Below are 57310 nucleotides of genomic sequence, written 5' to 3' on the forward strand. Positions count from 1 at the left end.
AGTGCCTGCAGCAGCGCCTCGGCGTGACCACGCATCTCCTCGAGAGCGTCATAGCTCTTGTCGGGCTCGACCATCTGCACCATCTCGACCTTGTCGAACTGGTGCTGACGGATCATGCCGCGCGTATCGCGCCCGTGAGAACCGGCCTCGCTGCGAAAGCAGGGGGTATGCGCGGTCAGGCGCATCGGCAGGGACTTGTACTCGAGAATTTCATCCCGGGCGAAGTTGGTCAGCGGTACCTCGGCGGTGGGGATCAGGTAATAGTCCTGATCGCCCTCGAGGCGGAACAGGTCTTCACCGAACTTGGGCAACTGGCCGGTGCCGGTCAGCGAGTCGGCATTGACCATGTAGGGCACATAGCACTCTTCATAGCCATGCGCCTCGGTCTGAGTGTCGAGCATGAACTGAGCGAGCGCCCGGTGCAGCCGAGCAATCGGGCCGCGCATCACCGCGAAGCGCGAGCCGGTCAGCTTGGACGCCATGTCGAAGTCCAGACAGCCGTGCTTGGCGCCGAGATCGACGTGGTCCTTGACCTCGAAATCGAAATCGCGCGGTGTGCCCCAACGGTGCAGCTCGACGTTATCGTCTTCGCTTTCACCTTCCGGCACGCTGTCGTGGGGCAGGTTGGGCAGCGCCGAAACCAGGGCGTCCCACTCCTCCTGCAGACCCGCCAGCGCCTTCTTGGCGGCATCCAGGCGATCACCCAGGTCACTTACTTCGGCCAGCAGCGGCTCGATGTCCTGACCCTCGGCCTTGGCCTTGCCGATCGCCTTGGAGCGCGTGTTGCGTTCGCTCTGTAGCTGTTCGGTCTGGGTCTGCAGTTCGCGGCGCTTAGACTCCAGCGACTCGAGTTGAGCGGTATCGAGAGTGAAGCCACGCTTGGCCAGTCGTTGGGCAACCTGGTCGAGGTCACCACGCAGCAGTTTTGGATCGAGCATGGAATCCTGTCCGTCACAGTCAATGAAAGGGCAATGTCGCCAGCAGGCGCTCATTGTAGGGAAAAGCCGCTGCTTTCACCACGCCGCTGCCGGCGTGCACCGTCCGTCATGCTCCGGTAAAGTGGGTCATATTCCTTTTTTCCTGCCCACGCCAGGACATCGATGGCGATGACCGCCGGCCAGGGCAGCGACCCACGGTCTGATAGCGACTCATGATTGCACAACTGGACACCCTCGCCCGGCTTGACGCCGACTACCTGCGCTTCCTCGAGGCCCTGCGGGCCGACGGGTTCAACGGCGAGATCGCGCCTGACTATGCCAACCGCACCGTGCTGGCCACCGACAACTCGATCTACCAGCGCCTGCCCCAGGCGGTGCTCTATCCGCGTAACGCCGAGGATCTCGAGCTCATCGCCCGTCTCGCTGGCCAGGAGACGCATCGCAAAGTGGTACTCACGCCGCGCGGCGGCGGCACCGGCACCAACGGCCAGTCGCTGACCGACGGCCTGGTGGTCGATGTCTCCAAACACATGAATGCCATCATCGACATCGATGTCGAGCGGCGTCGGGTGCGTGTCCAGGCCGGGGTGGTCAAGGATCAGCTCAACGCCGCACTCAAGCCGCACGGGCTATTCTTCGCCCCGGAACTGTCGACCTCCAACCGCGCGACCATCGGCGGCATGATCTCGACCGATGCCAGCGGCCAGGGCAGCTGCGAGTACGGCAAGACCCGGGATCACGTGCTTGAGCTGGACAGCGTGTTGCTGGGCGGCGAGCGCCTCACCAGCCGGCCACTTGACGCCGATGCCCTCGAGGCGACCTGCGCCCGCGATGACCGGATCGGCGAGACCCACCGCACCGCCCGCGCCATCATCGACACCCAGGCCGGGCTGATCGAGGCCAAGTTTCCCAAGCTCAACCGCTGCCTGACCGGCTATGACCTGGCGCATCTTTATAACGACGAACGGCAGTTCGATCTGAACAGCGCGCTGTGCGGTTCGGAGGGCTCGCTTGGGCTGCTCAACGAAGCGGTACTTAACGTGCTGCCGATCCCGAAGCACTCCACCCTGGTCAATGTGCGCTACGCCAGTTTCATGGACGCCCTGCGGGATGCCAAGGCGCTGATGGCGAGCGCCGCCGCCCCCACGTCCATCGAGACGGTGGATGACAAAGTCCTCGGGCTCGCCATGCAGGACTTCGTGTGGGACAGCGTGGCGGAATTCTTCCCGGCTACCACCAGCGCGCCCCAGGCAGGCCATAGCGAAGACCAAGCCGAAGCCGAAGACGATACGGCGGTGGCGGCGCGCACCGAGACGGCGATTCGCGGCATCAACCTGATCGAATTCAACGCCGATGACCCCGAAGCGCTGAAGGCTCGCATCGCCGATTTCACCCGCCACCTGGCGGCGGACAGCAGCGTCGAGCGCCTGGGCTACACCCTGGCCGAGGGCCGCGAGCAGATCCAGCGCGTCTATGCGATGCGCAAGCGCGCAGTGGGCCTGCTCGGCAACGCCAAGGGCGAGAAGCGCCCGATTCCCTTCGTCGAGGACACCGCGGTGCCCCCCGAGCACCTGGCCGACTACATCGCCGAGTTCCGCGCCGCCCTGGATGCCCGCGGGCTTGCCTACGGCATGTTCGGCCACGTCGATGCCGGCGTACTGCATGTGCGGCCGGCCATCGACATGAAGGACCCGGCCCAGGAGGCACTGATCCGCGAGATCTCGGATGAGGTCGCCGAGCTGACCCACAAGTATCACGGCCTGTTGTGGGGCGAACATGGCAAGGGCGTGCGTTCCGAATACGCGCCCAAGTTCTTCGGCGAACTCTATCCTAGCCTGCAACGGCTGAAGGCGGCCTTCGATCCGCATAACCAGCTGAATCCGGGCAAGATCGCCACGCCGCTCTCTATCCCGCCCGAAGATGCGGAATCCTCTACTCCGCCCGACGCCGCGGAATCCTCTACCTCGCCCGGAACCTCGGGAAGCGCGCCCGACGAGGCGGAACCCTCTCCCCCGCCCGTCACCGCGAGTGAAGCGCCCTCAGCGGATAAAGAGACGCAAGAAACGCCGAACAACGGCGCCGAACAGACGCTAAAATGGGTCGATCCGGGGCTCTTGACCATCGACGGCGTGCCGACCCGGGGCCAGCACGATCGCCAGATCGACGAGCGGGTCTGGCAGTCCCACGCCGCAGCGGTCTACTGCAACGGCAATGGCGCCTGCTACAACTACGACCCCGATGACGCCATGTGCCCGTCCTGGAAGGCGACCCGCGAGCGGGTCCAGTCGCCCAAGGGCCGCGCCAGCCTGATGCGGGAATGGCTGCGCCTGCAGGGTCAGGCCGGCACCGACGTGGTCGAGGAATCGAAGCAGAAGAAGGCCGAGGGCGTCTGGGGCTTCGTGCGCGACTTTCCCGCCCGCGCCCGCAACACCTGGGCCAAACGCCGCGGTCAGGAGGACTTCTCTCATGAGGTCTATGACGCCATGGCGGGCTGTCTGGCCTGCAAGTCCTGCGCCGGCCAGTGCCCGATCAAGGTCAACGTGCCGGAGTTTCGCTCCCAGTTCCTCGAGGTCTACCACGGCCGCTACCTGCGCGCGCCACGGGATTACGTTATCGGCGGCCTGGAGTTCATGGTGCCTTATCTCGCCCCGCTGGCGCCGCTCTACAACGCGGCGCTCGACAACCGCCTGGTCGAGCGCCTGCTCGCCGGTCCCGTCGGCATGGTCGACAGCCCCAAACTCTCGCGAGCAAGCCTCAAGAAACAGCTCAAGGCCTGGGGGGTTGCCGAGGCGACCCCAACGGCGCTTGGTCTGCTGACCGAGACCCAGAAAGCCAACAGCGTGATCCTGGTCCAGGACGCCTTCACCAGCTACTTCGAATCCAAGCTGGTCATGGACGTGGTCGAGCTGCTCTCGCGGCTGGATATCAAGGTCTTCGTCGCGCCCTTCTCGCCCAACGGCAAGCCGCTCAACGTTCAGGGCTTCCTCGGCGCGTTCGAGCGCACGGCAGAACGCCAGGCCAAGAGGCTCCAGAGCCTTGCGGGCTTCGGCGTGCCGCTGGTCGGTATTGACCCGGCGATGACCCTGACCTACCGCCAGGAGTACGTGAAGGCCCTGGGACCCGATGCCGTGCCCGAGGTGCTGATGCTGCAGGAATGGCTGGTGTCGCTGGGCAAGCGCCTCAAACCCCGCGGCGTTACGCTCAGCGATCCGGGCTTCAAGCTGCTCGCCCACTGCACCGAGAAGACCAACGCGCCGGGCTCTCCCAAGGCCTGGCAGCAAGTCTTCAGCGCTTTCGGCCTGGAGCTCGAGGTACTCGCCAGCGGCTGCTGCGGGATGTCCGGCACCTACGGCCACGAGGCACGCAACCTCGAAACCTCGAAAACCATCTATGCCCAGTCCTGGCAGCCCAAGGTGGAAGACCCCGCCAACACCGGCCGCCTGCTGGCCACCGGCTATTCCTGCCGCAGCCAGGCCAAGCGGCTCTCCGACACCTCGCTGCCCCATCCCCTGCAGGGGCTGCTGGAGACGCTGCGCGGCGCCTGATCAGGCCACCCTGCCATGAAACGCGCCCGGCCGAACAAGGTCGGGTGCACAAGGCCGGGCAGGCGTTGGAAGTATCCAGGCTGATAGCGACTGGCAAACCTGCTCACCTGAATCCAAGCACTGCTCCGGCGTCCTCTAACCCTCTCACTCTTGTCCCCCTCCTTTTCCTTTCCTTGCTGGCCGCATTCATCGACACACGAGCCGCTTAATGCCGGGCGTCATGGCTGGCCACTGAGCGCGTCGACAGCCCCGGTGTCATCGGGAACACATCGACACCGTTTAGGGTTTGCATGTGGCCTGCTGCGAAGATAGGCTTCGCGGCTTTCTGACACTCACCGGAGCATCCTCATGGAGCATGCAGCCCTCCAACTGGCGGGAATCGGCCTGCTAGCCCTGATCTGCCAATGGGTCGCTTGGCAGCTGCGGCTGCCGGCCATCCTCACGCTGCTGGTCGCCGGCATCGCCGCGGGCCCCGTCACCGGCGTACTCGCCCCGGACGCTCTGCTCGGCGAGCTGCTGTTTCCGCTGGTTTCACTAGCGGTGGCGGTGATCCTCTTCGAGGGTGCTCTGACCCTGAGCTTTCGCGAACTGGGCGGCCACGGCCGCACCGTGCGACGGCTGGTGACCTGGGGCGTACTGATAACCGGGCTGATCGGCACCGGAGCCGCCTACCTGCTGCTGGATCTGTCCTGGCAGATGGCCAGCGTGCTCGGCGCGCTGCTGGTGGTCACCGGGCCCACCGTGGTGCTGCCGCTGCTGCAGACGCTGCGGGCCAAGGAGAACCTGACCCAGATTCTGCGCTGGGAAGGCATCCTGATCGATCCAGTGGGCGCTATCGGCGCGGTACTGGTCTACGAGTTCGTAGCGCTAGGGGGCTCGGTCAACGCCGGCAACGCCGCGGCGCATACGCTTATGCTGTTCGGCAAGACGGCACTGATCGGATTCGGGCTGGGCATCGCCGGTGGCTATCTGTGGGGCCTGGTGCTTCGCCACAACTGGCTGCCGCGCAAGCTTCACAGCTTCGGCACGCTGATGATGATGCTGACGCTGTACTCGATTTCCAACACCCTTTTCCACGAGTCGGGGCTGCTGACCGTCACCGTGATGGGCGTGTGGCTGGCCAACATGCGCGGCGTGCCGACCCAGCCGATCATCGAGTTCAAGGAAACCCTCTCGATCCTGCTGATCTCGGGGCTGTTCATCCTGCTCGCCGCACGCCTTACCACCGACCAGCTGTCGCTGCTGACCTGGCCGGCCTGGGCTTTCCTGGCCGTCCTGGTGGCGGTGGCACGCCCGCTGACGGTCTGGCTATGCACCCTGGGCAGTGGACTCGACTGGCGCGAGAAGACGCTACTGGCCTTCATCTCGCCTCGCGGTATCGTTGCCGCCGCCGTCGCCTCGCTGTTCTCGCTGCGCCTGACAAGCATGAACATGCCCGGCGCAGAGCTGCTGGTGCCGGTAACCTTCCTGGTGATCATCAGCACGGTGGTGATGCAGAGCCTGATGGCTCGTCCACTGGCCGGCCTGCTGAACCTGAGCCGTCCCACGCCGCGTGGTTTCCTGATCATTGGCGCCAACCCCGTGGCCCGGGCAGTAGCCGGTACGCTGCAGGAAAACGGCTTCAAGGTATTGCTCACCGACAACAGCTGGGATGCCGTCCAGGAGGCGCGGACCGTGGGGCTGCCGGTCTACTATGGCGATCCGCTTTCCGAGCATGCCGCCCAGCACCTGGAGCTGACCGGTATCGGCCACCTGCTGCCGCTGTCGCCCTATCGCGAACTCAACAACCTGGCGGCCCTGCACTTCGAGCCCCAGGTCGGCGAAGGCAAGGTCTACCGGCTGGCCGTCAAGGCCGGCAAGAAGCCACAGCCCCGCCACGACCAGGCGCTGGGCCACCTGCCGGTGGCCTTCGGCGAAGACGTGACCTTTGCCCGCCTGTCGAGCCTGATCGCCCGCGGCGCGGCCATCCAGTGCATGCCGATATCCACCACCATGAAGATCGAGGACTACCGCACCAGGCACCGGGATCGCCTGCTGCCGCTGTTTGCCTTCACCCCCGGTGGGCGCATCCGCATCGCCACCGCCGAGGAGAGCTTCGTGCCGCGCAGCGGTGAGACCCTGATCGGTCTAACCTACGCCGAAACCGGCAGCGAGGTCATGGAAGCACAGCGCACTGAGCGCCGTCGTCCCATCACGTGAAGGGCCGGCTCACGCGGCCTATTCCTCCCCGCCAAACGCAAAAGGGCTGCCAGATGGCAGCCCTTTTGCTTATTCATGATGCGCGCGATAGCGACACTTGCCGTCTTGATGGCAAGACAATCTAGCCGTTGGCGGTCGCTGTATCGGCAGCTTCCAGGCTGCTCTCGGCATCGGCTACCAGCGCAAATTCCTCGTCGGCGGTCTTCGCCACCAGCTTGTTCTTGCTGTAGAGGAAGTAGTAGGCCGCACCGAGCACGAACAGGATCAGGGTGTAGTTGAAGGCACGCGGGTCGAAGGCATAGACGCCGGACAGGGCCACCAATGACAGCACAAGGGCAACGCCCGAGGTGATGATGCCGCCGGGCGTCCTGTAAGGACGCGCCAGTTCCGGACGCTTCAGGCGCAGTAGGATATGGCTCAGCGCCATCAGCGCATAGGACAGGGTGGCCCCCACCACGGCCATGCCCAAGATCAGGTCGCCTTGGCCGCTCAGCGATACCAGGAAGCCGAACACACCCGGCACCACCAGCGCCCAGGTCGGCGCCTTGCGGCGGCTGGTCAGCGAGAGCATCTTGGGCAGATAGCCGGCCCGGGACAGAGCGAATACCAGACGGCTGTAGCCGTAGATGATCGAGAAGAAGGACGCAATCAGGCCGGCAAGCCCCAGCACATTGACCAGCGTGGCCAGGGTGGCATAGTCCGCGGCCTTGAGGGCATCCACCAGCGGCACGCCGCTGCTGCCGATCATACCGGCACCGGCGGCACCGGCCAGCAGCACCACCACCAGCAGTGCCGTCACCACCAGAAAGAGCATTGCGCCGATGATCCCCTTGGGCACATCGCGAGCAGGATTCTTGGCTTCCTCGGCGGCCAGCGGCACACCTTCAACGGCAAGGAACAGCCACATGCCGAAGGGCAGCGCGGCCCAGACGCCAGCCCAGCCGAAGGGCATAAAGGCATTGGCGCCGGCGGCATCGGTCGGGCTGATGTCGAACAGGCGGCTGGCATCGAACACACCGATCAGCGCAAGCGCCGTGGCGATGATGGCGAACACGGCAAGGCCGCTGATCACCATCATCACCTTCAGCGCCTCACCGACGCCGGCCAGGTGAATGCCGATAAAGACCGCATAGAAGAGCGCGTAGACCACGGGGCCATTAATGCCCAACAGTTCCTCGACCGCGGCGCCGATGAAAATCACGATCGCCGCCGGCGCCAGGGCATACTCGATCAGCACCGCAAGGCCGGTCAGATAGCCGCCCGCCGGCCCCATGGCCTGACGCGCGAAGCTGTAGCCGCCCCCGGCGGCAGGAATCGCCGCCGACATCTCGGCAAGCGACAGCACAAGGGCAAAGTACATCAGCCCCATCAGGGTGGCGGCGATGACGAAGCCGCCCCAGCCTGCCTCGGCGATGCCGAAGTTCCAGCCGGCAAAGTCGCCGGAGATCACGTAGGACACCCCTAGACCGGCCAGCAGAATCCAGCCGGCGGTGCCTTTCTTCAGCTGTCTTTTGGCCAGGTAATCCTGGTCAAGGCTCGAGTCGTTCATGGCAATACCTCTCATCATTGTTATTGGGGATAAAGCGGGTGACACATCAGGCCATCGTCAGGAAATCAGAAAGTTGCGAATGCCCTCCGCAGACTCGATGACATCATCCTGTGTCCGATCCTTGAGATTGACGCCGGACAGTCCCTTGGCCCGTGATTCACGCAGCAAGTAGAGAAGCCGCCGACTGGCATCGGCGAAGGAAAGCCCTGCCGGGCGTACGTTGGAAATGCAGTTGCGATAGGCATCGGTGAGTCCGACCGCCGGTCCCCAGGTCATGTAGAGCCCGAGGCTATCCGGCGAGCTAAGCCCGGGGCGCTCGCCGATCAGTACCAGCACCGCTCGGGCGTTGAGCAACTCGCCGACCTCATCACCAATCGCGACCCGCCCCTGCTCGACCACCGAGAGCGGCGCCAGCGACCATGCCTGGTCGTCATCGGCGAAGGTCTGGGTCAGCGCGTCCAGAAAGGGCGCCGCATTTTGCTGTACGGCAAGCGACGACAGACCGTCGACCACGGTAATGGCCAGGTCATAGGCAGTCTGCGGCGCGTCGTCCGCCGCACGAAGCCGCTGCAAAGACGCCTCATCGAGACGCCGGCCCCAGTCCGGGCGCTGCAGGTACGTCAAGCGGTCGGGAACACGACTGTGCAGGCGCTTTATCGGCAGACTCGCCTTGAGTCCGTCAAGCGCTTCGAGGTTTTGGCAAAGCGCTTCTACATCCAGCGGCAGATGCACGGCATCCTGGGCGCGAGCGTGAGCCAGCTGGAACTCCAGCGAGCGCGCGGTAGGCAGGCTAATGCCGGCACGGCCAAGGCCAATGCGCGCATCGGTGAACTGGCGGAGGTGATGCCAGGGGTTGTCCGTCACGCCGTGGTCGAGGGCTTTATCGGTCATTGATCGGCTCCTGCGGCGGGCAGGTTGGCAAGCGATCGGGCAAAGGAGTCCGGCAAGACAGCACTGGGAGAGTGCTTGGCGACGTCATCGAAGATCGCCATCTCGCTAAGCCAGCGCTCGAATTCCGGGGCCGGCGACAGATCCAGCGCCCGACGTGCATAGAGGGCATCGTGGAAGGATGTGGTCTGGTAGTTGAGCATGATGTCATCAGAGCCCGGGATGCCCATGATGAAGGTGCAGCCCGCCACTCCGAGCAGCGTGAGCAGGTTGTCCATGTCGTTCTGGTCTGCATCGGCGTGGTTGGTGTAGCAGATGTCACAGCCCATCGGCACGCCGAGCAACTTGCCGCAGAAATGATCCTCGAGTCCGGCGCGAATGATCTGCTTGCCATCGAACAGGTACTCCGGGCCGATGAAGCCGACCACGGTGTTGACCAGCAGCGGTTCGAAGTGGCGCGCTACCGCGTAGGCGCGCACCTCGCAGGTCTGCTGATCGAGCCCATGGTGGGCATTGGCCGACAACGCACTGCCCTGGCCGGTCTCGAAATACATGACGTTGTCACCTACGGTGCCGCGCTTGAGGCTTCTTGCCGCATCACGGGCCTCGGCGAGTACCCCGAGGTTAAACCCGAAGCTTTCGTTGGTGGCCTGGGTGCCGCCGATCGACTGGAACACCAGGTCCACCGGCGCCCCCTGCTCGATCGCCTCCAGGGTGTTGGTGACGTGGGTCAGCACACAGGACTGGGTCGGAATCTGGTACTTACGAATCACCTCATCCATCAGCTTCATCAGCTTGATGCTCTGGGCGACGTTATCGGTCGCCGGGTTGATGCCGATCACCGCATCACCGTTGCCGTAGAGCAGGCCATCGAGGATGCTGGCGGCAATGCCGGTCACATCATCGGTCGGATGGTTGGGCTGCAGGCGGGTCGACAATCTTCCGGGCAGGCCGATGGTATTGCGAAAGGCGGTGGTCACCCTGCACTTCTTGGCGACCAGAATCAGGTCCTGATTGCGCATCAGCTTGCTGACCGCCGCGGCCATCTCCGGCGTGATGCCGGCCTGAACGCGTGTCAGCATCTCGGGGGTGGCAAGATCGCTCAACAGCCAGTTGCGAAAGTCGCCAACGGTGAGATGGCTGATGGGAGCGAAGGCCTCTTTATCGTGAGTGTCGATGATCAGCCGCGTGATCTCATCTTCCTCATAGGGGATAAGGTGGTCTTCGAGGAAGGTGCGCAGCGGCAACTCCGCCAGCGCCATCTGCGCCACCACACGCTCTTCAGCGGAGTCAGCGATGACGCCTGCCAGGCGGTCACCGGAACGCGCCGGCGTGGCCTTAGCCATCACTTCGGCCAGGTTCTTGAAGCGATGGCATTGACTACCCAGCGTGTAATGATAGGCCTTGGCCATGATCGTCTCCCAGGGTGAACCCGTCCGCCGGCGACCGGAACAACCAGATCGCGGCCCCCGGCGGAATGAAACTTGCTTGTATAAAGAGTATCGACGACGCTTCAGCGAGCGTTATCGCTTTCCGGCAAAACGAAATATATCAATAGCAACAAGCAGTTATCTTATGGGAAGGGACAACATGCCCCATGAGGGGGAGTGAGATACCGTGTCGCTAGATCGCCAACCATCACAGAATGCACCATGGAGGTGCACTTGGGAGGCATGGGATGCCAACGAACACGCCCACAACCTCACCGACTGGTCGCAGGAGTATGATCAATTTAGCAGGGGCGCCTTCTACGGGCGTATCGACGAAGTCCGACTGAGCGAGATGCAGGTCTTCAAGGAGTACACCAGCAATGCTCTTGGCCAGCAGTGCAAGGTGTGGCCGGAATCGCTGTGGATCGGCATTCCCGTCGATGGCCAGAGCTGCCGCATCAACGGGCATCGGGTAGGGGCGCAGGAGGTGATGTGTCAGCCGGGCGGCCATGACTTCGAGCTGGTGACGCCGGATCGTTTCGGCATCTATGGCCTGGTGGTCAGCCGGCAATGGCTGACCCGGGCCGGCGCCGCCGATGACCTACTGGCGGCGGACCCCGAGCGCCTGATGCGCCTGCAGCTGCCCGACCATACCCGGCAGGCGGACCGGCTTTTTAATCGAGCGCCTGCTGGGCACGCAGCGCGAGCAGCTGTCGGTCAAGGTCCATCAGGACATCCTGAGCCTGGCGCTTGCCGAGATCCTGCGCGAGGAAACGCCCAATACCGAGATGCCGCCCAGCTATGGCCACCGCAAGCAGGTGGTGGATCGCATCAAGGCGCATCTGAACGCCTGCGAGGCGCCGCCGGTGGCCTTGAGCGAGCTGTGCGAGATCGCCCACGTCAGCCAGCGCACCCTGCAGTACAGCTTCACCAGCATTCTGGGTATCAGCCCCATTCAGTTCCTGCGCCTGACACGGCTCAACCGGGTCCGCCGTCGCCTGAGCGCACCGGATACCGGCACTACGGTCAGCCAGGTAGCCGCCGACTGGGGATTTTATCACCTGGGACAGTTCGCCCAGGACTATCGTCAGCTGTTCGGGGAAGCTCCCTCCGTGACGCTTTACCGCCATGCGGCCTGACGGCCGCCCTGCCCTAAACGCCCGCCGAGGGATAATTCATCGCTCACACAACGAGGCCCCGGCGTTGGCTCACCGGGGCCCGATCTCTGCTGCGTGTGGAAGCTGCCTACCTGAACGCTAGATGCACTCTGAACAGGTGCCATGAAGCGTGAAGCGCCACTGGCCCGCTCAGTAGAACATCGCCTCCAGCGCCGCGCCGGGGTCACCCACGCGCATAAAGGCCTCACCGACAAGAAAACCATGCACGCCACGCTCGCGCATCCGCGCCACGTCCTCGCGGCCATGGATACCCGACTCGGTGATTACCGTCACGCCCTTAGGTATCCGTTCGAGCAGCTCGAAGGTAGTCTCGAGACGGGTCTCGAAGGTGTGCAGGTCGCGGTTGTTGATGCCGACCAGAGTCAGATCCAGCGCCAGCGCCCGCACCAACTCCTTGGCATCGTGCACTTCCACCAGCACATCCATGCCCAGCGCCACGGCCTGGTCATGCAGCGCCTTGAGGCGGGCGTCATCCAGAGCGGCAACGATCAGCAGGATGCAGTCGGCGCCGATGGCCCGGGCCTCGACGACCTGGTAGCCATGGGTGATGAAGTCCTTGCGGATCACCGGCAGCCCACAGGCATCCTGCGCTTCGATCAGGTAATCCTCGTGGCCCTGGAAGAAGTCGGCATCGGTGAGCACCGACAGGCAGGCCGCCCCACCACGCTCGTAGGCGCGGGCGATGTCGGCGGGGCGAAAGTCCTCACGCATGACGCCCTTCGAGGGCGAAGCTTTCTTGACCTCGGCGATCACCGCCGGATCACCGGCAGCGATGCGCGCTTCCAACGCGGCGACGAAGCCCCGCGGCGGCGCCTGGCGAGCGGCGAGATCGTGAAGTTCGTCCTCGCTGACCGCCTGGCGGCGCTCGGCGACTTCCTCGTCCTTGCGCGCCAGGATGCGGGCCAGAATAGTCGGCAGGCGATCTTTAGACGAACGGCCTTGAGACTGAGCGCCTTGAGACGAAGAGCCTGGAGAGTGGGTGCCTGGAGAGTGAGTGCCTTGAGAATGCGTATCTTGCGCTTGAGTCATGTCAGACGTTCCTAGTTTCCAAAGGCCATATTCAAGAGCCGTGCCCAGAGGCCGCAGTCAGACTGCAAAGACTCGGGTGAAATCGGCAAGCTCCTTGAGCTTCTCCGCGGGCAGCTTCGAGGCCTGAGAGTCCTGGGCCATCAGGACGCCTTCCTTGAGGGTATCGGCAACACCCGAGGCATACAGAGCGGCACCAGCATTCAGGGCGACGATATCCGCCGCCGGTCCCTCGCCAACCAGCGACTGCTTGACCAGCGCAAGGCTCTCTTCCGCGGTCGACACCTTGAGGGCGCTAAGCGACTGACGCTCGATGCCGAAGTCCTCGGGGGCGATCGTGTACTGGGTGATCTCGCCATCCTTGAGCTCAGCCACATGGGTCGGCGCCGCAAGCGAGATCTCGTCGAGCCCGTCTTCGGCGTGGACCACCAGCACGTGTTCGCTGCCCAGCCGCCTGAGCACCTCGGCCATCAGCGGCAGCAGCTTCGCCGAATAGACGCCCAGCAGCTGATTCGGCGCACTGGCCGGGTTGGTCAGCGGCCCCAGGATATTGAACAGGGTACGCACGCCCATCTCGCGGCGCGGCCCCACCGCATAGCGCATCGCGGTGTGGTGGTGGGGGGCAAACATGAAGCCGACCCCGACCTGGTCGATACAGCGCGCCACCTGATCGGCGGCCAGGTCGAGATTGATCCCGGCGACGCTGAACAGATCGGCACTGCCCGACGAGGAAGACACGCCTCGGTTGCCGTGCTTGGCGACATGGGCTCCCGCCGCCGCGACCACAAAGCTCGAGGCCGTCGAGATGTTGAACAGGTTGGCACCGTCACCGCCGGTGCCAACGATATCGACGACATTTTCGCCATGCACCGTTACCGGAATCATCAGCTCACGCATCACCTGGGCGGCGGCGCTGATCTCTTCGGCGGTCTCGCCTTTCACGGAAAGCCCCACCAGGAAACCGCCGATCTGAGCGTCGGTGGCTTCGCCGGTCATGATGGCATGCATCACGCTGTGGGTCTGTTCATAGCTCAGGCTCTGGCCGCGCATCACGGCGTCGATCGCCTCTCGCATCTGCATCTTGTCTCTCCTTGCGATCCATGTCGTGGTGTGGCGATCAACGTTCAACCACGTTGCAGAAAGGTGGCCAGCAACTCGTGGCCCTGACGGGTGAGAATCGATTCGGGGTGGAACTGCACCCCTTCGATATCCAGTGTCTTGTGCCGCAGGCCCATGATCAGCCCCGGGGTGACATCGTCGTCATCCACCCAGGCGGTGACCTCGAGGCAGTCCGGCACACTGTCCGCGTCCACCACCAGCGAATGATAGCGGGTCACCTCCAGCGGGTTCTCAAGGCCAGTGAACACGCCGGTATTCAGGTGACGCACCTTGGAGGTCTTGCCATGCATCACCTGGGGGGCGCGCACCACCTCGCCGCCGAATACCTGACCGATGGCCTGGTGACCGAGGCAAACGCCGAGGATCGGCACGCGCCCGGCGAAATGGCGAATCACCTCAAGCGAAATACCGGCTTCACTGGGCGTGCAGGGCCCCGGTGAAATCACGATATGGCTCGGCGCCATGGCCTCGATCTCTTCGATCGTGATGGCGTCGTTGCGGTGGGTATCGACTTTCGCCCCCAGCTCGGCGAGATACTGCACCACGTTGTAGGTAAAGCTATCGTAGTTATCGATCATCAGCACGGACATGGCTATAAGATCCTGTTTCTACTCGTCGTCAGTGTGGCTATCAGCCTTCGGTACCCAGATGCTTACTCGGGATGAATCAAGTGCTCATATCCGCCATGCAGGGAACCAGCAGACACAAAAATGCCGCCCTGACGGCGGCATTTTCTCCAAAACGTCAGCGCGCCGCCCCCTGTTTAGGACTGCCACCACTGCTGGTTCGGATGTGTGTGATCTGGTGTTTTCATAGGGCAATAGTGCTGGGCAGGCGTCGCCCCTGTCAAGGCGCAACACGGGCGTGACGCCTCACGAGAGGCATGGAGCCGGCATCCCCTGCCGGACTAGGTCGGGAATCTCCTCGGCCGGGCGTGCGGCACTCAACAAGAACCCCTGCCCAAAATGGCAGCCGATATCGCCAAGCTGCTTATGCTGTGCCTCGGTTTCGATCCCTTCCGCCACCGTTTTCAACGACAGGTGCCGCCCAAGCTCTGTGATCGCGCTGACAATGCGTCCGCCAGCGCCCTCTTCTTCCAAGCGGTCAATAAACATCTTGTCGATCTTGAGGGTATCCAACGGCATCGACTGCAAGCGAGCCAATGATGAATATCCCTGGCCGAAGTCATCCAATGAAAGGTGGAATCCTGCCTCGCTTAACCAGTGCATCGCCTCGGACACTTCATTTGGCGCGTGCATCAGGGTGTCTTCGGTCAGCTCCAGCGACCACCAGCCTGGATCCGTGCCTTCCCCCGTCACCATGTCGCGAATATGCATCGCCGCTTTTTTGCCCTGCAACTAGCTAACCGACAGATTGACCCCCATCCAGATATCGACGCCGTCTCGGCGCCAGGCGGCTATCTGCCGCGCCGCCGTCACCAGGACCCAGTCTCCAATGGCGTCGATCAACCCAAGCTCTTCGGCCAGCGGGATAAAGGTACCCGGAGAGACCATCTGTCCGTCCGACTTTTTCCACCGGATCAGCGCTTCGACCCCCACGATGTTTCCACCGTCGATCTTCCAGATCGGCTGGTAGTGGAGGAGGAACTGGTGGGCCTCGAGCGCATGATAGAGCTCAGCCTCCAGAGTCAAACGTTTCTGACGTTCACTTCCCAGATCATCGGAGTAGAACACCAGCGGCAACCCGGACGACTTGGCCTGGTACATCGCCATGTCGGCCTGCTCGACCACGGTCTCGACCTCGGAACCAAAGTAGGGAAACAGACTGACGCCGATGCTCGCACCGAGGTGATGCCGGTAGCCCTGAATATCGAACGGCTGTTTCAGAGCTTCATGAATTCTGACGGCCAAGGCCTCGGCGCCTCGGCAAAGACGCTCGATGCCGTCATCTTCTTCAAGCGATGGCTGACGCGGCTCATCGACCATGACGACAATGAACTCATCGCCTCCCTGCCGGCCCACCAGGTCACCCTGTCGAAGAGTATGCTGGATGCGTTGGGCTACATGCTTGAGCACTTCATCGCCTGCCGCATGGCCGAGCGCATCGTTGATCAGCTTGAAATCATTGAGATCGATGAACAGCACTGCCGCGATGCGATCATGCCCATCGTCGGCCGCGACCCGTTTCAAGCGGTGCAGGAGAGAGCGCCGGTTTGGCAATGAGGTCAGAGTGTCGTTGTAGGCGAGGCGCCGTATTTCCCGCCCCTGGCGTTCACGCTCACGTCGCATCCGCAGCTTGTCCAACCCGAAGGCGAGGTTGTCTGACAAGCGCTCGAGAAGCTCATTCTCCTCACCTTCAAAGTCGCCCCAGTCCCGGGAGTACACGACCAGAATGCCACTCGGAGTTGACTGGGTTCGCAGCGGCAATAAGATGGCACTTCTCAACCCCCAGGCTTCAATCTGCGGCCACCAGGCCGCCATGCGGTGATCCGACATCAAGTCCGGGACGACTTGAGTGCGACCCCTCGAGAGTGCCGTACCAACGACGGTACTGCCTTGTGGGCTGTCCTCCCAGCGCACCTCTAGGTTGTCGGCATAGCCAGTCGCCGGGCCCGACACCTCGGAAATGGTGATGGTCGAGGTCCCTTCTTGAGCGAACCCCACCCAAGCCAGCTCATACCCCTCGGACTGAGTGATCATCCGACACACGGCGCTGACCAGACCGTCCTCATCCGATTCCCGCAGCATCACCTCGTTGCATGCATGCAGCGTCTTCAAGGCGCGACTCACCCCGGCGAGGGCCTGGCGAGTGAGGTCATGCTCTCGAGACTGATGGTGCGACAAGTCTCGCAGGCGCAGTAGATTTCGGATCCGGGCGCGAATTTCCGGACCTGTCGTCGGCAGGCGCAGCACGTCTTCCACGGCTTGCCCAAGCTCTTGCTTGAGCGCGCCGGGCGAGACGCGCTGCCCTGGTGCCAGCAAGAGAACCGGCAATACCACCGGGTGGGCATCGGCACGTAATTGGGCGACATGCTTGCGCTGATGCCGAAGTGTCGAGGGGTCGAGGATGAGAAGGTCCGCTGCGCCGCTGAAAGGCCTTCCATGCTCGAGTCCGACGGACTCCAGATCTTCATCCCCGCCGAGAGTCTGGATCAGAAGATTACAATCCGCATTGGATTGAAGGGCGATCTCGACTCGCCAAGGCTGGCCTTGCGGTGCGCTATCCACCATTATCCGCCGATCCTCGGAAAGCCCTGCCGGAGCCCATCTCAGGGTCGCCCCGCAGGATGCCGCGCAGGCCGGTCAAGGGCTTACCTACCTTCAGCCCACCCGCAGTGATATCGAATTCACGAAGCGTCTTCTCGAAGTCACCCGTGCGCTTCTTCAACATGCCGATGGTCTTGCGGATCTCGCCATCGAGTTCGATATAGCGCAATATCAGCACGGCGTCGGCCAGGTAGCTGATGCCGAGTTCGCTAACTCTCATTTCTCCGCCGGCAATCGAGCCAACCTCGTTGACGAGCAGCACGGTCACTCCCATATTGCCCAAGTAGCGGCAAAGCGCGTGGGCGTGGGATACCACGTCTTCGCCGCGCACTGACTGCCGATACCCCGAGAGGCTATCGATCATGACCATCGTGGCCCCCCGTTCCTCTACTTCACGGCGGACACGCCAGGCGAATTCATCCGGTGTATAGCGCAGTGGCTCGACCGACTCCACCGCGAGTGAATCGTCATGCATCATCTCACCCAGCGGTATGCCGACATGCTCACAGCGATGCCGGATCGTCGCGAGGCTTTCCTCGAAGCTGAAGATGACCGAACGCTCTCCGCGGCTCGCCGCCTCACGCATGAACTGGGCACCGAGCGACGTCTTGCCCACCCCAGTCGGGCCAGAGATGATCGTGACCGTGCCTCGCCCGATGCCACCTCCGGAGAGAGTATCCAGTTCGGCCACTCCAGAAGGAATCGACTCGGCAACGAAGGGCTGGCCGTGTTCTCCCGGCACCAGGCGCTCAAAGACACTCATGCCTTGATCGTTCAAGCGAATGGTATGCCGGCCTTCGGCGAAGCCGGAACCGCGAAACTTCACGACAGACAGCGATCGACCCGACTCCGTGCGGTCAAGCTGCAGAATGCCATCGCCGAGATACTGCAGGTCCTCGTCGGCCTCCGAACCGCGTTCCGAGGTAAAAAGCAGGGTCGAGCCGGCATTCGTCAGGTATTCAAGCAGCGCCATCACCTGCTTGCGGAACTGGAAGGTATCGGGCACCAGGTGACGGAACTGGCTGAGCGCATCGATGAAGACGCGCGCCGGAGGCCCTTCCGGAAATGCCTCTTCGATACGCGAGCGGATGTCGGGTGGCTCCGCTTCCCAAGGTTCGAGCAGGGTATAGGTCGATTGCCCACGGGTTTGCGCGGTGGGCGAGAGATCAATGGTCACTACCCCCTCGAGCGCCATGCCAATGCTCGCCGCATCATTGCGAATATTGCGGTCTGCCTCGCCGAGACTGACCAGCAATGCCCGTTCGCCTTCCGGCTTGGCGGAAAGAAAATGCAGGCCCAGCGTCGTCTTGCCCGTACCGGGGCCACCTGACACCAGGTATGACCGGCCAGGCAGGAAGCCTCCGTGAAGAATTTTCTCCAGTCCCGGAACATCTGTCGTGATGCGTGGCGACGGATTGCTTTTCATGATTCTCCCTAGCGTGATCTCTTCGCCTCGATAAAAGCTGCTCGACCGGCGGCACCTTGTATCGCTCAGGCTGATACGACCCTGGAGGCCTTGGCGAAGCGATGTCAGCCAGGCAGCCGGACCTTCTCCGGTGAGAGCCCTAACCATACCCAAGCGGCTAGGGAAAGCAACTTGGCTAGCGTCACGCTCAACAAGATGCGCAACGACGGTCTTCGTTCTGCTTGGCCCCATGAACCAAAACCCCGCCACTGGCGGGGTTTGAAGGGCGAGCCAAAACGTGTCGATCGTCAATTAAGTGGTGAAGGGGTATGTCTGCCCTTACTCCAGGTTGTCCAGGCCGCGCTCGGCCATGGCCACGGCGCGGAACAGGGCACGCCCCTTGTTGAGAGTCTCCTGCCACTCGAGTTCGGGCACCGAGTCGGCAACGACCCCGGCACCCGCTTGAACGTGCAGCTGACCGTCCTTGATGACGGCGGTCCGGATGGCGATGGCGGTATCCATGTTGCCGTGCCAGGAGAGATAGCCCACGGCGCCGGAATAGATGCCGCGCTTGACCGGCTCCAGCTCGTCGATGATTTCCATGGCACGGATTTTGGGGGCCCCTGACAGCGTGCCCGCCGGGAAGGTGGCGCGCAGCACGTCCATGGCCGTCAATCCCGGCTTCAGCTTGCCAGTGACGTTGGAAACGATATGCATGACGTGGGAATAGCGCTCCACCGCCATCTGATCGGTGACCTTGACGGTACCCGTTTCGCTGATGCGGCCCACGTCGTTGCGACCCAGGTCAATCAGCATCAGGTGCTCGGCGATCTCCTTGGGATCGGCCATCAGGTCGGCTTCCAGCGCCTGGTCCTCGGCCTCGGTAGCACCACGTACACGGGTGCCGGCGATCGGACGCACGGTGACCTCGCCTTCTTCCAGGCGCGTCAGGATCTCCGGCGACGAGCCCACCACATGATGATCATCGAGGTTGAAGAAAAACATGTACGGCGAAGGGTTAAGGCTGCGCAGCGCTCGATACAGATCGAGCGGCGGCGCCTGATAGGGAATCGACATGCGCTGCGAGGGCACACATTGCATGACATCGCCGGCCAGCACGTATTCCTTGATCTTCTCGACCGCGGCCTTGAAGCCTTCTTCGGTGAAGCCGGAGTTGAAGTGGCCTTCCTCGACGGCTCGCCTGCCCGTGCCGGGACTCTGGGTGGTAATAGTGGCAGTGCGCAGCTGAATCTCGAGGCGCTCGAGGCGCTCACGCGCCATGGCATAGGCCCCCTCGACAGCCGGATCGGGATGCGTCCACAGAGTCAGGCGACCAGAGAGATTGTCGAACACCACCAGGTCATCACAGACCATCAGCAGAATGTCCGGCACGCCCAGGGGATCGGGCTTGTCGACGCCGGCAAGGCGTGGCTCGGCATAGCGCACGGTATCATAGCCGAAGTAGCCGACCAGGCCACCGTCGAAGCGCGGCTGATCGTCGAGTCGTGGCACCTTGAAGCGCTGCTGGAACTGTTCGATCCAGTCCAGTGGATCCTCGACCCGGCTCGCGCCCAGTACCTCGTCATCCTTTAGGTGGCGCACTTCGTAACCGCGTACTTCGATTCGTTCGCGGCTGGGCAGCCCGATGATCGAGTAGCGGCCCCACTTCTCTCCGCCCTGCACCGACTCGAGCAGGAAGGTCCAGGGTGCATTGGCCAGCTTCAGGTAAGTGGAAAGCGGGGTATCGAGATCGGCGAGAACCTCGCGGGTTACCGGAATACGGTTATAGCCGGCATCGGCCAGCTCTTCGAAGTGTTCGGGGGTCATCATGCCCGGCAGTTCCTTCAAGAATGAATCACTTAAGCGGGGACGCTTATGCTTAACAGGGGGGCGTGGCTATCGCATTGCACTGAAGCATGCTTGCGCACGTCTCACGCACGGTACGGATCGGTATACGGGCGTGTTAACGCACTAGGCCGGCATCACCATCGCCAACGCTTGACGTCACGCATCAGTCCTGCGGTGCCATGGCAACGTACATCTTGAGGGGAATGACGGGTGTCCGGCGTCATGAGGGAATCCGTTATAGCAGGATCTTATTGATTCGGCGGTTTTTATACCGCCATATTCAATTTCACACTAAACGAGTTCGGAAAGCGATTCAACTACCGCATCGGGGCGACTGGCGGTCACCGATTCGCCGTGATTATACCCGTAAGGCACGGCCAGCGTTCGAAAGCCCGCGCGCTTGCCTGCTTCGATGTCATGGCGCGAATCGCCGACCATCAGGCAGACCTCTGGCGACACCCCGAAATGTGCCGCTGCGTGCAGCAAGGGGGCGGGATCGGGCTTCTTCTCGTCCAGAGAATCGCCGCCCAAACACAGGCCGAAGCAGTCTGCCAGATCAAAGTGCTCGAGGATCGGGGCAATGAAGGCCTTGGGCTTGTTGGTAATCAGCGCCAGTGACAGGCCGCTGTCAATGAGGCCATCAATGGCCTCCCGCACACCGGGATACAGCCTAGTGAGCGCCACCGGCGAGGCATGGTAGTGCGCGAGAAAGCGTGCATGGCAGGCCTCTAGCTCATCCTCATCGACCGGACGCTTCAGCACATCGCCAAGGGCTCGCTCGACCAGACGCCGGGAGCCGTTACCGACCCAGTCCCGCACACGCACTTCACCGGCCGGTGGCATGCCCTGATCCTCCAGGGCGGCATCGAGCGCCGCGGCCAAATCGGGAACCGAATCGATCAAGGTACCATCGAGGTCAAAGGCCACCATACGCATGTCGCGAACCAGGTCATGCATAGCAAATTCCTTTCTAATCAATGTGTTTTGCACATATGGTCGATCAACATCCATTTCATGCATGTAATATTACGAAAAAACATGATCAAAACTAGCCTTTGCCCATAGGCATTCGTCGAGCAGAGGCATATCCTAGACATCAGCCGTCGCCGCTACCAGGTGGAGAGCCCTCGGGGATCGACGTAAGCGCATCGCCGCGCCCAGCGCCCCTCATGAGACGCCCTGCCTGACTCAGGCGATTCTCGCGTTTCTCAATCTTCACATTCATCAACGGAGTGTCTCATGTCTCTACCACGCATTGTGGTGGTCGGCGGTGGCGCCGGCGGGCTCGAACTCGTGACACGGCTGGGCCGCAAGCTGGGTAAACGCCAACGGGCTGAAATCGTGCTCGTCGACCGGAACCCTACCCATATCTGGAAGCCGCTGCTCCATGAAGTCGCCACCGGGGTCCTCGACTCTGGCCTCGACGAAGTCTCCTACCAAGGCCATTCCAAGGCCCACGGCTATCGCTTCCAACGTGGCACCCTGTGTGATCTGGACCGCGATACACAGAAGCTTACCCTGGCGCCGATTATCGATGACGACGGCGAGACGGTGGTGCTGCCCTCCCGTGAGTTGGACTATGACTACCTGGTAATGGCACTGGGTAGCGTATCCAACGATTTCGGCACGCCTGGCGTCGCCGAACATGCCCACTTCCTCGATAGTCCGCACCAGGCGGAAGCCTTCCGCCACGACATGCTCAACACCTTCCTGCGCTACAGCGATCCCGAACGCCGCATCCACCCCAAGCTGGCGGTGGGTATCGTTGGGGCCGGCGCCACCGGCGTGGAGCTGGCAGCCGAGCTCTACGGCGCTTCGAAGATGCTCAACAGCTACGGTTTCACCTCGCTTGAGAGCACACAGCTCGAAGTTCACCTGATCGAGGCCGCGCCACGCATTCTGCCAGCCCTACCCGAGCGCATCAGTCAGGCGGTGCATAAGGAGCTCGAAAAACTGGGCGTCAATGTGCACGTGGATACCAAAGTGACCTGCGCCGATGAAGAAGGCTTCATGACAGCCGACGGCACCCGCATCGAGACCGACCTCAACGTCTGGGCGGCCGGCATCAAAGCGCCGGCCTTTCTCTCCGAGCTGGGGCTGTCTACCCAGCGCAATCACCAGCTCAAGGTCGAGCGGACCCTGCAGAGCATTGATGATCCGCATATCTTCGCCTTTGGCGACTGCGCCAGCTGCCCTCAGGAAGATGGCAAGACGGTTCCTCCGCGGGCTCAGGCCGCTCACCAACAGGCGGGCACCCTCTTCCACAATCTGGTCGCCACCCTCGATGGCAAGCCGCTCAAGGATTTCACCTTCCACGACCGTGGCTCTCTGATCTCGCTTGCCCACTTCGACGCCGTGGGTTCGCTGATGCGTGGCGCCTCCGCGCGCTCACTGTTTATCGAAGGGCGCCTGGCCAAGGTCTTCTATGCATCGCTGTATCGCATGCACCAGCTCGCCATCCACGGCACCGTGAAGACCGGCATGACAGTAGTTGTCGACGGCCTCAATCGCTTCCTCAAGCCGAAGATGAAGCTGCATTGACGGCCTAAACAGGCACAGTTGACCTGAGCCTGAAATGACATCTTGAATACTCGATTACGCCATGAACAGGAATGCCGGGGGTAAGGCATGGATCGTTTCTACAACGCGCCGGAAAACGTCGTCGATGAGATACTCTGCGGCGTCGCGGCGTCGGCGCCGCTGCGCATTGCCGAACCGGAAAGCGGCCTTCGCATCCTCATTCGCAAGGAGTGGGACAGGCAGCAGCAAGGCCGCGAACAGGTCGCGGTGCTCTCCGGCGGGGGCGCCGGCCACGAACCTGCCCACGCGGGTTTTGTCGGCGAAGGCATGCTGACCGGGGTAATCTCCGGCAGCCTGTTCGCCTCCCCCAGCGTCGAGGCGGTGCTCGCCGCGATACGTGAGGTCTGTGGCGACGCCGGTTGCCTGCTGGTGGTCAAGAACTATACCGGTGATCGCCTCAACTTTGGCCTCGCCGCCGAACGCGCCCGCAGCGAGGGGCTGGATGTCGCCATGATCATCGTTGCCGACGATGTCGCGATCGATAAGGCCCCGCAGCCCCGCGGCATTGCCGGCACCCTGCTGGTCCACAAACTAGCGGGCTATCTGGCAAGCAAGCAGACCCCCCTCGACGAGATTCGCGCCCAGGCCGAATCGCTGTGCGCCCACATGGGCTCGATGGGCATGGCATTGCGCCCGGCGGCTCAGCCGGGACACGCCTTGGCGTCGCGCTCACCGGAACTGGGGCTGGGTATCCACAACGAGACCGGCACCCGCGAAGTGGACCCGCAGAGCGCCGACGAAGCCATGAGCTTAGTGCTTGAGCCCCTACGCAATGCACTGGCGGCGCGCAAGCTTACTGGGCACAACCTCTCCGGGCCGTGGATCGTCATGCTCAACGACCTGGGCAGTTGCTCGACGCAGGAGCTCGGGGTGCTGGCCGATAGCCTGTTGCGTCAGTTGGGTATCGATCAGGTCGCTCACTTGATTGGGCCGGCACCGCTGATGACGTCGCTGGACATGCACGGGGTTTCCGTCACGCTGCTGTCGGCGCAAGACGCGTTCGTGACTGGGCTTACCGCACCGACCAGGGCACCTGCCTGGCCGGGGATGAAGGCCGTCGCACGTCCCGAGCATTTCACGCCGGACACCCGTCAGGACCGAGACGCGCTGAGCGACGATGCCCCTCAGGACAAAGGCGTTACCGCCTCGCTTCAGCGCGTAATCGACACCCTCCGCCAGGCGCGCGAAGAACTGGACGCTCTGGATGCCAAGAGTGGCGACGGTGACGCTGGCGCCAGCATGCACAGTGGCGCTGACTCGATCGCCGCGGCACTCGAGGCAAGTCGGCTCAATACGCAGGCGCTGCCGTCGCTGTTTGCCGGCATCGGACAGCTCCTGGCTCGCGACATGGGCGGCTCAAGCGGCGTGCTGCTGTCGATCCTGTTCACCGCTGCCGGCGCCGCACTGGATCAGCGGGGCGAGCTCGGCACAGCCCTTGCCGATGGTGTCGAGAAGATGCAGGCCTACGGCGGCGCCAAGCCCGGCGACCGCACCATGGTGGATGCGTTAGTGCCGGCGATCGAGGCCCTGAGGCGTGGCGAATCGCTCCAACAGGCAGCGCAAGCGGCCCGCGACGGCGCACAGGCCACGGCAGCCCTGACCCAGGCCAATGCCGGGCGCTCTGCCTATGTGCCGGAAAGCGCCCTCAAGGGTGTGGTTGACCCCGGTGCAGAAGCGGTCGCACGCGTTTTCGAGGCGCTAGCCGCTTAATAGCACCTGACGGTTAACGCATGGTGCAACGCCAACACTAAAAGGCCGCCGAGTACCCTCGGCGGCCTTTTAGTGTCCAGATAATGGTTATTGCCGTTGCTATTGTCGTTGTTAGGGCAATCGTCGTTCACCCGCTTAAGGCGGCGAGTCAGCGCGGGCCTCAGAGACCGCTCTTCTCAGCCTTCTGCTCATCGTGGTGATAAACGTGCACGTCGCGCTGCGGAAAGGGAATGCTAATGCCCTCGGCATCGAAGCGCCGCTTGATCTCCTCAGTCATTTCCCAGTACACGTCCCAGTAATCACTGGCTTTGACCCAAGGCCGCACGATCCAGTTGACGCTTGAATCCAGCATCGCGCTCATACGAATATTGGGCGCAGGGGATTCCAGCACCCGCGCATCCTTGGCCACCACTTCTTCCAGCACCCGGCGCACGACATCGATATCGGCGTCATAGCCGACGCTTGCCACCAGATCGACCCGGCGGGTGTCGTGAGAGGAGTAGTTGGTAATGGCGCCGCTCATCATCTGGCCGTTGGGCACGATGATCTTGCGGTTGTCGCCGGTCTTGAGCTCGGTGGTAAATATCTGCACGTCATCGATCACCCCGGCAACGCCGCCAGCCTCGACGTAATCGCCGATCTTGTAGGGCCGGAAGATGATCACCAGCACCCCGGCGGCGAAGTTGGCAAGCGAGCCCTGCAGCGCAAGACCGACAGCCAGGCCAGCCGCACCCAGAACCGCGATCAGCGAGGTGGTCTGGATGCCGAGCTGGCTAATGGCGGCCAGGACCACCACGATCAGCAACAGAGTCCTTAGGATGTTGCCAAGGAACTTGATCAACAGCGGCTCGACCTTGGCCCGCTCCATGGCCTTGATACTCAGACGATGCACCAGTGAAATCACCCAGCGGCCGATCACGAAGATGGCGAGTGCCGCCACCAGATCGATAGCAAAGCTAGTGCCGGTGGTCTGCAGGTAGGTCAACAGGGCATCCCTTTCCATAGCGGTTCCTCGATGAAATCAGGCGGCATGCAAACCGCCGGGGTTGGTCAGATATCGGTGATCAAACATCGGCGCTGCCGACCGTTCATCCTTGTATAGAGCATCGCAGCGGTTATGGCAGCTTTTGCGGCACTTGCTGAGTGCCGTCTGTGCGACGCGCCTCGAGCCAGGCGAGCTTTCCCGCCGCCGACAGGCGTTTAACCTGCGCCTCGAGTCGCAGCGCATCGCCCCGCTCGCCGACGGCCTCGTGGTGCAATAGAGTCAGAGGCCCCTTGCCGCGCAGCGCCTTGGCGCCACGCACGCCGTCACGGTGCTCCTTGAAGCGCCTTGCCACGTCGGTGGTAATACCGGTGTAGAGATGACCGGCGGCGGTCCTGAGCATGTAGAGATGCCAGCACGGCGATGCCGTCATGCTGCTCAGGCCTTTGCCAATTCGTCGCGAAAAGCCTGCATCACGCTGTCATAGCGGTTCGGGTCGTCGCCACTGCGTGCCTTGAATACCGCCGAACCGGCGACGAAGGTATCGGCCCCTGCCCTGGCGATCTCGGCGATGTTGTCGACCTTCACCCCCCCGTCGATCTCCAGGCGAATATTGCGGCCGCTGGCATCGATGCGCCGGCGCACGTCACGCAGTTTGTCGAGGGTGCCGGGAATGAACGACTGGCCGCCGAAGCCCGGATTAACGCTCATCAGCAGAATTATGTCGACCTTGTCCATCACGTAGTCGAGATAGGACAGCGGCGTGGCCGGATTGAACACCAGGCCGGCCTGGCAGCCACCCTCGCGGATCATGGCAAGCGAGCGGTCGATATGATCTGAGGCTTCCGGGTGGAAGGTAATATAGCTGGCACCGGCGTCGATGAAGTCGCCGATCAGACGATCCACCGGCCGCACCATCAGGTGGGCGTCGATGGGCGCGGTAACGCCGTGCTTGCGCAGCGCTTCGCAGACCATCGGACCGATGGTCAGGTTAGGCACGTAGTGGTTGTCCATGACGTCGAAATGGACGATGTCGGCGCCGGAGGCCAGCACGTCATCGACCTCTGCGCCGAGGCGGGCGAAGTCGGCAGAAAGAATCGAGGGCGCGATCTTGAAGTCTGGCGTTGCATCGCTCATGGGCAGGGCAGGCTCCTGAAATACGAAAGAATGGCAAGGACAAGCCGCCATTCTAGCAGCAAGGCAGCGAGCCGGCGCCCCTTGCAACCCCGGCCTGCCGGCGCTAGTGCTGATGTCTCCCCTTGCCGGCTTTTCATGCAGCCTTGCTTGCCCCCTCCTTGCGCCCCTCGCGCATAGCAACAATAGTGGAGAACGACACATCACCAAGGAGACGGTCATGCCCCAGTTCCCCCTGCGATACTCACTTGCCTTTGGCCTCCTGGCCGGCACTCTGTCATTCGCACCCGGCATCTTTGCTCAAGAAGCCATTCTCGAGGGCGAGCGCTTCCATCCGGAAGTCGGCACTCAGGGCATGGTCGCCACCAGTCATTTTCTCGCCTCCCAGGTGTCGCATGACGTGCTGGCGGCGGGCGGCAATGCGGTGGATGCGGCGGTCAGCGCCGGTTTCGCGCTAGCTGTCACCCAACCCCGCTCGGGCAACATTGGCGGCGGGGGCTTCATGCTGATTTCGGATGAAACCAGCGGCGAGGTCATCGCCATCGACTATCGCGAGATGGCGCCATACGCCGCCACCGAGACTATGTTCCAGGACGCCGACGGCAATGCGGTCACCGAGCGTTCTCGCTTCACTCATCTGGCGGCCGGGGTGCCCGGCACCGTCGCCGGCCTGGCCATGGCTCTAGAGCAATACGGCACCATGAGTCTGGCAGAGGCCCTGGCGCCGGCCATCGATCTTGCAGAAAACGGCTTTCCGCTGCCCCAGCGTTTTGTCGACGGCATCCGCGATTCACGCATGAACTTCGAGCCCTGGGAAGCATCGAGAGCCAAGTTCTTCAAGGAAGATGGCAGCTCTTATCAGGTTGGCGACATCTTCCGTCAGCCGGATCTCGCGGCCACCCTCAAGCGCATCGCTGATCAGGGCGCCCGGGAATTCTACGAAGGCGAGACAGCACAGCTGATAGTCGCCGAGATGCAGGCCCACGACGGCCTGATCACCATGGAGGACCTGGCCGCCTACCAGCCGATCATTCGCGAGCCGAGCCACGGCACTTATCGCGGCTATGACATCTATGCCATGAGCCCGCCCTCCTCTGGCGGCGCCCATATCGTGCAGATGCTCAATATCCTCGAGGACTATGATATCGGCGCGATGGGATTCAACTCCGCCGCCACCATCCATGTAATGGCCGAAGCCATGAAGCGCGCCTATGCCGATCGCTCCGAGTACCTGGGCGATACCGACTTCGTCTCAGTCCCGCTTGAGGGCATCACCTCGAAGGCCTACGCCGCCGAACTGCGTCAGGGCATCAGCATGGACGAGGCCACACCAAGCGCCACCCTGGCGCCGGGCAATCCGCTGCCCTATGAGTCCAACGAGACCACCCACTTCTCGATCGTCGACGACAATGGCCTGGCGGTTTCCAATACCTACACCATCAACTTCAGCTACGGCTCGGGGATCGTGGTCGACGGGGCCGGCTTTCTGCTCAACAACGAAATGGATGATTTCTCGGCCAAGCCCGGCGTGCCCAACGCCTATGGATTGATCGGCGGCGAGGCCAACAAGGTCGAGCCCGGCAAGCGCATGCTTTCCTCGATGACCCCGACCATCGTCAAGAAGGATGGCAAGAACTTCCTGATCACCGGCAGCCCCGGCGGTTCACGGATCATCACCACGACCCTGCAGGTGCTGATGAACGTCATCGATCACCACATGAACATCCAGTCGGCGGTCAGCGCCCCGCGCATTCACCACCAGTGGTTGCCCGACGAGATTCGCATCGAGGATGGCATCAGCCCGGATACGATCACGCTGCTCGAGGCCAAGGGTCATACCATCAGCCAGCAGGACGCCATGGGCGCGGCCCAGTCGATCCTGATCCGCGATGGCGAATATCACGGCGGCGCCGACCCGCGGCGCTCGACCTCCTCGGCCATGGGGCTCTGATATTCCAAGAGACCTTTATTCCACGAGACCTTGCCCTATGATGGACGGCCCGGCATCGCCGGGCCATTTCATTTCACCGCTCCCTCAGGTGCCCATGCCCACCCTGATTCTTGCCATCGCCGAGCTGTTCGGCACCGCCCTGTGGTTCACTCCCAATGCCGTGCTCCCGGAGCTGATGACGTTATGGTCATTGGCCCCGTCCGATCTGGGCTGGCTGACCGGTGCCGTTCAGGGCGGCTTTCTGCTTGGCACCCTGATCATAGGCCTGACCGGTCTCGCCGACCGTCTCGATGCCAGCCGACTGTTCGCCGCATGCTGCCTGCTCGGCGCGCTCTCCAACGCCCTGCTGCCGATGGCCGGGGGGCTGGATGGTGCGGTAACGCTCAGGATGATCACCGGCCTGTGTCTAGCGGGCATCTACCCAGTGGGCATGAAGCTGATGGTTGGCTGGACGCCGGGGCGCAGCGGGCTTGGCCTGGCCTGGCTGGTAGGCATGCTGGTGTTGGGCACCGCCCTGCCCCACGGTCTGCGTGCCTTCACCGCCCTCGATGACGTCACCCTATCCTGGCGAGGCGGCATCTGGAGCGCTTCGCTGCTGGCGGTGCTGGGCGGCATCATGGTCTGGCGGCTCGGGGAAGCACCGCGTCAGGCCGATGCCGCCCCTGGAGCCGATTCTGGTACGAAGCCTGGCCCCAATTCCGGCCATGGCCTGCGCCTGGGCGGCCTCTCGGCCTTCGGGATCAGCAACTTCCGCCATGCTGCCAGTGCCTACTTCGGCCACATGTGGGAGCTCTACACCCTCTGGGCATTGCTGCCCCTGATGCTCGCTGCACGCTGGCCTTCATTGACCACCGCTGAGCTTGCCTTCGCCGCCTTCGCGCTAATCGCCGTTGGCGGGCCCTGCTGCTGGATCGGCGGTGCCTTTAGCGCACGCCTGGGCAGTCGCCGCGTGGCACAGTTCGCCCTGGCGGGCTCAGGCCTTTGCTGTGCGCTCTACCCGCTGCTGAGCGGGCTGCCGGCGGCAGGTCTGATTGGCTTTCTCGCGCTGTGGAGTGCGCTGGCGGTGGTCGATTCACCGCAGTTTTCGGCTCTTTCGGCCACGGCTTGCCCGGCCAATATCGTGGGCAGCGCACTCACACTGCAGAACGCCATCGGTTTCGCGATCTCCATGCTGTCGCTACTGATTCTGATTCCGCTGTGGCAGATCACCGGCCCCTGGCTTGCCTGGCTGCTGCTGCCAGGACCACTGCTCGGCCTGTGGTGCCTGCATGGGTATACTCGGTACTAATCAAGTAACCGGAAGGGGCCGTGGCATCGTCGTGCATGATGTGTCGGGTGTTGATCGTCATCAAACCTGTCGTCATTCAACCACCTGTTATCGTTCCATCGTTTTGGCGGAGGCTCATCGCCTCCGCCATTGCAGGAAAGAGCTTGGTTATTGTGTCGAGATCATTTCCTGATCCTTGCCAGTCACACTCATCCACATCACCACGGCAATGATTACGCCAAGGAAGATGAGACTTGTCGCAATGGTTCCAAAGCCAAGACCACCGTAATTGACCGGCTGCGACAAGAGGTCACCAAAAGAGGCGCCGAGAGGACGTGTAAAGATATAAACGAGCCAAAAGGCCAATATAGAATCAAGCCCGATCATAAAATAGCCGATGCTCAAGGATATGATGATTGCACCAAACAGCATGCCAGTGGCCAGGTAGCCAAGACCAAATTGCTCAGACACAAGATCGCCCACAGCGGTGCCGAGCGCGAAGGTGAAGAGTATTGTAATCCAGTAAAATGCTTCACGCCGCGTGGAGATAATTGTGTGAATCGACAGGGTGCCCTCTTGCCGGAACCAGGCCCCGAATGTCAGTGCAAGGAGCACAGTAAAAACGGCGGTACAGGTCACGAGACTGACACCGAGATTATCAACCAGGTTATCGGTTACCAAGGTGCCGACGATAGAGATAAGAACAACCGCTAGCCAGTATGCCCATGGCACATAGCGCTTCATTGAGAATTGAAGCAGGAGTGCACCGGCCAACACAGTGCTCATGATGATTGAAGTTACAGTAAGCCCTAACCCCAGATTCACGGCAATATAATCGGCGGCGGTCTCCCCCATCGTCACCGCCATGAGTTTTATAACCCAGAAACCAGCAGTCACTTGAGGGACGCGATTTGGATACAGGCCTGGAGACGATTCATTTTGAGTGGTAACTGCATCAGTTTTCATCATTTTCTTCCGTTATTTACTTGGCAAGCGCAAGTGCTTGTGCCGAAAATTGATCAGAATGTGTGTCATCGTCTGCATTACAGCGTTCAATCGCCTTGGACTGCAGGGTCATCGCCTTATCTCGCTCGGAGATGGAGCCACTGGATAATGCGCGGCGAACGTCTTGGAGCATCGTTTCACAAGGAATCGCGTGACCATTGGCATCTGTCACTGCTACACCGGCTACGCGCCGAACTCCGCCCGCAGACCCGCTTTGTACTGGATCCGCCAGCGTGGTAGATAAGACTGCAAGCACGTTATCCACCTTTGACGTGTCTGGCGCTTTTTCTCGAAGTGCTGCAAAAACGTGATCGGCAGCAGTATCAACATTGCCCCAGGCAGAGGGTGCCTTGGGCCGCAGCGTGGACTCGGCCTTATCCCATTTCGTCTCAAAATCGGTCACCCGAAGCTCTGCCTCTGTCAATTTTCCAGCATCAACGAGGGATCGGGTATCACTAACAATGCTTTCGTAGCCGGAAAGGTCACCGAGAGGGTCCGCTTTGTGAGAAGTCATTTCCGAATGTTGGACGGGCAACATCCATATCTCAACAACAGTAAACACGCTGGTGGGCAGCGCTATTAATAGCACAGCGAGGAGAATTTGTTTCATCGAAAACTCCGAGTCGTTGGTAGACGGCGCTATTTATAGTTTCCTTCATATACATTCGACTGTACCGAACTATACAGATCTGTAATGTTCCCAGCATTTACAGTGAACATTACAAGCTTACAATATCCAGAATAGGTCCATGTGACTTGCACCTATCAGAGTCGTGATGTGCCGGATGGCATCGCACTATCCTGCATCTATTTAGGATAGCAATATGATCTTTTTTGAAGAATTCTCGTCATGTAGCCTTGCTGGAATGGCTCTTGCACTGACGTTTCCGGTAAACCTAGCCCTCGCGAATGAAAACCCGACCGAGGCCAAAGCGTTTCTCGCCTCAGGGATGACCATCTCGCAGGCGACTTCAAAGGCCGAAGAAGGCAACCCTGGCACCGCCATGTCGGTCGCCTGGGAACCCCAAGGGTCGGATAAGATGGCTTTCGAGGTAGAACTTGCCCAGACTGATGGCACGGTATCGACTGTGCTTGTTGCACCCAAGTAGCAGGATGTTGACCAAGGCTGCGAATCCAAAGGGGCATGAAGGGGATGACGCCGAAGACGGTGAAGACTGAAACCCTATGACGCTAGGTAGACACCGCTAATGATAGATAGGTAAAGCAAGAGATCAGGATGGAGAGCGGCGGTATGGCATCGCCGCTCTTTTGCTTAAGGCTACGCCACCTTCTGGCGGAGGCGAACAGGTGACAGCGTTACCAAAAAGCGCAATAGGTGAGACGGCCACCTGACCCCGCGATGGAGCGCTGGACCCGACCGTTAAAAGACGCAGTGATCAACCGCGTCCTTACAAGCCATGGCCCTCTTTTCTGATTTGAAAACAACAAGGTACGAGTGAACGGTGAAGATACTGGTGATCGAGGACGACAAACTCACAGGTGAATATATCGCCAATGCCTGTCGTGAAGAGGGCCATATCGTCGACCTGATTGCGGATGGTTCTCAAGGGCTGGTTCAGGCAGCTTCTGGCAGTTATGAAGTACTTGTCATTGACAGAATGTTACCCAGCGTGGATGGGCTGGCCATTGTCCGCACGTTACGAGGGGCTAAAATACCCGTACCGATCTTGTTGCTAACCGCCCTTGATGGGGTCGAAGATCGTATTGAGGGCCTTAATGCAGGAGCCGATGACTACCTGGTCAAGCCTTTTGTCTTCGGCGAACTTTCCGCCCGCATTGCCGCCTTGTCGCGGCGTCCACCACATGCAGCCGAACCCACCACGCTCCGGGCCCGAGATCTCGAGATGGACCTCATATTCCACAAGGTGACGCGCGCAGGAAAGACAATAAGTCTACTGCCTCGTGAGTTTGCGCTGCTTGAGTGCCTCCTTCGCCACAAGGGAAGGGTTCAAACGCGAACGATGCTTCTGGAAGCTGTCTGGGATATCCATTTCGACCCCCAAACCAATGTCGTCGAGACTCATGTTAGCCGCTTGCGCGGTAAAGTCGACAAGCCCTTTGACCAGGACTTGATCGAAACCGTGCGTGGCGTGGGCTACCGGATTACAGAATGATGGCCATCCGTTCGACACCGCTGAGGCTGACAGGCACCTTAATCGTGGTCTTTGTCATGTTTACCTTGGCCGGTTATGCGACTGCCTATTTAGTCACTCGTAGCTCTCTTAACCGTGAGCTAACCGCGCAGCTGAATCAGACCGTTGGGGCTATTCAATCGGTAGTGGAACAGGACGAGATTCGTGAGCGTATTGAGGAAATAGCCGCCGCTGCCAATTCACGAAAACTGCTTCTTCGCTATACCGAGCCGGGTGAAGCGGCGCTTGGCAACCTGCCCAGCCCGGTTGAGCTTCAGCCTAACGACATCGTTCGACATACGCGCCTTGCCTTGCAAGACAAATCGCTAGCCGACAGCTATCTGGGTTGGGAAGGACCTGTCGGTGGTGGGCAATTGACCCTGCTCGTGGGCCGCGACAGTCTTGATGAGCTTGGAGAGACGTTTGCGAAGGTGCTGTTGTTCAGTCTGATACCGGCTCTGTTACTGGCAACGACGATAGGCGCACTGGTTGCCCGCAAGGCCCGCAATCGTATGGAAGCCATCAGGTTTACACTCACGCAACTGACGTCTGGCCACCAAGATGCACGGGTGTCCATTTCAGGTGATGCCGAAGATGATCTTGGCCAGATAGGCATAGCGATCAACCGAATGGCGGACGCACAAGAAGCATCGATCGAAGCACTTCGCCAAGTCTCCGCTGATATTGCTCATGATTTGAGAACTCCTATTCAGCGTGTTTCGGTGCTCCTCCACCAGCTTGATGATGAATCACTGTCTGAGTCAGCACAAAATGTCATTACCCAGGCACGTGACGAGACGGCCCAAATCGTTACAACCTTCCAGGCTCTTCTACAGATTGCCCAGCTTGAAAGTGGCCAGGCGCGTTCCACTTTTACCGACGTTAATTTATCTGAATTAGTATTAAATCTTACGGACGTCTTCGGGCCCGCAAGCGAAGAAAGCGGCCACCAACTGACGGCACGAACCAACGGCGCAGTCATCGTCGAAGGCAACCCCACTCTCCTTGGCCGGTTAATCGCTAACCTTATCGAGAATGCCTTGCGTCACACACCGCCTGGGCGGATCCTGGTTCAAATCGACGGAGAATTCGATCCGGTACTGACCGTATCGGATGAGGGGCCCGGGATCCCTGAAGAGGAGCGAGACCGAGTGCTCCACCGCCTCTACCGGCTAGAGAGGAGTCGAACCAGTGAAGGAAGCGGGCTCGGCTTGAGCTTAGTGGCTGCTATCGCGGAACTGCACAACGCCACACTGACACTGGGCGATGCAAAGCCAGGCTTGAGCATTACTGTCGCCTTCGGCAAATAATGCGAGCTTCATGCTGTCACTGCTGTTCCTAATTCCGGCAGGCCGCCGGTCCCTGGCTTTCCTGGCTATTGCTGTCGGGCCCCTGCTCGGCCTGTGGTGCCTGCATGGGTATACTCGGCAGCAAGACACGGCTTCCGTCTCTTCATAAGGATCTTGATCATGACACAACGTTTGAACACCAAGGCTCGTCAACAGGCTGCATGGCAGACGGTGTTGAGCCTATTGCTGATGGCCCTGCTGCTATCAATGGCCGGTTGTGCCAGCAGTCCTCAATACATCCAGGCCAACCCGAAGGTAAGCGACGACCTGCCTGAAAGCGGTAGCGGTCAGCCGGTCACGCTGACCGTGATCGACGGCCGCGACAGCGACGTATTGGGCAGCCGCAGCGGCGCCGTCATGGGGACCGACACGATCACCCTACCGACGGCCGACGTGCTCCCCGAGCTCGAGTCCCAGGCCGAATATGCCCTGCGTCAGATGGGCTTCACGCCCGCCGACGACCGCGATGCGCAGCGTCCACGGCTTACCCTGACACTCAAGCGTCTCGATTATGCCCACGGCAACAGCCAGCCGCTGCTCGGCGAGGCAGAGCTCGAGGCGGTATTCGAGGCCGAGGCACAAAATGGTAGCGAAAGCTATGTTGGCCGTTACACCTCAAGGCGCAACCAGTCTTATGCATTGCGCCCAAACCAGGAAGACAACACCCAGATGATCAACGAGCTGCTAAGCGATGGCCTCGACAGGGCCTTCGGTGATCCGGCGATGGGACAACTGCTGGCCCGCTAAACAGGGGGCTTTCACACGGAAACAAGAACGCCCGGCAGTTGCCGGGCGTTCTTGTGTGGATCAGTGGTAGGCAATTCGGCCAAGCACGCAATGACCAGGGATGGCCCTGATCAGGCGTCCGTCAGCGGCTTTTGATAGACAACGTCGGCAGAACGCCTTGAAGCCGCGTCCCGCCCTGAGAGTAGCGAAGCGTCACTGGCCCTGCTCCCGGCCTGCTCGTGGGCCACGGCGCTGAAGCGACCAGACGCTCTCCTGCCAACCGTTGTCTTCCGGCTCGCCATCCTCGAGGTGGCTCACTTCGAAGTTAGCGCCAAACAGCTCTCTCACTTCATCGGCAGGCACGCTGTAAGGCGGCCCGGCATCGTCACCGGGGGCGCGGGTCAGGCTGATCAGAAGCCCTCGGGCGCCGGGTGGCATCAGCTGGGCGAGATGGAAGGCATAGCGTTGCCGGGTCGCCGGTGGCAGGGCGATCAGCGCCGCCCGGTCGTAGAAAGCCCCCAGGTCGGCTGCCTGCTGGGTGTGGAAATGGAAGAAGTCGCCACACCAGAGCTCGATGCTGCCCTGTCGCCAGATCTCGAAATCGCTCTGGCGATAGCGAGACGACGCCCCGCCTCCCGCGACGAACTGCTCGATGGCAAGCGAGGCAAGCTCGATCCCCAGCACCGGATGGCCCTCGGCGGCTAGCCAGCGCATATCCAGGCTCTTGCCACAAAGCGGCACCAGCACCTTGGTTCCCGGCTCGACGCCAAGAGTTGTCCAGTGGCGGACCAAGGCCGGATGTTCGGCGTCGCGATGAAAGCCGATCCGTCCCTCGCGCCAGCGCGAGATCCATTCATTGTTCATGCCCGCTCCTGCTGCATCGGTCTGGGCATGGGATACCCGCTTGGTAACCCGCTGCCTTCCATCAGCGCTTTACTAGAACCAACGATCGTTTTTCTTGCGACGCCTGGGCAGGTGAGGAACGATCAACCCAATCAGCAGGCCACCCCCGGCCACGCCGCCACCGTACATGAAGTAGCGCAGCAGCAGGTCTTCTTCCTGAGTGTCCAGCCGGGCCTGGAGGCCGCGCAGGTTTTCCTGCGACTCACTGTACTGATCCTGCAACGCTTGGTTGCGGTTTTCGAGATCGCTGATCCGTGCTTCGCGCTGCTCAAGCGCAGCCGTAGTAGCGGCAAGCCGCCCTTCCCACTGCTCATTGATGCCTTCGAGCTCGTTACTCAGCGTCTTGACCCGCTCCTGCAGGGCCGGCAACTGGGCGGTAGCGCTTTTTTCCTCCTGAAGATCGGAAGAAAGAATCCACACTTGATCGCCCCCCGGGCCCTGGACCAGCGAGTAGTCCCCGCTGGTATCGAGCAGCTCGACCGGATCACCGGCTGTCAGGGTGCCAACGATGCGGTAGCCGTCAGTGGGTCCGCTGCGCACGAAGGTAGTGAGGTCGTCCGATACCCAGTAATCCGGGTCGGTGGTCTCCTGGGCTTGGGCCCCAAGCGTCAGAGTGGCCAAGGAAATCCCCAGCATCACAGAGTTGAATGTTCGCATAAGTCTGCCGTCTATCAGGGCGATGGAGGCTCGTCGATGCCTGCCCACGCGGAGTTGCTCAGGCCACCGCACGTCCTGTGTCGATGGCACTGCGATGAGACCTTATCCCATCCACACTTTCTGTGGATAAGTCTTGGGAAAACCGCTGGCGATCGCGTGGTAATCGGCGCAAGGCCTGGAATTGCCACGGATTGTTCAATTTTTAACCTCGCTGCCATGCAAGGATACGTGCACGATTTCCCAACGGCGGCCAGAATAGCACAGCCTTGGGGCGCTGGCCGTGCCGCCGCTGGATACGTATAATCTAGCCATCTACAGATAGGGCCGCCCGGGTCAGGGCCGCCCGGCCTCGGGCCTTGCCCGACCTCATTCCCAATTTCGGTGACGGACGCGCCGAGGCTCTTGCAGTCTCGGCCCATTGTTATGACGAAGAAACTCTTCATCAAGACCCACGGCTGCCAGATGAACGAGTATGACTCCGCCCGCATGGCGGATCTGCTCGGCGATTCCCACAAGCTGGAAATGACCGACGACGAGCGTGACGCCGACGTCATCCTGCTCAACACCTGCTCGATCCGCGAGAAGGCGCAGGAAAAGGTCTTTCACCAGCTCGGTCGCTGGAAGAAGCTCAAGGAAAAGAACCCGGACCTGGTGATCGGCGTCGGCGGCTGCGTGGCCAGCCAGGAAGGCGAGGCGCTGCGCAAGCGTGCGCCCTACGTCGACATGGTGTTTGGACCCCAGACCCTGCACCGCCTGCCGACCATGCTCGATGCCCGCAACAAGAGCGCGGAACCGATCTCGGTGGTCGACGTGACCTTCCCGGAAATCGAGAAGTTTGACCACCTGCCCAAGCCAAGCTCGGACGGCGCCACCGCCTTCGTCTCGATCATGGAAGGGTGCTCCAAATACTGCACCTTCTGCGTGGTGCCCTACACCCGCGGTGAAGAAATCTCCCGGCCCTTCGAGTCGGTCATGGACGAGGTCATTCACCTCGCCGACCAGGGCGTGCGTGAGATCAACCTGCTGGGGCAGAACGTCAACGCCTACCGCGGCGAAAACCAGCTCGGCGACGAAATCGACCTGGCCGAACTGATCGCCTGCGTGGCCGCCGTCGAAGGCATCGACCGCATCCGTTTCACCACATCGCATCCGGTGGAGTTCTCGGATTCGCTGATCGAAGCCTACGGCGAGATTCCGGAACTGGTCAGCCACCTTCACCTGCCCGTCCAGGCGGGCTCGGATCGTATCCTTGCCGCCATGAAGCGTGGCCATACGGTCGAAGAATACGTCGACAAGCTTGAACGTATCCGCGCGCTGCGTCCGGAGATCAGCTTCTCCTCGGACTTCATCATCGGCTTCCCGGGTGAGACCGAAGCCGACTTCGAGGCCACCATGGATCTGATCCACCGCATCGGCTTCGATCATTCCTTCAGCTTCGTCTATTCGGCGCGGCCCGGCACGCCTGCCACCGAGCTCGAAGACGAGACGCCGCAGTCGGTCAAGAAAGAGCGCCTGGCGATTCTTCAGGAGCGCCTCAACCAGAATGTGATGCAGATCAGCCGGCGCATGGTCGGCAACGTCGAGCGCATCCTGGTCACCGGTTTCTCGCCCCGGGACCCGGGACAGCTGACCGGGCGCACCGAGAACAACCGGGTGGTCAACTTCCGCGCGCCCAACCCGGCCGAGCTGATCGGCCACTTCGTCGACGTGGAAATCACCGAGGCACTGCCCAACTCGCTGCGCGGCGAACTCGCGTCGCCCGCCTGCTACTAAGCCCATTCCGCCCCTATTGTTGCCCGCTGACGACGTCCTGCCTCGAACAGGCGTCGTCGCGGGCATTGCCCCCGACACGCCCCGGGCAGTAAGCTGCCGTCATCCATCTCCAACGCACGGGATCCTCTCGACTTGAGCCAGACAACCTCTCAGGCCAATCGCATCATCACCCTGACCCTCGAGCCCAATGACCCGCGGCGCCTGGCCAACTTGAGCGGTCAGCGTGACGAACACTTCAAACTGATCGAAGAGCGTCTGGGCGTGACCCTGCGCAACCGCGGCAACACCTTCCAACTGGCTGGCCCCGGCGCCAGGTCCAAGGCGGCTGCCAACGTGCTCGAGCGGCTGTATCGTGAAACTGAGGCCAGCGACCTCACGCCCGACATGGTGCACCTCTTCCTGCAGGAATCGGGGCTAGAGGCCATCGAGGAAGAAGAGGACGCCATCGGTGATGGTGACTTGCTAATGCGCACGCCCAAGGCACTGATCAAGCCACGGGGGCAGAACCAGCAGAGCTATGTCGCCAGCATCCGCGCTCACGACATCAACTTTGGCATCGGCCCGGCCGGTACCGGCAAGACCTATCTTGCCGTCGCCGCCGCCGTGGAAGCCCTCAATCGCCAGGAAGTGCGCCGTATTCTGCTGGTGCGCCCCGCCGTCGAAGCCGGCGAGAAGCTCGGCTTCCTTCCTGGCGACCTGGCCCAGAAGATTGATCCCTACCTGCGCCCGCTGTATGACGCCCTGTACGAGATGATCGGCTTCGAACAGGTCAACAAGCTGATCGAGCGCCAGGTGATCGAGATCGCCCCGCTTGCCTACATGCGCGGTCGCACCCTGAACAATGCCTACATCATCCTCGACGAGAGCCAGAACACCACTCGCGAGCAGATGAAGATGTTCCTGACCCGCATCGGCTTCGGTTCGACAGCCGTTATCACCGGCGATGTGACCCAGGTTGACCTGCCCAGAGGGCAGAGTTCGGGGCTCATCCAGGTGCTCGACGTCCTCAAGGACACACCGGGCATCGGCGTCACTCATTTCGCCGCCAAGGACGTGGTGCGCCATCCGCTGGTACAACGGATCATCGAGGCCTACGATCATTTCGAGGCCGAGCAGGAAGACGCCGAGCGCGCGCGTCGCGAGCAGCGCGAAGCCCGTCGTGAAGCACAGGCCGAGGAACGCCAGGCGCGTAAGAGTCAGGGCCCTGCCGACTACGGGGAATCATCATGATCAGTGAACCTCCGCCAGTCACCGTCGATCGACAGGTCGCCCTCGAGGCCGCCGACGCCATCGCGGAGCTGCCCACCCAAGACGAGCTGGAACGCTGGATCAGCGCCGCACTGGCCCAGCATGAAGGCGAAACGCGCCAGGAACTCACGGTGCGTTTCGTCGAGGTCGAAGAAAGCCAAACCCTCAATCGCGACTATCGCGGCCGCGACCGCCCGACCAATGTATTGTCCTTTCCCTTCGAGTCGCCGCCGGGCCTGACCCTGCCATTGCTCGGCGACCTCGTCATCTGCCATGCCGTAGTGGTCCGCGAAGCCCATGAGCAGGAAAAGTCGCTGGCGGCTCACTACGCTCACATGGTGGTGCATGGCACCTTGCATCTGCTGGGTCATGACCATATCGAAGATGACGAAGCCGAGCGCATGGAGGCCCTGGAACGGGTCATTCTCTCAGGTTTCGCTATTCAAGATCCGTATGCCGCCGACCACCATCTCGACCTTGGTTCCGAGGAAAAGAGACCCCACGCATGAGCGAAGATCGATCGAGTAGTCAGAGCAACAAGTCCTGGCTCGAAAAACTGTTCACCGCTTTCAGCACCGACTCCGATGAACCCAGCTCTCGCGATGAGCTGAGGGAATTCCTCCGCGAGGCCGGCCCACGACTGCGTCTCGACCAGGACGCCCTGACCATTATCGAGGGTGCCCTGCAGATCAGCGATCAGCAGGTCCGCGAAGTGCTGATTCCCCGTTCTCAGGTCACAGCCATCGCCGCCGATCAGCCGCCGGAGGATTACCTGTCAGTGATTCTCGAGACCGGCCACTCGCGCTATCCGGTGATCGGCGAAAACCTGGACGAGGTGAAAGGCATCCTGCTGGCCAAGGATCTCCTGCCGCTGCTCATGAAGAGCCAGGAGAATCGCGACAGCTTCGATCTCACCAACATCCTGCGTCCGGCCATGTTCGTGCCCGAATCCAAACGCCTGAACAGCCTGCTTAAGGAATTTCGCGAGACCCACAACCATATGGCCGTGGTGGTCGACGAGTACGGCGGCACCGCCGGTATCGTGACCATCGAGGACATCCTCGAGCAGATCGTCGGCGATATCGAAGACGAGCATGATACCGACGAGGAAGAGGATATCCGCGAGCTGGGAGACGGCTGCTATGCGATCCGAGCCCTGACCCCGATCGAGGATTTCAACGAGCGCTTCGACACCGACTTCTCCGACGAGGAGTTCGACACCCTCGGGGGCCTGGTGATGCAGAGCTTCGGCCACCTGCCCAGGCGGGGTGAGTTCGCCGAACTCGGCGAATGGCGCTTCACGGTGCTCAACGCCGATAACCGTCGCATCCGCTTGCTACAAGCCGAACAGGCCGACACGCAGCCAGCCGAGGAAAGCCGCGCCTGACGGTGATTGCCTACGATCCTGAAGGTGCGCCGCATGGACGCCACACGAGACCGACGATGAATGAACGACGCCTGAGCCCGGCGATCGGCTATCTGATCGCGCTGATTGCCGGCGGACTGACCACCCTGTCCGCCGCCCCTTTCGCCCTGTGGTGGCTAGCCCCAGTCGCGATTGGCCTGATGTATCTTGGCATACAGGCCTTTAGCCCAGGGCAAGCGGCCCTAAAGGGCTGGTGCTACGGCCTTGGCCTGTTCGGCAGCGGCGCGTCCTGGGTCTACATTTCGATTCATGACTACGGCTACACCAGCATGCCGGTGGCGGCGATGCTCACCGCCCTCTTCGTTGCTGCCCTGGCCCTCTTTCCTGCCGCCACCCTGTGGCTCTACCGCCGCCTCACCGGGCCCAGGCTTGCAGCACTCAGTTTCGCCGGGGCCTGGGTACTGGGCGAGGTACTGCGCACCTACCTGTTTACCGGCTTCCCTTGGCTGCTGATCGGCACCTCGCAGGTGAATTCGCCCCTGGCCCCCTGGGCCCCGGTGGGGGGTGTCTACCTGCTGTCGCTGATCACCGCCCTGACCGGCACCCTGGGAGTCGAGGCGCTGCGACGCCGCTTGGCGCCGGCCGTCATCATTGCCGTTCTATGGCTGGTGCCCCTGGCGCTGCCCGGGCAGTGGACTCGCCCAGCGGAGGATGCCACGCGTGTGGCGCTGCTGCAGGGTAACCTACCACAGCTGACCAAATGGAGCGCCGAGGGCCAGCGGGACGCCTGGAATACCTATAGCACCATGACCTCAGGGCTCGCGGATGATCCCGACCTGATCGTCTGGCCCGAAGCCGCGCTGCCGATGTTCGAAGATCAGGCCATGCCGCTGCTTGAACGTGTCCAAGCCGGTCTCGCACCCGACACGGCGCTACTCACCGGCATTCTGCAACGCGATGTGGGCGGCTATTTCAACAGCGTGGTTGGCGTCGGCAATGCCAGCGGCCACTACCGCAAGGCCCACCTGGTGCCCTTCGGCGAATACCTGCCACTGGAGAGCCTGTTGAGAGGCGTGGTCGCCTTCTTCGATCTGCCAGCGCCGACGATGACGCCGGCCCAAGGAGCGCAGGCACCGATCCAGGCCGCCGGCCTCTCGATCGGTAGCGCCATCTGCTATGAAATCGTCTATGCCGATCTGGTGGCTTCACGCGCCCGAGACGCCGAGGTACTGCTGACGGTCTCCAATGACACCTGGTTTGGCGACTCACTGGGGCCGCTCCAACATCTACAGATGGCACGGCTCAGGGCGCTGGAGAATGGACGCTACGTGATGCGCGCGACCAGCAACGGCGTCACCGCTATCATCGATGACCAGGGACGCATCACCGCACAAGCCCCACAGTTCACCGCCACCGCCCTCACCGGCGAGGTGCGCGCCATGCAGGGCACAACCCCCTTTACCCGCACCGGCAGCTGGCCAGCCTGGCTCGCCGCCACCCTGCTGGTGCTGCCGGGGCTGGCCTTGTCAGGGCGGCGTCGCCTGGCGACCTAAACGCCTTTCGCCGCTCTTTCTTTCTCACCCTTCTTGCTCAGCCACGACAGCCCCAAATGCCACGAGGCCCGCCAATGGCGGGCCTCGTGGTTTCTGACATCGGCCAAGGGCTCTTGGGCGTCAGCCATCATCTTCGTGGGCACGCTCAGGACTTATCGCTGACCTACCCTTCCTCTGACTGACCCTTACTTACCCTTCTCGGCCTTATCCTTCCTCGGCCTTATTCATCGCTGCCGTCATCAGCGGGCACCTGCCCCAGCACTTCAGGGATGGTTTGGCACACGTAACGCCCCGGCGCCGGCTCGATGATCGACAGCTCGCCCTCGCCTGGCTGTCTTGCCGGCACCATCTTCACGGTATCCGCATAGCCGTTGTCGGTCATCCAGGCCTGCCAGTGCGGCCACCAGGAGCCCTCATTGAAGGTCGCACCCTCGAACCAGGCGTCCGGGTCGACTGGCAGTTCTGCGTTGGTCCAGAAACCGTACTTGTTCTTGTGCGGTGGGTTGACGATCCCGGCGATGTGCCCTGAGCCACCGAGCACGAAGGTAACCGGCCCCTTGGGAAGCTGGGTGCCGCCATAGGTGCTGTTCCACTTGGCGATATGGTCTTCACGAGTGGACACGAAGTAGCTAGGCGTGGAGATCTTGCGCAGGTCGATCTTGACCCCGTCCAGTTCGATGCCGCCGGGCTCGATCAGTCGATTTTCCAGATACATGTTACGCAGGTACCAGCCATGAGTACCGGCCGGCAGGTTGGTGCCGTCAGTGTTCCAGTACAGCAGATCGAAGGCCGCCGGCTTCTCGCCTTTCAGGTAGTTGCTGATATAGAACGACCAGAACAGATCGTTTTCGCGCAGCAGATTAAACGAGAAGGCCATCACCCGGCCATCCAGATAGCCATCGGCTTCCAACTGACGCTCGATGCCCTGCAGCACTGGCTCGTTGAGGAAGACACCGATCTCGCCGGGATCGCTGAAGTCCTGCAGCGTGGCCATATAGGTCACCGAGCGCACCTTACGCCCGCGACGTGTGCTGGTCAGGTAGGCCACCGTCGAGGCGGTCAGGGTGCCCCCGATGCAGTAACTCAGAAGATTTACCGACTTCTCACCGCACGCCTGCTCAATGGCACTCATGGCCTCGATGGGGCCCAGCTGCATGTAGTCGGCCCAGGTTAGATCACGCTGCTCGGGCCCCGGATTGCGCCAGGAAATCAGGAAGACGGTATGCCCCTGATCGACCAGCCACTTGACCAGAGAATTGTCCTGGCGCAGGTCGAGTATGTAGTACTTGTTGATCCAGGGCGGCACCATCAGCAGCGGCGTCTTGAACGTCTGCTCGGTGGTCGGCGCATACTGAATCAGCTGCATCAACTCGTTCTCAAAGACCACCGAGCCCGGTGTCACGGCCACATTCTCGCCGATGGTGAAGGCACTGCGATCGGTCATCTTGACGTTGATGCCTTCCGCCGAGTTGGCCAGATCCTCGCGAAGCTGTGCCAGCCCCTCGATAAGGTTCTGGCCCTTGGTCTCCATGGTCAGGCGCATCACCTCCGGGTTGGTAGAGGCAAAGTTCGACGGCGAGATGGCGCTCACGTACTGGCGAGCGTAGAACTCCAGGTTGCGCTTCTGGTCCGGCGGCATATTGTCGAGATTGCCGACCATGTCCTCGACCAGCCTCGAGAACAGCAGGTACTGCTCCAGCAGTCCTCGATAGAAGGGTTCGTGGCGCCAGGCCTCGTCCTTGAAGCGACGATCATGGCGGGCAGGCTCGATCAAGAGCTCAGTTTCTTCGCCGCTCAGGTCACGCAGGCCCTGCTGCCAGAGCTGCATCTGATCCTGAGCGAGCTGCATTTGCGTATTAATGAGCGTCTCGGGGTCGCTGACCAGGGCCTCGACGCCGGCACGAAAGCTCTCGCGCATGTCATCATAAATGGTCTTGCCGGCTTCACCGGGCAACATCCGCGCCAACATATCCTGCATCAGCACCTGATATTCCTGCCCCATCACTTCCAGCTGTTCGGTCCATTCCTGAAGTTCGGACGCCGACGGCGTATGAAAACCTGACTGCATTGCCCACTCCTGTGATCGAAGCCCTGTGCTCAAAGCCCTGTGCTCAAAGCTCTGTGATCAAAGCCCTGTCTGATCCCAAACCTACTGGTCAAACCACCTTGCTGCCAGCGCCCCGCTGACGGAGCAGTCGATGGCAGCCATCTTCTCTACCTTACGCGGCTCATGCCTGTATAACACAGGCGCCACATGACATACGGTCTATACATATACGCCCATGGCCGGAAAACGCGTGCGTCTTCCGGCCATGGGCGATGTGTAACCAGCGGGGGCTGGCCGCGTGCTCATATCAGGAACTCTTGCTACCGCCGGTATCGCCTGACTTGCTGGCTGCCGAACTCTTGGTGGCACTCGAGGCACTGCGACGGCTGGTCGCGCTGGAAGACGGCTTGGCAGCGGCCTGAGGCGTGGCCTCAGAGGCCTGTTTCGCCGCTTGTGCCGCCTGCTGAGTGGCCTGTGTCGCCTGCTCGGTGGCCTTCTCAGCGAACTGCTGAGTGGAAGCGATAGCCTGCTCGGTGGCGGCCGTCATCTGTTCGCTGGCGGACTGGGTCGCAGAGGCAGCCTGTTTGCTGGCGGTCTCGGAGACCTCGGTCATGACCTTTTCCATCTCGCGCTTGAATTCGAGACTCAGCTCGGTCATGGACTCGGCGTCCTTGAGCAGTTGGGTGGAGAGCTCGTTCATCATCTCCGCCTGACGAGTGCCGAAGTCGCGCATGGCCTCAGGGTCCTTGGCCTCGGAGGCATCCCGCAGCCGCTCGGTACCCAACTGGCTGTAGCGCTTCATGGACTCAAGCTGGAACTGGGTCAGCTTTTCCATGTTGTCGAGCATCAGGCCATTGAGCTTGCGCATCGGCGCAAAAAAACCTTCGGCCTGTTCCGTGAACTCGGTAAACATCTTGTCCTGCATGGCATCACCCTCCCAGGGTCATGGATGTGGGCGCGAGCCCTCTTTGCTGCATTGCACAAAGCGTAGTCCCGGACGCACGCCTATGCAATAGGTCGCGCTACTTGCGGTGCGACCTTGAACTGGCGCTGGCCGGTTCATCGGCCGGCTTGCTCTTGCCGGTCTTTTCGCCGTCGTCGGTTTTTTGCGACTTGCTGGAAGCGGCCTGAGCCTGACGAAGCATGTCGAGCATCATTTGCTGATAGTTACCGAAGCTGGTCATGCTCTGGGACAGGTTGTCCTGGAAATTGCCCTTTAGCGAATCCTGGAAAGCCGTCGGCATGAAGGGGGTCTTGAGGAAGGGCTGGAGCAGACTCATGGGGTCATAGCCCTCGACGCCGGCGTCCATCTGCTGCTGAATGCGTGACATCAGCTCGTTATGGAACGCCTCGACATCGGGCAAGCCAAGAGACTGGCGAAATTCGGCAGGCGTGAGGTCAAATTCGAGGTTAATCTTCATGGGCATAGCCAGACTGAGGTATTTGATCTCAGTCTAGCAGCCAGGGGGCCAACACGCGGCCCCCGTAAACTCAACGCAGGTGCGGCGTGTCGACACTGACGTCGAAGTTCTGCGCTCGGTGACGCAGCAGGTGATCAATCAGCGTCAGCGCCATCATGGCCTCGGCGATCGGGGTGGCGCGAATGCCCACACAGGGATCATGGCGACCCTTGGTGACCACTTCCACCGGATTGCCATGCACATCGATGGAGCGTCCCGGCAGAGTGATGCTGGAGGTCGGCTTGAGAGCCAGATGGGCGATCACCGTCTGGCCCGAGGAAATGCCGCCCAGCACGCCACCGGCGTGGTTGGACAGAAAGCCGTCCGGCGTCATCTCGTCACGGTGCTCGCTGCCCCGCTGCGCAACCGCCGCGAAGCCATCGCCGATCTCCACGCCCTTGACCGCATTGATGCTCATCAGGCCATGGGCGAGTTCAGCATCCAGACGATCGAAGACCGGCTCGCCGAGCCCGGCCGGCACGCCCTCGGCCACCACGGTGATCTTGGCGCCCACCGAGTCCTGATCGCGGCGCAACTGATCCATGTAGGCCTCGAGCTCCGGCACCCGATCAGGATCGGGGCAGAAGAAGGCGTTGTCCTCGACCGCCGCCCAATCCTTGAACTCCATTGTCAGCGGACCGAGCTGGCTCATGTAGCCGCGCACGCTGATGCCCTGAGCCGACAGATAGGCCTTGGCGATGGCGCCGGCCGCCACGCGCATCGCGGTTTCCCGGGCGCTGGAGCGTCCGCCGCCCCGATAGTCCCGCCGGCCATACTTGTGATGGTAGGTGTAGTCGGCATGGGCCGGACGAAACTGGTCCTTGATCTTCGAGTAGTCCTTGGAGCGCTGATCGGTGTTCTCGATCATCAGGCCGATGGCGGTACCGGTGGTGACGCCCTCGAAGACGCCTGACAGGATCCGCACCTGGTCCGGCTCGCGACGCTGCGTGGTGTGCCGCGAGGTGCCGGGGCGGCGGCGATCGAGATCGCGCTGCAGATCAGCCTCACTGAGGGGGATACCCGGCGGGCAGCCGTCGACGATGGCGCCCAGCGCCGGGCCGTGGCTCTCGCCGAAAGTGGTGACAGTAAACAGCTTGCCGAAGGTATTACCGGACATTGACGTTCCTCAGAGCTCTGGTATCAGCAGTTCAGGCGAAAGATGCCGCGTAGGCGTCGAGTTCCTGGGCGGTCAGCACGAAGACGCCCTGCCCTCCGCGTTCGAACTCCAGCCACAGGAAGGGCACCTCTGGGAAAGCCGCCTCCAGATGATGGTCGGAGTTACCGACCTCGACGATCAGCACGCCATCATCGCTGAGCAGGCTTCTCGCCTCGCGCAGGATGCGGCGCACGATGTTCAGGCCATCGTCCCCGGCGCCCAGGGCCAGGGTCGGCTCGTGGCCGAATTCGGCCGGCATGGTGGCCAGGTCACGTGCATCCACATAAGGGGGATTGGAGACGATCAAGTCATAGCGCTGACCACCCAGACTATCGAACACATCGGACGCCACGGCCCTCACCCGTGCACCGACGTCGTGGCGCGTGATATTGGCCTTGGCCACCTCGAGCGCATCGGCACTGATGTCGGCCAGATCGACCTCGGCGGTAGGCAGGTGCAGAGCGGTGGCGATACCGATGCAGCCCGAGCCGCAGCAAAGGTCCAGCACCCGCGCCGGCGGCTCCTCGGGGAACCAGGCGGAGAAACCGTCCTCAATCAGCTCGGCGATAGGCGAGCGAGGAATCAGCACCCGCTCGTCGACGTTGAACGCCACGCCCGCAAAGAAGGCCTCTCCAAGTAGATAGGGCAACGGCCGGCGCGTCTCGATACGTGAGCGGACCAGCCCAACGATGCGGCGCCGCTCCATGGGTAGCAGTCGTGCCTCTAGCACGGAGGGGTCCACGTCCCAGGGCAAGTGCAGGGCACCCAGCGTCAACGCCACCGCCTCGTCCCAGGGAGAGGCAGTGCCATGTCCGAAATGAAGGCCATGGGTGTAAAATTCACTGGTCGCCCAGCGCAGGCAGTCACGCAGGGTGAGTAGATCCTCGGCGATCATTCTATCATCGAGAATCAGAGTCGAATCGGCATCGGGTCGGGAAGCGGCCACGCGTCGTCCTGTGGTTTATCGGATTGAGATTCAAATCCTTGATTGTACCCGGCCCGACGCCCGCTTCACAGCCGCCGCCAAGCCGCTATACTAGCGCGTCATTTACCCATTCAATGTAATCCACGGGGAGCAACATGAGCCAGCGCCGCGGACACCCGGATGATGACGAGGTTTCGCTGTTTCGCCAGGCCCTGGCCGACGCAGGCGTCAAGCCGATGAGCTCGAATCGGGCCGACCCGGGCAAGCCGAAACAGCGGCGCCGAGAGGCCCTGGCCGAACGTCGTGCCGCTGCCCTCGAAGCCGACAGCTATCAGTTGAGCAGTCGCACCAGCGATGGTCGGGTCGAGCCGGTAAGGCCCTCCGAGTGGCTCGACTTCACCGTCCCCGACCTGCCCCAGCGAACCCGCAGCCAATTGAAGCGCGGCAGCATCGCCTGGGAGGCAGGGCTCGACCTGCACGGCTACACCGTCGACGAAGCGCGCGCAGAACTCGAAAGCTTCATTGCCGAGGCCCGCGCCCAACGCGCCCGCTGCGTGCTGGTGGTCCACGGCAAGGCGCGCAGCACCAGCGGACCCGACGCCTACCCGGTGATCAAGAGCCATGTGAACGCCTGGCTTCGGGAATGGCCAAGCGTGCTGGCCTTCTGCTCGGCGCGGGAACTGGATGGAGGCAGCGGCGCTGTTTATGTGCTGCTGCGCCGTCGCGGCGAGAGCCTCTAGTCGGACGCGCCTCTCTGTTTTCACAAATAGAGAGCCAGGCGATATCCGAGCCCTAGGGCGCGGCAGGCTCACTGGTCTCGGGTGTCGTTTGATCCGGCGAGGCAGCCGGCGCGGGCACGGTCATCGGCGAGACCACGGGGGTCTCGATTAGCGGTGCGCGGCGGGCCCCGGCTCGGCAGGCCGCGGGTCCCTCGAGCCGATCGATTGCCTGAGACGCCAGATGCTGGCCCAGCTTGATCAGGACCTCGGCTCGATGAAACTCATAAGCTCCGCAAACCGTCTTGGGTATCTCGATCAGCACATCCGGCGGATAGCCCGCCACCTTGTACTTGGCCAATGCCGCCTGGGTGATATCGAAGGAGGCCAGCATCATGTCGAGCTTGCCCCAGGCCCGCTGGCTGGCGGCCTGCGCGCTCTGTGTCTCTTCGCCCTCGTCGACGCCATTACCGTTGTCGTTTCCGCTACCTGAATTGAACAGCCGCTGGGCACGTCCGCGCACCCCGGCCACCCAGCCCGAAAAACCACGCCCCGCAGCCTCCAGGGCCTCTTCACGGGCCAGTTCTTCAGCCACTTCCTCAGCCGGCAATAGCTCTTCAAGCGTTACCGGCCGCGGGCTGTGCGCGGTGGCATTGACCGCTACCACCAGGTCGGCCTGGGCAGAGACGGTGGGAATGATCGGCAAGGGGTTCATCAGACCGCCATCGACCAGCACCTGATCACCGACATGAACCGGAGTAATGATGCCGGGCACGGCAATGGAGGCGCGGATGGCCTGCAACAATGAGCCGCTCTGGAACCACACCTCGCGCTGGCGAACAAGGTCGGTGGCCACGGTGGTCACCGGCAGCGGCAGGTCCTCGATGAGGGTATCGCCGATCAGGCTGGCCAGCTTGCTCATCACCTTGTTAGCGCGCATGGCGCCCATCGGACTCCAGGTGACGTCAACCAGCTTGAGCACATCGAAATAATCCAGCTGGCACACCCAGTCGCGATAGGCCGGTAGCTGACCAGCGGCATAGATACCGCCTACCAACGCGCCCATAGAGCAGCCCGAGATGGCGACAATCTCGTAGCCTCGCGCCTCGAGCTCCTCGATCACGCCAATATGCGCATAGCCCCTCGCACCGCCGCTGCCAAGCACCAGGGCGACACGTTTACCTTCTTTCGTCTTGCCGCTCATCGCTCCCCCTCCGCACCAGCCGTTCGCTTGGCACGTCTCACTTCTCGACCACACTGGAAGCGGCCATCTGCCACCATTGTGCGATGCTGCCGGCCACATCGGCCAGCGCTTCGCGTTCAAGATGCAAATGATGCCCCCCTTGCAACACCCGGCGCTCGAGCCCCTTCAGCGCCGCCCGATTCTGTATGGCTCCCTCCCGCTCACCCAGGATGCCCCGCTCACCTTCGATCAGCAGCGTGGGTGCCTCAATCGCAGCAAGCATTCCAACCACCTGTTCAGGGCAAAAGCGCACCAGCGAAGGGCGCAGCAGACGGCCATCGGTTCGCAGCCGGACATGGCCATCCTCCAACGGCTCCAGATTACGCTCGACCAGCGGCCAGGCCGAGTCGGCATCGATAAGCGTCACTCCGCCCGCGACCCGGGCCGCCACAGCACTCTCTACATCAGCATAGCGCGGTGACGGTGAGCTGCGCCGCCGATGCCCCAGCAGGCCACGCCGCAGCTGCTGTGCGGTGTCATCTCCCGGCGTGCTGAGCGTGCCCAAGCCGTCGATCAGCATCAGTCGTTCGACCCGTTCAGGAAGCGCCGCTGCCAGCAGACAGGCCACCCCTGCGCCCATCGAGTGGGCCAGCAGCGGAGCTGACTCGAGCTCCAGACTCACCACCGCATCCAGCACGTCATGGCAGTAATCCCAGATCGCATAGTCGACGCCCGGCGGATGTCGCCGGGAGCGGCCATGGCCGGCGAAATCCAGCGCCACGATTCGAATCCCGAGTCGCTCGACCAGCAAGGGCGCCAGTCGTGAAAAGCTCGCCGCATTGTCGAGCCAGCCATGCAAGGCAAGCCAGGTCGGCGCATCGGGCTTTCCCCAGGCCAACGCCGCCAGACGGCCTTCAGCCAAGTGCAGTTCGGTCGGGGTCATCAGGAAGACTCCAGCAGACGATCAAGAGTGGCACACAGGACCCGTCGACAGGCCTCGGGGTGCTCCATGGGAAACATGTGGCCTCCAGGCACCAACTCCACTGCCACCCCACGGCGAGCAAACCGCCGTCGGCGGCGTGCCGTGAGCAAGTCCGACTCTCGGCCCGCCAACAGTGCCAGCGGCACCTTTAACCGCTTGGGTAGCCCCCGCAGGTGATCGGGCAGATGGCGAAAGATCGCCACCTCGGTATCGGGGGAAAAGGCCAAGCCGACGCCGCCACCGTCATAATGGCGCGCAGCACCGGCCAGGTAGTCGCTAAAGGCCTCCGGAGTAAAGCCCTTGAAAAGACCTTTACGCCGGAGGTCGTCGCTCATCGTCTGGTGATCCGGCCAGTGCGCTCGGCGCCCCAAGCTGCGACCCGCCGGCGTGATGCGATCGACAAAGCCAGTGCGCTTGGCAAGCTTGATGGCCAGCGCATCGAGGCCCAGCATCAATGGCGGATCCATGGCGACCACGCAGCGAAAACGCTCCGGCGCCTTCTCCGCCGCCATCGCCATCAGCACGCCACCCAGCGAGTGCCCGACGCCGATCACCTGGGTGTCCCCCTCAGGCAGACGTGACAGCAGCTCATCACGGAGCGCCAACCAGTTATGCCCTACCGGAAAGTGTGGGTGATGGCCAAGCTGGTCTAGAGGATGCAGGGCGAACCGCTCGCCCAGCGGTGCCAAGAGACTCTGGTAGCTGCGCCCGGTGAAGCCGTTGGCGTGGGCGAAGACCAGCGGGAGCTTGGGGGCGTGCTCACTGGAGGCGACGGGAGAGGCAGTGCCAGCCCAGTCGGAAGCATGACGCTGGGGCATGAAATCATCCTGGTCAGTGGAAACTAGCAGGCTAACGGGATTACCATACCCCGCCTAGCCGCTACTGAGCCAGTATAAAACGACTGTTTGACTTTCAAGCCGTCCATTAGTCATGACTGGACAGCCAAGCGCGCTCGCCGCTCACTTCCCTCATTTTGGAGACCGCCGTGTCAAAGCCGCGTCCCCCTCGCGACACCCGCCTACGCAATGCCCTCTTCTTTACCGCCGTGGTCGCGGCGATCATCGTCGGCCGCTGGCTGGCGATCTAGGGAGCACTTACAGGTATGAACCTTCTAGCGGTCTTCCAGCACACCCTCAACGTCACCCTGCCGGTCTTTGCCATGGTATTCATCGGCATTGGCCTGAAACGCTGGGGCTGGATCGACCCGGCCTTCGTTTCCACCGCATCAAAGCTGGTGTTCAAGGCCACATTACCGACTCTGGTCTTCATGAGCATCGTCCAGGCCGATCTCGAGGCGAGCCTGAATCCAGGCATGCTGGTTTTTTTCGCTCTCGCCACCCTGGCAAGCTTCGTACTTGCCTGGGGCTGGGCCAACTGGCGCGTGGCGCGAGCGGATCGCGGGGTCTATATCCAGGGCGCCTTTCGCGGCAATTGCGGCATTGTCGGCCTGGCACTGGCGGCCAGCATGTACGGCGACTACGGCCTCTCGGCGGGCGGGTTGCTGCTGGGGGTGGTGATTATCAGCTATAACGCCCTGTCAGTGGTGGCGCTGAGCACTTTTCAGGACGGTCAAGCGGCGGACTGGCGCAGCATCCTTGGGCATATCGCCAAGAATCCACTGATTCTTGCCGTGGTGGCCGCCCTGCCGGTCGCGCTCTCGGGACTGACGCTGCCGGGCTGGCTGCTGACGACCGGCGACTACTTCGCTTCCCTGACCCTGCCACTGGCCCTTATCTGCGTGGGGGCGACGCTATCGGTCAGCGCCCTACGCAACGACAGCACCACCGCCGTCAGCGCCAGCCTGATGAAGATGGCCATCCTGCCGGCGCTCGCCACATCTGGGGCCTGGCTGGTGGGCTTCACGGGCCGCGAACTGGGAGTGCTATTCCTGTTCTTCGCAAGCCCTACAGCGGCCGCCAGCTTCGTGATGGTCAAAGCGATGAACGGTAATGCAAAGCTCGCCGCCAACATCATCGCTATCAGCACCCTGCTGGCCAGCCTGACCATCACCGGTGGCGTATTCGGCCTGCGCGTCGCCGGACTGATCTAGCCAAACTTATCCTGCCCCCACCTCTAGCCGGGTACTGCTAGTTCGCGGCTAGTTCGCGGCTAGTTAGCGTCCGCGCGAATCACCACCTCAAATTGCTCGATGCCACCGCCTTCGCCGAAGGCTTCCTTCGGCATGGGGTTGGCGTGGGCGCGTTTGAAGTCGTCGCTGCCAACCCAGGCACGAAAGGCATCCTGGCTCTCCCATTCGGTTTCCACCACGTAGGGCGCCTGATTGCCCTGAGGGCGCAGCACCCGCATGGCGATGAACCCTGGCTGCTTGTCGATCTCGCCGGCACGCGCACGAAAGCGCGCCTCGAACTCCTCTTCATAACCCGGCGTCACGTGGATGCGATTGTTGACCATGTACGTCATGGGGCGCTCCTGAGAAAAAGTGGGCAAATATGTACGCAGTGATAGAGGCGCCGCGGTAGGCGGCGCGCGAGATCGGCCACCTTGGGGAGGCAGCGCTATGGATAGTTCGCTATGGATAGTTCTCTATGGATAGCTCAGCGATGCCCGGGCGCTTCCAGGCCGATCAGGCGTGCGCAGCCAGCAGCGAAGACATCACTCTCCAGTCGAGCGATGGCGGCAGTAGGAAATCCCAGCCCCAGCGCCCGCGGCCCGTCGGTAAGCTGTGCTGTCAGCACGCCGACCAGCGGCATGTGGCTAACCAGCAGCAGCGGCCCCGGCGACTGTTCCTGAGTGTCGATCAGCCAGTCGAGGATCGGGCCAACCGGATCGTCCGGGGTGATGATCGGCAGCGTCTCGACCTCCACGCCCAGGCGCTCGGCCATCAGCGTCGCCGTCTGCTGAGCACGGCGATAAGGACTCGCCAGCACCCGGGGGGTGGCGAGCCCTTCATCGGCGATGCGCTGCGCCAGCCATTCGGCCATGAAATTGCCTTCACGGTGGCCTTCGTCGGTGAGCGAGCGCTCGGCATCCGGGCGCCCGGGGGCGGCTTGGCCGTGACGCATGATCCATAGGGTCTCGTGCATCTTGTTCAATCCTCCAGGCGCCGGGCTGCCTTGACGTCCTCACGGGACAGGGTGAATTCCACGTCGCTACTCTGTTCGCCCTGCATGAGCAGCTTGGCCATGTCGCGGGCCGGCACCTGATTGAAGAGGACCTGATAGAGGCCCTCAGCGAGGGGCATATAGACGCCCTCCTCTGAAGACTTGTCATGCACCAGGTGCACGGTATTGACGCCTTCGGCGACCTGCCCCAAGGCCTCGACGGCCTCTTCAAGGGTTCGCCCCTCGCCAAGGGCGTAGCCGACGCGGTAATTGCGGGAAAGCTTCGATGAGCAGGTGACGATCAAATCGCCGACGCCGGAAAGGCCGAGAAAGGTCATGGGGTTGGCGCCCAGATGCACGGCAAAACGGCTCATTTCCGCCAGCGCCCGGGTCATCAGCATACTGCGGGTGTTCTCCCCCATGCCGAGGGCCGCCGCCATGCCGGCGGCGATGGCATAGATGTTCTTCAGTGCACCGCCAAGCTCAACGCCGAAGCGATCGTTGCTGGCATAGACCCGGAAATAGTCGCAGCCCAGCACGCTCTGTACCCGGGTGCGGGTCAAGGGGTCATCGCTTGCGATCACGGTGGCCGTGAGTTGCTTGTCGGCGACCTCGGAGGCAAGGTTGGGGCCGGAGATCACACCGATGTGGGGAAAGCCCGTCTCCTCCTCGAGGATCTGGCTCATCAGCTTGAAACCTTCGGCCTGAATGCCCTTGGTGGTACTGACCAGTATCTGCTCGGAGGACAGCCAGGGCCTCGCCTGGCGCACTACGCTGCGGAAGGCCTGGGAGGGAATCGCCGCCAGCACCAGCTCCGCCCCGATGAGCACCTCGCGCATGTCGGTTGCGGCCGTCACGGCCGGGTTGATGGCGTAATCCGGCAGATAATGGCTGTTGCGATGGTCCCGGTTGATCTCATTCGCCAGACTGGCATCACGCATCCACTGGTGTACCCGGGCCCCATTGTCGGCCGCAATGCTGGCAAGCGCAGTGCCGAAACTGCCGCCACCCAACACGGCGACCTTCAAGCGATCATCAGACATTCTCGATCCATTGATGAGTGATAGACCCCTTCATTGTAACGAAAAGCGGAGAGGCAGAAATGCCTCTCCGCTCGGGAGCCGCCAATGAGAGGCACGAGGCCCCAGATGACTCAGTCGATCATCGGCACCAAGCTGTCGATGCTCGAACGGGCATCGCCAAACAGCATCCGGGTGTTCTCCTTGAAGAACAGCGGGTTCTCGATGCCGGAGTAGCCGGTGCCCTGTCCGCGCTTGCAGACAAAGACCTGCTTGGCCTCCCACACCTTGAGCACCGGCATGCCGGCGATGGGGCTTGCAGGATCTTCCTGTGCCGCGGGATTAACGATGTCGTTGGAGCCGATGACGATCACCACGTCGGTCTCGGCGAAGTCATCGTTGATCTCGTCCATCTCCATGACGATGTCATAGGGTACCCGCGCTTCAGCGAGCAGCACATTCATGTGCCCCGGCAGGCGCCCGGCCACCGGATGGATGCCGAAGCGCACATTCTTGCCGGCGCTGCGCAATTTGCGGGTCAGCTCGCTGACCGCGTTCTGCGCCTGGGCCACCGCCATGCCGTAACCGGGAACGATGATGACACTGTCGGCGTCGTTCAGCGCGCTGGCCACGCCGCCGGTATCGATGGCCACCTGCTCGCCCTCGATCTCTGCTGCTTCCCCCTTGGTTCCGCCGAAACCGCCCAGGATCACATTGATGAAGTTGCGGTTCATCGCCTTGCACATGATGTAGGACAGAATGGCCCCCGAAGAGCCTACCAGGGCGCCAGTGACGATCAGCAGATCATTGGAGAGCGTAAAGCCGATGGCGGCGGCCGCCCAGCCGGAATAGCTGTTGAGCATGGAGACCACCACCGGCATATCGGCGCCGCCGATGCCCATGATCAGGTGCCAGCCGACGAAGAAGGCCAGCAGTGCCAACAGCAGCAGCGTCCAGAAGCCGGCTCCATTGAGGTAGGCAATGGCCAGCAGCAGCGACAGCACAGCCGCACCGGCATTCAGCCAGTGGCCGCCCGGGAACTGGCGGGGCTTGCCGTCGACCTTGCCGGCGAGCTTGCCGAAGGCGATCACCGAGCCGGTAAAGGTCACCGCACCGATGAACACCCCAAGCACCACCTCGACCTGCAGAAAGGTCAGCTCGGCCGGCGTTTTCGACGCCAGAGTGGCGGCAAAGGCAGAGAAACCCTCGGTGCCGGACTCGGCAAGCTTTGCTGCCAGGACCCGGCGCCGCTCCAGGTCGGCGTTCCAGCCGACGAACACCGCTGCCAGGCCGACGAAGGAGTGCAGCGCCGCCACCAGCTGCGGCATCTCGGTCATGTCGACCTTTCTGGCCACCACCGTGCCAATGGCAGCCCCGATCAGCATCATCGGAATCATCCAGCCATAGCCACCGATGCCCGGACCGAACATGGTAGCGCCGACCCCCAGCGCCATGCCGACGATGCCATACCACACCGCTCGCTTGGCCTTTTCCTGATTGCTCAAGCCCCCCAGCGAGAGGATGAACAACACACTTGCCGCGATCGCCGCGGCAGAAACGAATTCTTGACCCAGCATCTCGTATCTCCGCGATTCAGGATTTCTGGAACATGGCCAGCATCCGGCGTGTCACCTGGAAGCCACCCACGATATTGATGGATGCGATCAGCACCGAAATACCGGCAAGCAGGCCAACCAGCCAGTTGCCCGAGCCGATCTGCAGTACGGCACCGAGGATGACGATGCCGGAGATAGCATTGGTCACCGCCATCAGCGGGGTATGCAGCGAGTGACTGACGTTCCAGATCACTTGGAAGCCGACGAAGCAGGCCAGCGCGAAGACGATGAAATGCTGCATGAAGGAAGCCGGCGCCACCTGGCCAAGCAGCCACATCAAGGCCCCGCCCACCACCAGCATTCCCACCTGACGCTTGGTCTGAGCGACGAAGGCGGCATGCTCGGCGGCCTTCTTCTCCTCATGAGTGGGCTCCTTTTCCTTCGGCTTGGGCTTGGCCGCCCCGATCGCCTTCACCTTGGGCGGCGGTGGCGGGA

The 57310-nt window shown here is 62.1% G+C and carries 48 protein-coding genes and 1 pseudogene (2 of these 49 only partly in view); 18 read left to right on the forward strand and 31 right to left on the reverse strand.

The genetic code is table 11. The annotated features are described in order from the left end of the window. On the reverse strand, positions 1–938 hold the 5' portion of the coding sequence (gene serS / locus Q2K57_RS01035) for a serine--tRNA ligase (RefSeq protein WP_112054427.1). It extends 340 nt beyond the left edge of the window; the window shows 938 of its 1278 coding nt (coding positions 1–938); it begins with the start codon at positions 936–938; its stop codon lies off the left edge, out of view. 212 nt (positions 939–1150) lie between these two features. On the opposite strand from serS, the gene Q2K57_RS01040 reads away from it, so the two are divergent. Together Q2K57_RS01040 and Q2K57_RS01045 are read left to right on the forward strand one after the other, a co-directional pair. Then, entirely contained in the window at positions 1151–4483 is a 3333-nt protein-coding gene (locus Q2K57_RS01040) for an FAD-binding and (Fe-S)-binding domain-containing protein (RefSeq protein ID WP_112054428.1), read from the forward strand. A gap of 348 nt (positions 4484–4831) precedes the next feature. Continuing rightward, positions 4832–6682 carry a sodium:proton antiporter gene (locus Q2K57_RS01045; protein WP_112054430.1) on the forward strand — a complete coding sequence of 617 codons (1851 nt, stop codon included), beginning with the start codon at positions 4832–4834 and terminating at the stop codon, positions 6680–6682. A 121-nt stretch (positions 6683–6803) separates the two neighbouring features. On the opposite strand, the gene eat is transcribed toward Q2K57_RS01045, so the two are convergent. From eat to Q2K57_RS01060, 3 genes are read right to left on the reverse strand one after another with little or no spacing between them, the layout of a single operon-like run. Next, positions 6804–8231 (reverse strand): ethanolamine permease, encoded by a 1428-nt coding sequence (gene eat / locus Q2K57_RS01050; protein ID WP_304525930.1) that lies wholly within the window; start codon positions 8229–8231, stop codon positions 6804–6806. A 57-nt stretch (positions 8232–8288) separates the two neighbouring features. Next, positions 8289–9122: an ethanolamine ammonia-lyase subunit EutC gene (eutC, locus tag Q2K57_RS01055; RefSeq protein ID WP_304525931.1), complete on the reverse strand. Its 834-nt coding sequence runs from the start codon at positions 9120–9122 to the stop codon at positions 8289–8291. Then, complete coding sequence (locus Q2K57_RS01060) at positions 9119–10531, reverse strand: ethanolamine ammonia-lyase subunit EutB (RefSeq protein ID WP_304525932.1); 1413 nt, start codon at positions 10529–10531, stop codon at positions 9119–9121. Before Q2K57_RS01060 ends, eutC begins: the two co-directional genes overlap by 4 nt. Positions 10532–11337: 806 nt before the next feature. Between Q2K57_RS01060 and Q2K57_RS18320 the strand changes: the two genes are divergently transcribed. Continuing rightward, a complete protein-coding gene (locus tag Q2K57_RS18320; protein WP_369700284.1) occupies positions 11338–11688 on the forward strand; it encodes a helix-turn-helix domain-containing protein in 351 nt (116 codons plus the stop codon). Positions 11689–11856: 168 nt separating this feature from the next. On the opposite strand, the gene trpC is transcribed toward Q2K57_RS18320, so the two are convergent. From trpC to Q2K57_RS01100, 7 genes and pseudogenes are all read right to left on the reverse strand, one after another. Then, positions 11857–12756 (reverse strand): indole-3-glycerol phosphate synthase TrpC, encoded by a 900-nt coding sequence (trpC, locus tag Q2K57_RS01070; protein WP_304525933.1) that lies wholly within the window; start codon positions 12754–12756, stop codon positions 11857–11859. 57 nt (positions 12757–12813) lie between these two features. Beyond that, on the reverse strand, positions 12814–13833 hold the full coding sequence (gene trpD, locus Q2K57_RS01075; protein WP_112054442.1) for an anthranilate phosphoribosyltransferase: 1020 nt from the start codon (positions 13831–13833) through the stop codon (positions 12814–12816). Between the two features lie 44 nt (positions 13834–13877). After that, positions 13878–14462, reverse strand: a complete 585-nt coding sequence (locus tag Q2K57_RS01080; protein WP_112054444.1) for an aminodeoxychorismate/anthranilate synthase component II — start codon at positions 14460–14462, stop codon at positions 13878–13880. 282 nt (positions 14463–14744) lie between these two features. Next, positions 14745–17063, reverse strand: a pseudogene (locus Q2K57_RS01085) (putative bifunctional diguanylate cyclase/phosphodiesterase). Then, entirely contained in the window at positions 17053–18525 is a 1473-nt protein-coding gene (locus Q2K57_RS01090; protein ID WP_304525934.1) for an ATPase domain-containing protein, read from the reverse strand. The pseudogene Q2K57_RS01085 and the gene Q2K57_RS01090 overlap by 11 nt, the downstream one beginning before the upstream one ends. A gap of 318 nt (positions 18526–18843) precedes the next feature. Next, entirely contained in the window at positions 18844–20331 is a 1488-nt protein-coding gene (gene trpE, locus Q2K57_RS01095) for an anthranilate synthase component I (protein WP_112054742.1), read from the reverse strand. A gap of 312 nt (positions 20332–20643) precedes the next feature. After that, positions 20644–21309 carry a phosphoglycolate phosphatase gene (locus tag Q2K57_RS01100; RefSeq protein ID WP_304525935.1) on the reverse strand — a complete coding sequence of 222 codons (666 nt, stop codon included), beginning with the start codon at positions 21307–21309 and terminating at the stop codon, positions 20644–20646. A gap of 282 nt (positions 21310–21591) precedes the next feature. Here Q2K57_RS01100 and Q2K57_RS01105 point away from each other — a divergent pair, with 282 nt between their 5' ends. Then, entirely contained in the window at positions 21592–22893 is a 1302-nt protein-coding gene (locus Q2K57_RS01105) for an NAD(P)/FAD-dependent oxidoreductase (protein ID WP_304525936.1), read from the forward strand. 87 nt (positions 22894–22980) lie between these two features. Continuing rightward, entirely contained in the window at positions 22981–24642 is a 1662-nt protein-coding gene (locus tag Q2K57_RS01110; protein ID WP_304525937.1) for a dihydroxyacetone kinase subunit DhaK, read from the forward strand. Between the two features lie 160 nt (positions 24643–24802). Here Q2K57_RS01110 and Q2K57_RS01115 read toward each other — a convergent pair whose 3' ends face one another. The 3 genes from Q2K57_RS01115 to rpe all read right to left on the reverse strand — a co-directional run bounded on the left by Q2K57_RS01115 (position 24803) and on the right by rpe (position 26761). Continuing rightward, a complete protein-coding gene (locus Q2K57_RS01115) occupies positions 24803–25645 on the reverse strand; it encodes a mechanosensitive ion channel family protein (protein ID WP_304525938.1) in 843 nt (280 codons plus the stop codon). Positions 25646–25757: 112 nt separating this feature from the next. Beyond that, complete coding sequence (locus Q2K57_RS01120) at positions 25758–26057, reverse strand: GIY-YIG nuclease family protein (protein WP_112054456.1); 300 nt, start codon at positions 26055–26057, stop codon at positions 25758–25760. A gap of 5 nt (positions 26058–26062) precedes the next feature. Then, positions 26063–26761, reverse strand: a complete 699-nt coding sequence (gene rpe, locus Q2K57_RS01125) for a ribulose-phosphate 3-epimerase (RefSeq protein WP_112054457.1) — start codon at positions 26759–26761, stop codon at positions 26063–26065. 217 nt (positions 26762–26978) lie between these two features. Between rpe and ggt the strand changes: the two genes are divergently transcribed. Both ggt and Q2K57_RS01135 read left to right on the forward strand, forming a co-directional pair. Further along, positions 26979–28709, forward strand: a complete 1731-nt coding sequence (ggt, locus tag Q2K57_RS01130; RefSeq protein ID WP_304525939.1) for a gamma-glutamyltransferase — start codon at positions 26979–26981, stop codon at positions 28707–28709. A 94-nt stretch (positions 28710–28803) separates the two neighbouring features. After that, positions 28804–29997, forward strand: coding sequence for an MFS transporter (locus tag Q2K57_RS01135; protein ID WP_304525940.1), 1194 nt, complete (start codon positions 28804–28806; stop codon positions 29995–29997). A 147-nt stretch (positions 29998–30144) separates the two neighbouring features. On the opposite strand, the gene Q2K57_RS01140 is transcribed toward Q2K57_RS01135, so the two are convergent. Beyond that, the gene (locus Q2K57_RS01140; RefSeq protein ID WP_112054461.1) at positions 30145–30945 is read right to left on the reverse strand and encodes a hypothetical protein; all 801 of its coding nucleotides are present in this window, start codon (positions 30943–30945) and stop codon (positions 30145–30147) included. Positions 30946–30958: 13 nt separating this feature from the next. After that, on the reverse strand, positions 30959–31591 hold the full coding sequence (locus tag Q2K57_RS01145) for a hypothetical protein (RefSeq protein ID WP_112054463.1): 633 nt from the start codon (positions 31589–31591) through the stop codon (positions 30959–30961). A 214-nt stretch (positions 31592–31805) separates the two neighbouring features. Between Q2K57_RS01145 and Q2K57_RS01150 the strand changes: the two genes are divergently transcribed. From Q2K57_RS01150 to Q2K57_RS01165, 4 genes are all read left to right on the forward strand, one after another. Then, positions 31806–32090 carry a hypothetical protein gene (locus Q2K57_RS01150; protein WP_112054464.1) on the forward strand — a complete coding sequence of 95 codons (285 nt, stop codon included), beginning with the start codon at positions 31806–31808 and terminating at the stop codon, positions 32088–32090. 354 nt (positions 32091–32444) lie between these two features. Then, a complete protein-coding gene (locus tag Q2K57_RS01155) occupies positions 32445–33116 on the forward strand; it encodes a response regulator transcription factor (RefSeq protein WP_112054466.1) in 672 nt (223 codons plus the stop codon). Continuing rightward, entirely contained in the window at positions 33113–34444 is a 1332-nt protein-coding gene (locus Q2K57_RS01160) for a HAMP domain-containing sensor histidine kinase (protein ID WP_112054468.1), read from the forward strand. Before Q2K57_RS01155 ends, Q2K57_RS01160 begins: the two co-directional genes overlap by 4 nt. A gap of 159 nt (positions 34445–34603) precedes the next feature. Then, a complete protein-coding gene (locus tag Q2K57_RS01165; RefSeq protein WP_112054470.1) occupies positions 34604–35230 on the forward strand; it encodes a YajG family lipoprotein in 627 nt (208 codons plus the stop codon). A 192-nt stretch (positions 35231–35422) separates the two neighbouring features. Here Q2K57_RS01165 and Q2K57_RS01170 read toward each other — a convergent pair whose 3' ends face one another. Continuing rightward, the gene (locus tag Q2K57_RS01170; protein ID WP_112054471.1) at positions 35423–36073 is read right to left on the reverse strand and encodes a thiopurine S-methyltransferase; all 651 of its coding nucleotides are present in this window, start codon (positions 36071–36073) and stop codon (positions 35423–35425) included. Positions 36074–36145: 72 nt separating this feature from the next. Beyond that, a complete protein-coding gene (locus Q2K57_RS01175) occupies positions 36146–36769 on the reverse strand; it encodes a TIGR04211 family SH3 domain-containing protein (protein WP_112054473.1) in 624 nt (207 codons plus the stop codon). 423 nt (positions 36770–37192) lie between these two features. Here Q2K57_RS01175 and miaB point away from each other — a divergent pair, with 423 nt between their 5' ends. From miaB to lnt, 5 genes are all read left to right on the forward strand, one after another. Beyond that, the gene (miaB, locus tag Q2K57_RS01180; RefSeq protein WP_304525941.1) at positions 37193–38542 is read left to right on the forward strand and encodes a tRNA (N6-isopentenyl adenosine(37)-C2)-methylthiotransferase MiaB; all 1350 of its coding nucleotides are present in this window, start codon (positions 37193–37195) and stop codon (positions 38540–38542) included. A gap of 132 nt (positions 38543–38674) precedes the next feature. Then, the gene (locus tag Q2K57_RS01185; RefSeq protein WP_304525942.1) at positions 38675–39772 is read left to right on the forward strand and encodes a PhoH family protein; all 1098 of its coding nucleotides are present in this window, start codon (positions 38675–38677) and stop codon (positions 39770–39772) included. Then, positions 39769–40299 carry an rRNA maturation RNase YbeY gene (ybeY, locus tag Q2K57_RS01190; RefSeq protein WP_304525943.1) on the forward strand — a complete coding sequence of 177 codons (531 nt, stop codon included), beginning with the start codon at positions 39769–39771 and terminating at the stop codon, positions 40297–40299. Before Q2K57_RS01185 ends, ybeY begins: the two co-directional genes overlap by 4 nt. After that, positions 40296–41177 carry an HlyC/CorC family transporter gene (locus tag Q2K57_RS01195; protein ID WP_304525944.1) on the forward strand — a complete coding sequence of 294 codons (882 nt, stop codon included), beginning with the start codon at positions 40296–40298 and terminating at the stop codon, positions 41175–41177. The genes ybeY and Q2K57_RS01195 overlap by 4 nt, the downstream gene beginning before the upstream one ends. A gap of 56 nt (positions 41178–41233) precedes the next feature. After that, a complete protein-coding gene (gene lnt, locus Q2K57_RS01200) occupies positions 41234–42709 on the forward strand; it encodes an apolipoprotein N-acyltransferase (protein ID WP_304525945.1) in 1476 nt (491 codons plus the stop codon). Positions 42710–42929: 220 nt separating this feature from the next. On the opposite strand, the gene phaC is transcribed toward lnt, so the two are convergent. The 5 genes from phaC to prmB form a co-directional block, all read right to left on the reverse strand. Next, the gene (gene phaC, locus Q2K57_RS01205) at positions 42930–44777 is read right to left on the reverse strand and encodes a class I poly(R)-hydroxyalkanoic acid synthase (RefSeq protein WP_112054484.1); all 1848 of its coding nucleotides are present in this window, start codon (positions 44775–44777) and stop codon (positions 42930–42932) included. Between the two features lie 286 nt (positions 44778–45063). After that, a complete protein-coding gene (locus Q2K57_RS18325) occupies positions 45064–45681 on the reverse strand; it encodes a phasin family protein (protein ID WP_112054744.1) in 618 nt (205 codons plus the stop codon). 97 nt (positions 45682–45778) lie between these two features. After that, positions 45779–46177, reverse strand: coding sequence for a hypothetical protein (locus Q2K57_RS01215; protein ID WP_304525946.1), 399 nt, complete (start codon positions 46175–46177; stop codon positions 45779–45781). 70 nt (positions 46178–46247) lie between these two features. Next, positions 46248–47333: a chorismate synthase gene (gene aroC / locus Q2K57_RS01220; RefSeq protein WP_304525947.1), complete on the reverse strand. Its 1086-nt coding sequence runs from the start codon at positions 47331–47333 to the stop codon at positions 46248–46250. A 31-nt stretch (positions 47334–47364) separates the two neighbouring features. After that, entirely contained in the window at positions 47365–48267 is a 903-nt protein-coding gene (prmB, locus tag Q2K57_RS01225) for a 50S ribosomal protein L3 N(5)-glutamine methyltransferase (protein WP_304526641.1), read from the reverse strand. A 185-nt stretch (positions 48268–48452) separates the two neighbouring features. Between prmB and Q2K57_RS01230 the strand changes: the two genes are divergently transcribed. Then, positions 48453–49037 (forward strand): Smr/MutS family protein, encoded by a 585-nt coding sequence (locus Q2K57_RS01230; RefSeq protein WP_304525948.1) that lies wholly within the window; start codon positions 48453–48455, stop codon positions 49035–49037. Between the two features lie 52 nt (positions 49038–49089). Here Q2K57_RS01230 and Q2K57_RS01235 read toward each other — a convergent pair whose 3' ends face one another. The 3 genes from Q2K57_RS01235 to Q2K57_RS01245 are packed head-to-tail and all read right to left on the reverse strand — an operon-like array spanning position 49090 to position 51996. Then, positions 49090–50217: a patatin-like phospholipase family protein gene (locus tag Q2K57_RS01235; protein WP_304525949.1), complete on the reverse strand. Its 1128-nt coding sequence runs from the start codon at positions 50215–50217 to the stop codon at positions 49090–49092. Between the two features lie 37 nt (positions 50218–50254). Beyond that, positions 50255–51139 (reverse strand): alpha/beta fold hydrolase, encoded by an 885-nt coding sequence (locus Q2K57_RS01240; protein WP_304525950.1) that lies wholly within the window; start codon positions 51137–51139, stop codon positions 50255–50257. Then, positions 51139–51996 (reverse strand): alpha/beta fold hydrolase, encoded by an 858-nt coding sequence (locus tag Q2K57_RS01245; protein ID WP_304525951.1) that lies wholly within the window; start codon positions 51994–51996, stop codon positions 51139–51141. The genes Q2K57_RS01240 and Q2K57_RS01245 overlap by 1 nt, the downstream gene beginning before the upstream one ends. A 284-nt stretch (positions 51997–52280) precedes the next feature. Between Q2K57_RS01245 and Q2K57_RS01250 the strand changes: the two genes are divergently transcribed. Continuing rightward, positions 52281–53228 (forward strand): AEC family transporter, encoded by a 948-nt coding sequence (locus Q2K57_RS01250; RefSeq protein ID WP_304525952.1) that lies wholly within the window; start codon positions 52281–52283, stop codon positions 53226–53228. Between the two features lie 59 nt (positions 53229–53287). Here the strand turns inward: Q2K57_RS01250 and Q2K57_RS01255 are convergent, their stop codons facing one another. From Q2K57_RS01255 to Q2K57_RS01275, 5 genes are all read right to left on the reverse strand, one after another. Next, the gene (locus tag Q2K57_RS01255) at positions 53288–53599 is read right to left on the reverse strand and encodes an antibiotic biosynthesis monooxygenase (protein WP_304525953.1); all 312 of its coding nucleotides are present in this window, start codon (positions 53597–53599) and stop codon (positions 53288–53290) included. A gap of 134 nt (positions 53600–53733) precedes the next feature. Further along, positions 53734–54222, reverse strand: a complete 489-nt coding sequence (gene sixA / locus Q2K57_RS01260; protein WP_304525954.1) for a phosphohistidine phosphatase SixA — start codon at positions 54220–54222, stop codon at positions 53734–53736. A gap of 5 nt (positions 54223–54227) precedes the next feature. After that, positions 54228–55283, reverse strand: coding sequence for an NAD(P)H-dependent glycerol-3-phosphate dehydrogenase (locus tag Q2K57_RS01265; RefSeq protein WP_304525955.1), 1056 nt, complete (start codon positions 55281–55283; stop codon positions 54228–54230). 110 nt (positions 55284–55393) lie between these two features. Next, a complete protein-coding gene (locus Q2K57_RS01270) occupies positions 55394–56836 on the reverse strand; it encodes an NAD(P)(+) transhydrogenase (Re/Si-specific) subunit beta (RefSeq protein WP_304525956.1) in 1443 nt (480 codons plus the stop codon). Between the two features lie 16 nt (positions 56837–56852). Then, positions 56853–57310: the final stretch of a Re/Si-specific NAD(P)(+) transhydrogenase subunit alpha gene (locus Q2K57_RS01275; protein ID WP_304525957.1), read on the reverse strand. Its footprint extends 1114 nt past the window's final position; only the last 458 of its 1572 coding nucleotides appear in the window; its start codon lies beyond the right edge, outside the window; its stop codon occupies positions 56853–56855.

Source organism: Halomonas sp. I5-271120 (assembly GCF_030553075.1).
GTDB lineage: Bacteria > Pseudomonadota > Gammaproteobacteria > Pseudomonadales > Halomonadaceae > Onishia > Onishia taeanensis_A.

What these genes read in the sequence shown, in the direction of transcription:
- Q2K57_RS01165 (WP_112054470.1), top strand. Translation starts at nt 34,604, where the DNA reads ATGACACAACGTTTGAACACCAAGGCTCGTCAACAGGCTGCATGGCAG.
- Q2K57_RS01115 (WP_304525938.1), bottom strand. Translation starts at nt 25,645, where the DNA reads ATGGAAAGGGATGCCCTGTTGACCTACCTGCAGACCACCGGCACTAGC.
- Q2K57_RS01235 (WP_304525949.1), bottom strand. Translation starts at nt 50,217, where the DNA reads ATGAGCGGCAAGACGAAAGAAGGTAAACGTGTCGCCCTGGTGCTTGGC.
- phaC (WP_112054484.1), bottom strand. Translation starts at nt 44,777, where the DNA reads ATGCAGTCAGGTTTTCATACGCCGTCGGCGTCCGAACTTCAGGAATGG.
- Q2K57_RS01215 (WP_304525946.1), bottom strand. Translation starts at nt 46,177, where the DNA reads ATGAAGATTAACCTCGAATTTGACCTCACGCCTGCCGAATTTCGCCAG.
- Q2K57_RS01175 (WP_112054473.1), bottom strand. Translation starts at nt 36,769, where the DNA reads ATGCGAACATTCAACTCTGTGATGCTGGGGATTTCCTTGGCCACTCTG.
- Q2K57_RS01265 (WP_304525955.1), bottom strand. Translation starts at nt 55,283, where the DNA reads ATGTCTGATGATCGCTTGAAGGTCGCCGTGTTGGGTGGCGGCAGTTTC.
- Q2K57_RS01250 (WP_304525952.1), top strand. Translation starts at nt 52,281, where the DNA reads ATGAACCTTCTAGCGGTCTTCCAGCACACCCTCAACGTCACCCTGCCG.
- Q2K57_RS01270 (WP_304525956.1), bottom strand. Translation starts at nt 56,836, where the DNA reads ATGCTGGGTCAAGAATTCGTTTCTGCCGCGGCGATCGCGGCAAGTGTG.
- Q2K57_RS01040 (WP_112054428.1), top strand. Translation starts at nt 1,151, where the DNA reads ATGATTGCACAACTGGACACCCTCGCCCGGCTTGACGCCGACTACCTG.
- trpC (WP_304525933.1), bottom strand. Translation starts at nt 12,756, where the DNA reads ATGACTCAAGCGCAAGATACGCATTCTCAAGGCACTCACTCTCCAGGC.
- Q2K57_RS01105 (WP_304525936.1), top strand. Translation starts at nt 21,592, where the DNA reads ATGTCTCTACCACGCATTGTGGTGGTCGGCGGTGGCGCCGGCGGGCTC.
- trpE (WP_112054742.1), bottom strand. Translation starts at nt 20,331, where the DNA reads ATGACCCCCGAACACTTCGAAGAGCTGGCCGATGCCGGCTATAACCGT.
- rpe (WP_112054457.1), bottom strand. Translation starts at nt 26,761, where the DNA reads ATGAGCGATGCAACGCCAGACTTCAAGATCGCGCCCTCGATTCTTTCT.
- prmB (WP_304526641.1), bottom strand. Translation starts at nt 48,267, where the DNA reads ATGATCGCCGAGGATCTACTCACCCTGCGTGACTGCCTGCGCTGGGCG.
- eat (WP_304525930.1), bottom strand. Translation starts at nt 8,231, where the DNA reads ATGAACGACTCGAGCCTTGACCAGGATTACCTGGCCAAAAGACAGCTG.
- Q2K57_RS01240 (WP_304525950.1), bottom strand. Translation starts at nt 51,139, where the DNA reads ATGACCCCGACCGAACTGCACTTGGCTGAAGGCCGTCTGGCGGCGTTG.
- eutC (WP_304525931.1), bottom strand. Translation starts at nt 9,122, where the DNA reads ATGACCGATAAAGCCCTCGACCACGGCGTGACGGACAACCCCTGGCAT.
- miaB (WP_304525941.1), top strand. Translation starts at nt 37,193, where the DNA reads ATGACGAAGAAACTCTTCATCAAGACCCACGGCTGCCAGATGAACGAG.
- Q2K57_RS01060 (WP_304525932.1), bottom strand. Translation starts at nt 10,531, where the DNA reads ATGGCCAAGGCCTATCATTACACGCTGGGTAGTCAATGCCATCGCTTC.
- Q2K57_RS01100 (WP_304525935.1), bottom strand. Translation starts at nt 21,309, where the DNA reads ATGCATGACCTGGTTCGCGACATGCGTATGGTGGCCTTTGACCTCGAT.
- ggt (WP_304525939.1), top strand. Translation starts at nt 26,979, where the DNA reads ATGCCCCAGTTCCCCCTGCGATACTCACTTGCCTTTGGCCTCCTGGCC.
- Q2K57_RS01150 (WP_112054464.1), top strand. Translation starts at nt 31,806, where the DNA reads ATGATCTTTTTTGAAGAATTCTCGTCATGTAGCCTTGCTGGAATGGCT.
- Q2K57_RS18320 (WP_369700284.1), top strand. Translation starts at nt 11,338, where the DNA reads ATGCCGCCCAGCTATGGCCACCGCAAGCAGGTGGTGGATCGCATCAAG.
- Q2K57_RS01110 (WP_304525937.1), top strand. Translation starts at nt 22,981, where the DNA reads ATGGATCGTTTCTACAACGCGCCGGAAAACGTCGTCGATGAGATACTC.
- ybeY (WP_304525943.1), top strand. Translation starts at nt 39,769, where the DNA reads ATGATCAGTGAACCTCCGCCAGTCACCGTCGATCGACAGGTCGCCCTC.
- Q2K57_RS18325 (WP_112054744.1), bottom strand. Translation starts at nt 45,681, where the DNA reads ATGCAGGACAAGATGTTTACCGAGTTCACGGAACAGGCCGAAGGTTTT.
- Q2K57_RS01090 (WP_304525934.1), bottom strand. Translation starts at nt 18,525, where the DNA reads ATGAAAAGCAATCCGTCGCCACGCATCACGACAGATGTTCCGGGACTG.
- Q2K57_RS01195 (WP_304525944.1), top strand. Translation starts at nt 40,296, where the DNA reads ATGAGCGAAGATCGATCGAGTAGTCAGAGCAACAAGTCCTGGCTCGAA.
- Q2K57_RS01080 (WP_112054444.1), bottom strand. Translation starts at nt 14,462, where the DNA reads ATGTCCGTGCTGATGATCGATAACTACGATAGCTTTACCTACAACGTG.
- Q2K57_RS01145 (WP_112054463.1), bottom strand. Translation starts at nt 31,591, where the DNA reads ATGAAACAAATTCTCCTCGCTGTGCTATTAATAGCGCTGCCCACCAGC.
- Q2K57_RS01245 (WP_304525951.1), bottom strand. Translation starts at nt 51,996, where the DNA reads ATGCCCCAGCGTCATGCTTCCGACTGGGCTGGCACTGCCTCTCCCGTC.
- lnt (WP_304525945.1), top strand. Translation starts at nt 41,234, where the DNA reads ATGAATGAACGACGCCTGAGCCCGGCGATCGGCTATCTGATCGCGCTG.
- Q2K57_RS01135 (WP_304525940.1), top strand. Translation starts at nt 28,804, where the DNA reads ATGCCCACCCTGATTCTTGCCATCGCCGAGCTGTTCGGCACCGCCCTG.
- Q2K57_RS01120 (WP_112054456.1), bottom strand. Translation starts at nt 26,057, where the DNA reads ATGACGGCATCGCCGTGCTGGCATCTCTACATGCTCAGGACCGCCGCC.
- aroC (WP_304525947.1), bottom strand. Translation starts at nt 47,333, where the DNA reads ATGTCCGGTAATACCTTCGGCAAGCTGTTTACTGTCACCACTTTCGGC.
- sixA (WP_304525954.1), bottom strand. Translation starts at nt 54,222, where the DNA reads ATGCACGAGACCCTATGGATCATGCGTCACGGCCAAGCCGCCCCCGGG.
- Q2K57_RS01045 (WP_112054430.1), top strand. Translation starts at nt 4,832, where the DNA reads ATGGAGCATGCAGCCCTCCAACTGGCGGGAATCGGCCTGCTAGCCCTG.
- Q2K57_RS01230 (WP_304525948.1), top strand. Translation starts at nt 48,453, where the DNA reads ATGAGCCAGCGCCGCGGACACCCGGATGATGACGAGGTTTCGCTGTTT.
- Q2K57_RS01255 (WP_304525953.1), bottom strand. Translation starts at nt 53,599, where the DNA reads ATGACGTACATGGTCAACAATCGCATCCACGTGACGCCGGGTTATGAA.
- Q2K57_RS01140 (WP_112054461.1), bottom strand. Translation starts at nt 30,945, where the DNA reads ATGATGAAAACTGATGCAGTTACCACTCAAAATGAATCGTCTCCAGGC.
- Q2K57_RS01170 (WP_112054471.1), bottom strand. Translation starts at nt 36,073, where the DNA reads ATGAACAATGAATGGATCTCGCGCTGGCGCGAGGGACGGATCGGCTTT.
- trpD (WP_112054442.1), bottom strand. Translation starts at nt 13,833, where the DNA reads ATGCAGATGCGAGAGGCGATCGACGCCGTGATGCGCGGCCAGAGCCTG.
- Q2K57_RS01160 (WP_112054468.1), top strand. Translation starts at nt 33,113, where the DNA reads ATGATGGCCATCCGTTCGACACCGCTGAGGCTGACAGGCACCTTAATC.